Raw genomic sequence first — 56452 nt, 5'->3', positions numbered from 1 at the left:
TTGAGGGCCGCTCGGCAGCCAAATTAATGCTCTTCTGTTCATTACGAATAATTGTGCGCTCCGTTACGGAATTTATATCGCCAGAGAATAAGAAGGTCGAATGGTATAAGCGTACGGTCATTACTAGACTGCTCTCATTCTGCTCCTCAAGCGGTTGAACTTCAGAATCTGTATTCGCCAGCGGCCACAAAACGTTGATCGTAGTTTCGTGATCGAGCTGATATTCCAAGCCAGCATTCACGCCATACATCGGTATTTGCAGCGCCAGCGCCTTCCTAAGCAGCTTCTGCGCATCATCCGCTTCCTTAACGGTACCGTTCCACCATATGCTGCGAACGGGAATGGTGTCCAAAACCGCTTGTAAGCCGCGGATATGATCGCTGTCCAAATGCGAGATGACGAGAATATCGATCTCCCTTACGCCTCTTTTCATTAATAGAGGGACAAGCAGCTTCTGACCAATCTCAAATGGGTCGCTGCGCTCCCTCCATTCCTCGCCCTCCTTGCGAAAGGATAACGTCCCCCCGCCATCGATCAAAATTTGTTTACCGCTAGCCGTTCGGATATGTATGGCATCGCCTTGTCCGACATCAATAAAGCTTACGGAAGCATTATGGTTGAATGCATCCGGCTTATACGCATAGACGAGCAGACTAAATGCAAGGAACATAAGGGAAAATAATGCTGTCTTAACCCCTCTATTATTAGGTGAAGGCGTCCTGTATGCAGAAACACCACCAATCGGCGCTGTTTCTTCAAATGCCGCAGCTGCATCGGCACGCGAATCAGCAAATATCCCTGTCCAAACGCTGACGACATGAAATAAAGCGCCAAGCAGCAGCAGCCAAGCCGCTACCCACCAGAGCGGCGGGGTAGCCCAAATCGTTCGAAGCGAATCGACCCCAGATAACCGCTCGACAAGCGCAAACGTCCAATCATTCGCATATTGCGAGGCATAGGCGAGCAGTTTGCCTCCTGCCTCCCAAGGAATCCCTAACAAGAGCGTGGCAGCTCCAAGCGGCATAACAATAAAGCTTATAAACGGAACGAGCACAAAATTAGCTATCATTGATAAAGCGTGAAATTGATTGAAATAATAGATCGTGAGCGGAAAGGAAACGAGCTGGGCAACGAGAGTAACAGCAGCCAAATCCAGCAGCGACTTCCCCCTTTGCCATTGCGGCATCGCATGACGTATCGGCTTTACGCCAACGATCAAGCCGATCGTCACAATAAACGATAGTTGAAAGCTTACATTTTCGAGTAAAAATGGATCGAACACAAGCATAAGCACTGCGGCGGCAGCGAGCAGATGCAGGCCGTCCTTCAGCTTTCCGATGCGCGCAGCAAGCAATGCCAAGACCGACATAAGACCGGCTCTAATGACGGAAGGGGAAGCGCCTGCAAGCAGCACATACAGGGGAACGGAAAGCATGAGAATGAGCAGCATTCTCTCGCGGCTTATCCGTGCCGCCCGAAGCAAGCCGCCGAGCGCGTAAATAAAAACCGCGACGTGAAGGCCCGAAATTGCAAGTATATGCGTAAGGCCAAGCCGCGAAAACTGCTGGAACTGCTCGGGGTCGAGGTCCTCGCGGATTCCGAGGACGAGACCTTTCATGTACCCGGACTGCGCGGACGGGTACAGCACGTCCATATAGGATTGATTTTCTAAGCTTAATCAAAATATCTATTCAGCCCTTTATTTTTCTAGAATTCCTTTGTGCTATATGTCTAAGCAATTGAGTATAATCTAGGCGTTTTAATGCGATTATAACGCGTTATGTGGGAAAGATGTGGGTGTGGGTATATTGTTACACATATTTCCCACAGATCAGTCACCAATACCTTTGCTTAGTTTAATGCCGTCATGTATCCCACGGATAATCATACTCACGTGATCCTCGATCATTATATCCAACGTGATGCATACGTCTTCTGGAAGGCCGCTCGATTTTTTTAAGCTTCATTATAATAGCTCCCGAATCTGAGCTTAGGTGTCCACTTCATTTATAGCCTTGTAACATACTTTACTCTCACTTAATTGCTGGCTGTAGACATTTCATTAGCATGGCTTGTTGGGGTTTAACCCCAGCAGGCTTTTTATTTTCCATGTATACCCGCTTGATAAAAGAACGTACGTTCGCATATAATATGAACATCAATTATAAGGACGGTGTTCTTATGAATGCTGGATCACGTAAGAAACTTGAAGGTAACGGCATGTGGGAAAGTAGCCGGATGATGTTGCCTGAACATAAGGTCGCATTAAATGACTGGGATAAAGAAAGCCAAAAACGTACGCGGATCCAACTTGACGAACAAGAATGGGAAGACGTTTCACGAGCTGTAGCGGAATCGATGCAGCGGAGAGAGCCAATCAAGCTTAAGATGTTTCATGAATCCGAGGAACTTGAGGTTAACGGCATCGTTGATCGAGTGGATCAGTTAAAAGGCCGCTTCATGGTAGACGGCGAATGGTTTGCTATTCAGGATATCGAGGGTGCCCAGCTTGAGCATTGATCGACAAAAGCTAATCGAACACCTGGAGCTAAATGCCGAGGATTTACGCCTGAAGATTGAGAGGTTTGACGAAGCGAAAGGAATCGACAGCGGGATGATCCTTATGTGGCTTGCGAAGAAAATTATGCTGACTCACTTACTTGATGATTTGTATAATGGAAAATTTGATGAAGAAAAGGTGCTTAGCGAATCTTAAACTCGCAAGCGGCTTTCAAATTTATAGACAATTTGTCGAGTATAATAAATCAGATTCGGGTAACTATAATTCAGAAACTAGTTTAAGGAGGAATTGATTATGGAAACACAAGTAAATAATAACCTCTCACCTGAATTATTGGCTAATGATTTCAAAGGAATGACGGCTCCAATTAATAACATTCCTAGCGGATCCTCTTTACACGCAGTATTGTCCGCAACAAAAGGGTGTATAGTCAACTATACATTTGTAGGTGACCAAGAAAAAATGTTTATAAATAAAGTTGTGCCGCAGGATAACCTTGGAAGTGAAATATGGGTATATGTCTTCAATGACAGTGGTGTTCTAGCATCCGCAACAGTAACTGCGTGGGAGCTACCTTACTTCGGTTAAAACCAAGCCGCTTAGCGAATCTTAAACTCGCAAGCGGCTTCTTCTTTATAAAAGCAAAAAGAGCCGCAGGCGTTCTTCGCCATGCGACTCTTTGACCGATGCTTTCGGATTTGTAATTAATATACAACAATCCACTATTTTTGACAATACAGAACAGAAGTTTGATTTACTGCTCCTTCTGGCCGCTCACCTTGCGCAGCTCATTAGCCAGGCGGTTATATTCCTTCCGTGATGCCGCATTTTCAACTACCCCATACCCAGCCTTCAAAAATTCGATGATCTTATTTGCATCTGCAACTTTCATCATTGGCTCTTTCTCCTTTGACGGCACCTTAATCGGCTCCGCGACTTTATAATAATCCTGCAAATATTTCGTTGGCTCAACGACTCCCGCCTCCGTGGCCGTCCAGCCGAACGACGGCGTGGCAGCCTTGCGAATCTCATAATGTAAATGGTTGCCCGTGCTAGCGCCCGTGGTGCCTTGCCTGCCGATCATCTGCCCGCGTTCTACCGTTTCTCCTACCTTAACGACAGCAGCGCTGAGATGGGCATACAGGTGCAGATAACCCTTGTTGTCCTTGATCGCTACGACAATACCCATCTCTGCAGGTATGCCGCTGCCGGCTACGCCTTGTTTGGCATGCGTGACTGTGCCGGCTACGAAGGCGTAAAGCGGGCCATTACCAGGCGTGACCACAAGATCCACGCCGCGGTGAAACTTGTTAACGTGCAAAATGGGATGCATGCGCACCCCAAATGGACTGGTTAGCCGATATGATGGATCGTAGCTCCAATTAGACATCTTTGCCAGCCTCCTCTGTTACACCGCCACGCTGTGCAGCCCTCTCGATCTTCTTATCAAGTTCAGAGCCCACCCACTTCAAAACAGCCTCAAGAACATTAATCGGCAGCCAGTCGCCCCAACCAGCTCGAATGGCGTTTGCGATCATCGACTTAATGATATGGTAGAGTAGCCCCGCAGTCAGCGCGCCAAACAAGATACCTGGCAAGTTAAATACGAGATCAAGAAAATGCCCACCGGCTGGAAGCATCAGCATGAAGAATGAACGGAATATGCCATCGATCCCATAATGGCTGGCATAGCTCCTATCCTTCGTGGCCGCCCTAATTCCACTGAGCCAATCCATTACAATAAAGAAAGTTAGTGCGATCATTGACGTTAGCACTGCTTCACCTGCTCCGTATAAAAATTCAAATATTGGTACGAATATAGCTCCAATTGTTGTCCAAATCCCTTGTCCTTTGGTCACTCTGACCGCCTCCTCAAAATAAATAGCCCCGCCGAAGCGGAGCTATTGGTTAATTTTATCTGCTGCATCTTTAGCAATCTCATTGCGCTTACGCGTTAGAACCTCAATCTTTTCGCGCTTTTCTCTGCTGGATATTTTGCTATCGCGTTCAATCTCGCGAATCTGCTTACTCAAGTCGCCAATTGAGCCTGTAGCACTCTCAAGCTGCTTCAGCTTCTTATTCTCGGCAAACGGTGTTTTGTTCAGCTTACTGGACTCTTTTTCCCTGCTCAAACGATCTTTCTCCTTGTAAACAGCATCCATCGACTTGCCACTGATCAGGGGGTCAACCGTAAATGCTCGAACAAGCGGCTGTTGCTCCAGTCGTTTCTCTGGTGCGTTCGGCCTGTCAGTCAGTCCGGATCTGCCTAGGATTAGATCGATGGCATCCGTTGCATAGGAGCCAAGACCGGCGGTGTACCCCCGTAGCGTATTGTCCATGACTCGCGGCGATGCTAGGTTTTTGAACGGTCCTTTTTCCTGCGTGACAAACTCAGCGACTCGGGCCAACCCCCGCGCCAGCTCCGATGTGCGGACCGGGTCGTACTGATCACGCCGCTTAAGCCCTTGCTCTCGCTGCGGCACAATATCGGACTCCATAAAATGCGAATATCCGGACATCGCCTCCAGCATCGGCATGAGCGCCGTAATCTGATACGGTAGCGACCCACTGGATAGTGAGCGCGACAAGTAGCCGTCCAGTGCCTTCGGATCCTTATCTCGTACAAAGTCCATCGCACGCTCTGGCAGATTCGCAAACACCGGCGCCAAGTCAAATGGTTTCGGCAGCCTGGCCACCACATCCGTCCCCGGTACGGCAATCAACCAAAACGAATCCCGCATCCAATTCGGAGCTTCAGAAATAGTACGCTTCTGGGTGTCATTGGCCAGCAGAGCGTTAACTGCATAAGCGGCAATTGTCGGTGCCGTGATGGCGGCAAATGCTCTTGCGCTCGAGCGAACTGGATGCTCTTTAAATGTGCGGTATAGCTTTGATTTACCTTGGATATTCGCGTTCAGGAAAGCGACCACCTTGTTCGCCTGGCGTACACTTCCTCCTGACCTCGCAAAGTCCATCAGATCCCTAGAGCGGTATGCAGCCTCCTGCGGACTTGCCCCTTTCCGGAGTGCCGCTCTATACTCACCAACCTTCGTGGCAGACTCTGTTACATCTGTGATGTAGCGTAGCATTCTGATTAAACTACGACCCGACACCACGTTAACAAACTGCTTGGAAGCCGGCTCTTTGAACACCTTCTCCAAGGCTTTGCGGTGTGTCACTCGATCCATGGAGAGAATATTGCCGTAAGCGCCCAGGTTATCGATCCAATCTTTGTATAGCGGACCTTTCTTGATGGTTTGGACTAATCCTGCTGTAAAATCGGTCACAGGGTTAAATCCAGAATCACTGTTGACGAAAGCAGCCACGATATCACGCATTGGGTTACGCAAAGAGAACTCCGGCGTTAGTGTCGCGCCGGCACGAAGCAGCGACGTAGGCATGGACAATCCGTTGATAAAAGCATTGGCCGTTTCTTTCTCCATCTGCATCAGCGCCTTGTATACCTCTGGCTCTACTTCATACGGGACGTTCTCGCCATCTACTTTCACATTCACAACATTCTTGCGGCCAACAAGCTCCCCGTCGTCTAACTTGCGAACAAACTGGCCAGCCTCGTCCAGATCAGCAAGCTTGGCCAGCTGCGTCCCGATCTTATTACGCTCCACAGCCGAAATGGATTGGAACACGTTTTTAACCAAGTTCTCCAGTGGGTCAACGACTTTACGTTCCGAACCGGTTAGCGACTTGATCGGCGTGGCCACGTTTGTTAGTGCCTTAGAAATGCCTGTGCCGAATTCGACTTTATCGTCGTCAAAAGCCCTAAACAACGGCACATAGTTTTTCCAGCGCTCGCCCAGCGTCTCCGCGAGCTGCTTGCTGACAACTCCGCTGTCCACGAGCTCCTGCATCATGTCCTTGCTCACCTGGATAAGTGCCTGCTGCGCGGCGTCCATTTCAGGTGACTTGTATTTCGCAAGTACCTCGTCGATCTCTTTATTCGTAAAGCCCGACTTGTATCCTGCGGAATTCACGTCCTGTGCATGCTTGGCCAACGCATACTCGCCCAGCTCATCCGTTGTGTGACCAGCCTTTTTCGCCATGTCGGCCAACGCTTTAATACGCGATTCAACGACTTGATATGCTCGCTCTGGAACGCCTCTATACAGGCGCGCTGTCTTATACAAGCTATCTTCGGCACTCGCAACGCTGCCGGTGACGCGCCGCTCCAGATCCTCAAGCGGGGCCATATCGTCAACAAGCTGTGTTCGCCAGCGTGCCATCCTCTCGCTAAGCGGCGGCTTTTTCTTCGCTTTTGCATCCCGACTGATCTTATCGGCGAAAGAATCCGCATCACCTTTACCGCTGTTGTTGAAGTTCTCTGCACGCAGCCCTTCCTCGCTGGCCAAACGCTCCTGCTTACGGAGCTCTTCCTTAGTCCGCCTGAAGATCTTATCTGCGTTTGGACGTATCGATTCGCCGAACTCTTTCACAAGCTCCTCCGTGAAGTCAGCAGCCTTTATCGTTCCTTTGCCGAGCTTCGCCGCCATAATGATGGAATGATCGGCCCACTCATCGAGAGGGTTAGCGGAAAGTCGGTTACGTTTGCCTGCAATGCGTTTGCGTGCCGCTGCTTCCTGCTCATCGAGATAGGTATAAACTCGATCACGAATCCGCGGCTTATTAACGGCCTGCAGGATCTCGTCGACCTCTTCCTCAGGTGTGGCCGCTTTAGCTTTGAGGTTGTCGACTTCCTCTGTAATATCAATGCGCTTGTGATTGAGCCTCTCGCCAGCTTGATCTAGTCGACTCTTCGGCTTATCAGCTTCAGGAGCCCTACCGACGCGTTCAACTGGTGCAACTGCCTGAGAAACCGGACCATCTTTACGCGAACGAAGCAGTTTAGCCGCTTCTTTTACTCTTGGGATCGTTTGAGGTTTACGCTTTTCAAAGCGGCTTACAGCTTTTTCCGCTCGGCCCCCTTCCCAATTCTGAGGGTCCAATAAAATAAGGACACGGTGGGCTTCATTGCCCGTCCTGTGTCCTCCTGTATGGGTTAACCCGTCATAACCTGCCTGCTTAAGATTAATAGCGAGCTCCTGAAAGTCTTCGACAAACTCATTTGTCGGGAGCTCTGCTTCATGAGAAAAATCCTCGACTTCCTTTCGGAGCTTTTGAATAATCTGTTCGACTGTTGAACCATTATTAATTTCCGTTTCGATTAGCTGAGTAAAATGGTTCGGCTCTTCAAAATGGTAATTAAATGAATGATCAAGCGACTTTACCGACTTCCCTAAAGCTGCAGCCACATCTGGCGTGGCTGGTCTCTCCAAATCGATGACGCGATCGATATCCACGTTTGATTCATAAGTGGTCGGTTTCCCGTTTTTCCTGCCTCTGCTTTTGGCGTAACCTTTTGCGATATTCGGATTGTCTGTCAGGTAAACACCTTGCCCGAACAAGGATTCATGGCTGCCTACAAAAGGGTTAAGAGTATCAGCGGTTAAGGAGTCAGTCCCTGTGCCGTGATACCACTTCTTTGTGTTGTAGACTTGTGCAATGCTCTCCGGCGTCGTCTCGTCATATCCTTTCGATCTAAGCAGTTCATCCAGCACAACTGGCTCTTTTGTTTGCTGAGCAACGCCTTTTCCAACTCCTCGAGCCGGTTGACGTAAGGAGCTTTTGGTAGGAGAAGGCAAGCCAAACGTATATTCTGGCGTGATTGTCTCTATGCTCTCTGCCGTGTTGACGTTCCCTCTTTGGCGAGGAGCTGGCAAAGCTAAAGGCTCTGCGCTTTGTGCGACCGGTTGTGCAATTGGCTGTACATTTCGGTCAGGCCGTAGCCGCCTGATGCCAGCCCCGATACCAGCGATCGCTACGTCACCGACTCCGCCAAGTACTGCACCAATTCCTATGTTACGAGCCAACTCGCCTGCATCCGTCTCACCACGAACACCACTGATCACGCCGCCCTGAATGGCTCCAGCTGTTGCGCCCTCTACGGCGCGCTGTGCAATACCTCTGCCTCGTTTTAGGTTCTGTACTGCTTTGCTTAAACCTAACGCTTTACCCACCTGATACGGTGCAGAGACAAGCCCCTGACTTATATTACTTGGGTTGGTTACCGCACCCGCCAGCATGCCCGCGACTTCTGCAGGCTTGCTGATTATCGCAGGACCGCTAGAAGGAGCTGTATCCGTTTCAACGTTTAGCGCACTGCCTGCGCCGCGCTGAAAGTCACTTAAGCCAGGAATGTATGCCTGCGCGTAATCGATAGCGGTCGCCGGGATCTCGGATACTTTCGCCAATCCCTCATAACCAGGAACGACATTTGCTGCACGCTGATCCTTCTGGTTCAGGAGCCACTCTTTCCGAGACATCGGGATATCTGGTTGATACTGCCATTCTTGTTTCGCCTCTATACCGCTAAGCTCGGACAGTACCGGGCTCAACTGTGCTTGAACAGGAGGAAATAGCTGATCCCTTTGCGTCTGAATATCCACAAAGGACTGAGGAATTTGAGCAGGTTTTGCAACGACTGAAGGCGTGCTTACAGGTGCAGGAGCCGGTGCAAATCGATCCCTGACGATATCCGCTTGCTTGAATGGATCGAACAGTTCTGGAGCCATTGCGCGAACAGCAGGATCGATGCCTGCTCTTACCTGTGCAATTTCCTCCGGCGGTTTTAAACGATCCTTTCTGCTTAAGGAACTGGATACGGATGCCTCCGGCTGAGAGTACATGCCGCTCAATACACGTTGTTTAGCGGCTTCACCTTGCATAAGCCTATCTCGTCTAGACACCCTATCCCCTCCAATTCTTCATGACTTTTGTGACGTAATTCTGTGTCTCTTTTGGTGCATGTGCAGCGATTACAGACCAGTTTGAACCGTATTTCTTAATTGCCTTGTCGAGATTACCCGGCCCCCAGTTATAGGCGGCTAGAGCGAGCTGCGGATTGTTGTACTTGTTCAGCATCTGGCCGATGTATTTCGTGCCGGCATTAACGTTCTGAGCCGCATTGTTTACGTCTTTGACGCCCAAGCTCCTCGCCGTACCCGGCATGAGTTGCATGAGGCCACCAGCTCCTGCGCTTGATTTCGCAGTCTCTTTCCATCCACTCTCCTGCTGAATAATAGCAGCCACTAGTCCGGAATCTACATCGTACTGAGAGGCTGCAGCGTTTACGACGTTCCGGTAATTCGCAGGAATCTTAACGGAACTCACGGCTTTCCCGCCTGTAGGTATTTATCATCTAGACTTTTAATCTGATCCGGCGTGAAGCCGATCGCAGCTAAAGCTTGATCTTCTTGAACTGTTGGCAAGCCTGCACCTATGATCTGCATGTACATTTGCTCACGTGAAGCGGCATCCGCAGGCAGTACGCCGCTGACGTCTTCGAAGTTTTTACGGACGTTGTTCACGACATCGTTAGCGGACATACCGGCATACTTTTCGCCCTGGCTAGCAGCTACAGCAAGCTCTGCATCAAGACCCGCCCATTTATAAGCGCTGCTGTCTTCAAATTCGGTTTGATTGAGCGTTTGGTTCGCCCAAGCGATCGCATTTTGGATGCCGTCCTGCTCCTTAATTCGGTCAAACTCGCTCTGCCAGCGCTGATCCGCTACCTTGTCTCGACCTGCCGTATAGTTAAACGCTCTGTCGCTCTCCTGTACACCGCGCTCATAGTTACGATCTGACTCCAGAACGCTACGGTCATAATTCCGCTGATCAGTAGTTTGGCTATGATCCTGTGCTTGCTTTGCCATCGTGGAAACACCAGCTTGCCCCAGGTTTCCACGAGCGGCGTTCAGGTTAACGTTTGAGCCAAACAACGACGGATCCACGCCCATGCCGCTCAGCTTTGCTCGAATACCATCAGCTTGCTTGCTGAGAGCCGCTCTTGTTTCTCTCGTAATGCCTGTTGCTTCCGCTTGTGACTTCAAATCAAATAGCCCATCAAGCAGTGACCGCGCTTGAGGCGACATGTACTGTCCGGTCAGCTCAGCTTCTGTTGTTGCTTCGGTAAAGCCTTGATTGCGCAAAGCACTTGCTTGGCCAAGCAAATTACCCGCATTGGCTATGCGGTCTTGGAACTGGCCATAAGCCTGCTGGCGGTACTCAGGGATATAAGCGGCAGCCTCTTGCTCTGCACGTTGCTGAATCTGTCCGAGCTGGCTCGTCATGACTGAGCTGCCGAATACCCCCTTCTCGTTTGCAGCTTCCATGGCGTTCTTCGTCGCATCGCCTGCCCGTAGTGACGCGAGCTGCCGTTGCGCCTGGTACGCTGGATCCGTCTCAGGATCGTACGTGAACTGCTGTTGCATCAACTTTTCCAGATTCGCGAATTGCTCGTTCTGCTTGGCCTGCCAGTCCGCATACTGTGGTGTCGCGAAGGTTGACGCGGCGGCAGGAGCTGGCGGCGCAGGTATAGCAGCTGGCGGTTTGGGCGCGGCTTGCACTGGTGCTGGCGCTTGCTGTACAGAGGCAGCAGGCTTCGGCGCGGGAACCGGCTTATACGAACTTTGAGCCAGCTGGGACTTTGCCCAAGACTGTTGACCCGTATTCGCACTCCCTCCTGTTGCCGTTTTACCTGCTGCCAGATTCGACAGATATTTGTGTTGATTTTGGTCTATCGCACTTTTCGGCTTCGCGGCTTTATATGGATCAGGTACTGCCATGGTTAGTCCTCCTTTCGGGAATAAAAAAGAGCCGTCCAGTGGACGACCCTTGTGGTTATTGCAATGCCGCTATTTCAGCCTCGATCGCTGCGATCTCGACCTCAATGTCTGCGATTCGCTTTTCATTTGTTGCGATGCCGGCGTTGTTTGTTTCAATTGTGTGCTTGAATGTTGATTTAGCCCACTCTTGAGCAATTTTATCCATATCCGCATGAGCCTTTGTATTTTCGGCTTTCATGTTTTGGATGGCCGTTGTAAATCTCTCTTTATCAGCAAATAGTTTATTTTTCTTTTGATTTAGTGATGCTATTTTCTCAAGCCTCAGTGTCTCATTATCATCAGTTAATAAAGGTTCTATTGTAATCACTCCCTTTGCATAAGATGCTGACGCGCCTAGTGCCTCTGCAATGTCACGAACTGGTGCGTAGCTTTTACCTTCGCTTATCACAGCATTACTAAGCTGCTTGCCGCTAATCAGAACCTTCGCCTCACCGTCGATTTTCTTGCCAATCTTCGATATACTGTCTGCCAAAACTTGTCCCGAAGCCATAAGCAGCGCCCCTGCCACAAATGCGATTACCACTTTTTTCATGCTATCCCTCCGTGCGCCATTTTCTGACATTATATCAGTTACGTTTGTGTATGGCTATGACTAGAAGCAGGAGACCAAACGGCGTGTCCTATGATGTTATTAGAGGCGTCTACAAGCGCTACACGAGCGCCTGCGCTGATTCCGTGATTGTGCGATCCCGATAAACTTGTGGATACTCCTGATTCTGCTTTTGCATCTATTGCTTGTTGCAGGGTTTCCGTATCAAGAGTAGACAGAATAGATGCCCAAGACGGGAAAACTGCATTCCCCGAAGAACCAGGCTTAATAGAAACATTTGAACTTGATCCAGTAGCCTCTATTGACATGTCCCCTGTTGATCCGATCGACAACTTTCCAAACGCGCCAATAGAGAGAAGGTCATTCAGCAACGCAACCCTCGCCGTATTCGTATCATTTTCGAAGTACAGCAATGGATCTCCGGCATCATTAGCTAAAATCTTAATGAACTTCGCCATCGTGGCATAGGCTGCGAACAAATCTCCAACAGACGACATTTCCGCTCTTGGATACGTCCCATTTGCAGTAGCTATATACGATCCGAAAATACTAACTGACTCAATGAGTCCGGCGATAATATGTCCTAGATTAGCTGTAATCGCAGACAACTCGTCTACGTCTATTTTGTCAGCTTTAACCGCACCAGCTGCAAGGGTTTCGGTTATGATTGCCCCTGCCTTTATGACCTCAGCAGTAAGTGATTTAGCTATGATATTTTCTACATCAATGTGTTCTTGGAGATACCGAAATTGCTTCTGGAGTAATGCAAATGCTTCGCTTGCTTCCCTTAAGCTTTTGAAGTCCTCTGTAATCACATGTATATTTTGTGCTGGCATGTCTTACCTCCTCATTGGCAGTTCACGCAACTGCCTTGTAATCTCGTGGATCGTAACCTGTCCTGTTGCAACCAGCTTAAGCCGAACGGCGTTCGCCGCTGCAATGCTGTTCGTCGGAATCAGGATCTCTTTATTCTGAATGCCTGTAACGCTTGTAATTGGCGCCAGCGCAGTCCAATTCTCGCCGGATGCTTCGCCGCTAATAGAGATTTGAAGCGAGCTCCCGGCAGCGAGTGAAGCGACAACCCAAATGCGGAACCAGTGTTGCTTACGTGCGATGCTGTCAGCCGTCATCGCCTTGGTTATTGCAGTCGCTGTAATGGCTGCCCCCGCGTCAGTCGTTCCACCAAGCAGGAGCACACGGCCTGAAGCGTCACCAAAATACATCTTGTCGCCGATCCGCTTCATCTGTGTAACCGCAATGCCATCCCATGTGTACCAGGCTTGATGGATCGGATCGAACTGCAGGATTCGGTTGTTCTGAACTGAGCTGCCTAGCGGGATGCCGAAATACAGATATTCGCCATCATTGCCAGCTACACACTTTGCGAGCTGTGCTTTGTTTCCACCGTTCACGAACTGCTGTACCGGCACGGACCACTCACGCCGAGGACGTATGCCGCCTGAGTAGCGGTATATACCGTCCCGACCGATGAAGGGCAGCGTCTCATCATAAGCGACAATCGCCTTGTTCCCGGTGGCGCCTATGTCCGTAGCAATCTCATCCATCGAATAGCTTTGCGGACCCTTGCCATATAGCTCGAAAGTAGAGGACGGCTTGAACACCGTAACATGTCCGTTGCCAGCGTTAAGCCCGTTGATCGTCTCACCGTCTGCCGTATTCACAGGCAGCTCGCCTGCATCGTCCACAGTCGTCCAGTCATCCGCTTCACTAAGCGCGGAATAGCGGACAGTATTCTCGACCGCACAATAGAGCCGGTTGGCTTGGGTCGTAATATAGTTACCGTTTGCCGGCGCATTAGCCAGGTTCTGAACGGTTGATCCATCATATCGCTTGATTGGGTCCACACCATTAGAGCCGATTAAATTAATTGTGGCTAGATTGCCTTTGAAATTACAAAAGGACCATTCAGCTGAGGTATTAAGCCCCGAGGCTAACGTGGTCCATGTCGATCCGTCATATTTGCGCCAGGTTCCATCATTGAATACCGCATGCAACTCTTGATCCTTCCATGCTCCAAAGCCAAGTACGGACGTACCAAATGTACCAGCTACCGAGTAGCCTGGACGAGTCGAGATGCCTGGATACCTGTCAGGTCCGAAGTTGATCAACTCCGTGAACAGGTTGTCTGGCAGGTTGAAGCCTTCATCATCCGGCTTGTACACTCCGTCGAACTGCCTGATTGGTATCGGATCGGATACTCCTCTGATTGTGCCCCAGTGAGCCATTATTGGTCCTCCTTTCTATGCATAAAAAAGAGCACCTCAAGGGGTGCTAACTTCCTATGAACTCCTCGCTGCGTTGTAGAACTATATTCCTAAACTTATCCATTTCTGATAGAATGAAAGTTGCTTAAGCTTATACCCAATTTTAGGAGGATGAAGTTAAATGAGTGACGATGAAAAATTAACAGGTAAAGAAAAAATCGAAATAGCTGTGAAAACAGGCCTGCAGTTAGTACCGTACATTGGAGGGTCACTGTCTACCCTCTACTTTGAGGCCAAACAAGAACGACGTTTTAAAAGACTAGAATCTTTCTACGAAGAGTTCTCCGAAGTGGTTAATCGTTCCGGCGTTCAGTTGCCCCCTGTAACTGACCATAACCAGGATGATCTCTTCTCAATAATCGAAGAACTGAACGAAAAAATTGAGAAAGAGAACTCACAAATAAAACGAGATCACTTCAAGAAGTATCTGCTAACCACATTAGCACAACCTGGACGGCACCCATTTGACGAACAACGTTTTTTTCTTGATGCCTTAGCAGGCATGACACTACTAGAGTGTGAATTATTGGCCTACTTACATAGCAACAATCCAAATCGTATTGTTGTCGGTTTGATTCAGAAGCCCGGAATCGAGCAGTACGCGATCGTCGGTGCAATAGGCCGCTTAAAAACCTATGGCTTTATTAGTTCCATTACTGGAAGCATCTCAATAGGTGGCGGAATTGATAATACTTTAAGTGAGACCGCAGCTACCACGCCATTTGGCAGAAAGTTCATTTCTTATTGTTTGGCCTAATATAGCGTAAAACAGAGAAACAAATTATTATGAAAGCCGCCCATTCCACCCAGTGCTTAATTAAATGTTGGATAGGCGTAAGATTCACCAAGTCAGTAAAGAAGGCCATTTTTACCCCTCACTTCCATTGAGGCCGAGTCCTGTACACAGGACTCGGCCTCTTCTTTATTATATCCTTACTCAAGTTCCGATGCTACGCAATATGATCCTTAAGCGTCGATAACATCTTCAAATTCAGGAAGCGTCTTAATATATTCGTATCCCTGTCTTATGAAATTCAACGAATTCTCTTCTGTTGAAGGTGTAAATTCAATCATTTTTTCTTCCATCCATGCCTTACCAGAGTCGGCAGATGTTTTAGATAGATAGTACCTGACTCTAAGAACTATTTTATCTTTACTTCCACTCTGTTCATCAATTCGGATGTATGCAGAATCGATTTCAACCCCGTGTGGAGATGAGTAAGTCATTTCTAGTGCCATATGAAGACCTCCTTATACTGATGTTCCTGCCCCATTTACCCATAAGCTACCGTTCCAATTAATCTGATATCCTAATGTCGTATCGAAATAAGGCATGCCCACATATCTTCCAGCTGTAGGTCGTTGGGCAGTTGTTCCATTAAACTGAAGGTGAATATTTCTTAATACCCCTGCGTTGTCACGAACTTTAAAATTACTTTCTGTGGAGTCTACAAATAGAGAGTTGTTTAATGCCAGACCATTTCCAGAAGGGGTAAATACAGACTGTTGATAAAATACCGCACCACTTTTATTAACCTTAAACGTGAATGTTCCTAGCGTTGAATCGGTGTAAATACCTATCATATCCCCACCAAATCCACCTACAGGATACAATTTAATTCCGTCAATTGTGTTATCAGCCGCTTTAATTTTCAAACGATGCAATAAGAACTCGAGGTTTCCAGGTTCTGAATCTCCCCATCTATGGTTATCAGTTCCTGCGTCGATCCAATGATCTGCTACAACACCCCCAGCCATACTGCAACCTATTGTCATGTTTTTCCGGGATCCCGTAACATTCTCAAATCCTCCACCTGTTACACCCGCATTTTCCATCCGGATATGCGTGAAATGGCAGCTTGTTCCTCCATTTTTAATCCATCGACCTGTCGTGTCTGCAATCATCACACCTGGATTAACAGTGATAGTGTCACCCTTTACAATTTCGATACCAATCTGACCGCCTGTTATGACTGTCTTGGTATCTACAATATTTGCATTCGGGGCATTTCCTAAAATATCAGCGTCAAACTTAATACCGTGCGTAGTTAATGCGGATCCGATGCTTCTGCAAATGAACTCATTATAATAACTGTTTGAATATACAAGCATACTTACATTCGGAACTTGACCAAACTCAATATCAAATTTTCCTTCCTGTGTCTTCTCGGTTTTCAAACCTCCCGCATTTCCTGCTGATCCCGATACTCGCAAACCAATTATTTGAGGATACATAGTGTAGTTTGTTGGATCAGCCGATTCAAATGCGTAGCCAGTACCCGTGTTCGTAATTTTTGTTGCAGTGTACCCAGCGCCATAGATTATTACGTATGATCTGTACTTTAATGATGCAGTGATTTTATAGTTACCAGGTGGCAAGTATACTTTCCCACCGCCAGCAGCACTAACTGCATCTATAGCCGCTTGTATTGCCGCTCTACTATCATTCACACCTGTAGGATCAGCCCCAAACGTCTTAACATTTAACGCAATATCCGCCAACTGCGCATTAATACCGTCAATGACCGGTTGCTTGATCTTTGCTAATTCAATCAGCTCGCCCATGTCTTTCATTGCAATTTGAAATGCACTATCCATCTATTTCACCTCACCATGTCGTAGTTTCTTTAGCTCGCCGTAGCCCCATCTTTTTCAGATCTCGCACGGCATCTTTAAATATGCCGTCATATTCAGTCTGAAAATTATTCTTCATGTCTGTATCACGTTGAATTCCTGCGATCCAGCCAGCCGCATCATATACGTATAACTCATGGTAGTCTTCGGGAAAGTTAGAGACTGCTGTCAGGTCCGAAGCGCTTAGCGTAAAAGGCCGTGGACGGTAATATAGATAGGCCTCCCTATCAGCTGCAGGATTTGGGCTAACGAACAAGGAGCCAAGAAAAGCTGTACAGAAGTTAGCCGGCGGGCTTTGTATCTCCGGTGTGAGCTTGATGTATTCAACGCCATCGATGACAACACACCTAATGCGATCCTCGCTACAATTGTCAGGAAGGCTGTAATATGGGACGTCTGTCGTTAAGAACTTGCATATCTCTTCCGGCAGCACGAAACGTCTAAATAGCCGCTTGGAGAGCTCATTGAACCTGCCGACTATTTGGGCGTCAGTCAGGTCATTGAATATCTCGAGCCGGACACGTGCAATTAGCTCTCCTGTATTCATGCACCTACTCCTTTCACCATCACCGAATATTTGTCGCCGTGGTACATATCCTTTGCAAAATCAGCGGCCAGCTGCTCTTTCTTTCTCTCAACATCACGCTCTCGTGCTGTGTCAGCCTTCTCGATCTCGGCTGTTGCACTGAAGCCGTTCCCGGTGTGGATCCGTTTGATATGATCAACGATGCCGCCGTGCAGTACTGGCCAGCCTGGTTGTGGAAGCTTCATGATCGCGAGCTCAGTCAACCCATCCATGATCAGGTGCTCACCAGTGTGCGGATTCCACATGACATACAAGTGCTCATCATATTCTTGCAGTTGTGGCTCAACGTCATAGAGGTCATTAATCATCAACCGCGTGAAGCCCTCTCTGTAATGTCTATTCAAGTCAATCACCCTTTCAAAAAAGAAAGAGGAGCCCGAAGGCCCCTCCTGCAGATTAGTATCCTGCTGGCTCGTTGATGTCACCAAGCTCGCCGAACGCATTACGAGCGTGACAAACCATCGTCTCGTAGTTAAACGCTGTTGCCTCGTAAGCTGCTACGCCGGGCACACGGCTGAACATGCTGCCATCCTCATCCATGAACGCAAGCTCAGACGTATAATATATTCCAAGGTCATCCCAGTTACCAGCCCAGATACGTTTCGACGGCATAAAGCGATCGACCAGCATTGGTAGGCCATCAAATTCAATTGCCTTATAGCCTCCCTCCAGGTCCATCGTATTCACAAAACGCTTCATTGACGTGAGAGCCGCCTCGTAGGAAGCACGAACACCATGAGATCCAGCAAGCCACTCTACTTTTTTGCCGGATGTAATGTCCAAACGGTCAAGGAGAGAGCGGATCAACTGGTCACTGATAGCACGGCCAGTACCGCCGTTGTTCATAACGGTCGCTTTCCAGAAGGCGTTAACAGCCGGGTCAAGTGTCTGAAGCACTTTGGTTTTGCTGATGATGCCAGCAAGACCCATCGGCTCAAGATTAAGCGAACCTTTTGTAACAGCAATGTCGCCTGCGGTAGTTGCGATATTACCGCCTGCAATGGTGATGGTCTTTGCGTCGTAATCTACTGCTGTAATTGCCCGCGCGGACGCAACTGCAGTACTTGGCAAAGTATATACGTCGATGATCTGGCCAACGAAAAACAATCGAACGTCATCAACTAGTAGCGTGCTAGTTGCAGCCTGTGTAGGGAACGTAGCCAATTTACCGCTACCATCGCCTAGGGACACTCGGCGCATGTACTGTTGCAGGTCCGTCGTCAGGCCTTTAACCTCTGACGTTAGAGCACGGATGTACGACGTTTCGTCCCGTTTGGATGCTTGAACCGTCACATTGGAAACTTGCAGACGGCCATGAACGTACGCCACGTTACCCGTCGATCCTTTGTATCCTTGCTGACCAGCTGTAGGCAAAGCGCCCATTTCAGTTGTAGCTCCGATACCGGAGTTACGACCAGTGTGGTGAGCAATGTAGAAGCCCTTACCATCTCCGTCAATCTTCTCGGCTTTCTGCTTTAGCTTCATAATGAAATAGTTAGATCCGTTATTGACCTGCGTTTGCACCTCTGGTAGGTAATCCGTCTTTAGCGCATCACCAATAGTTGTTAAATCTGCTGGCATGTTTGTTTCCTCCTATTCGGCCGTTCGTGATGCCTTAATGCGAGCAATAGCCCGCGCCTCTGCTCCTTTGAATCCCCCACCTGTTGGCGGCGTAGACTGAGCAGCAGCACCCGAAGCGCCCTCTGTTTTTACTCCTTTTTTGGAGTTGAGATATTCTTTAATCGAGTCTTCCTTAGCCGTAGCGAGCTTCGCTTCAAGCACATCAGCTTTCATGGCTTTCAGTGCAATCTCCGGCTTGCCGATCTCGTTCTCGTGCATGTACTTCCAGAGCTCAGCATGATCGACTGGCTTGCCATCGATCTCTTTACCCTCGACGAACGTTTTGAGAGAAGCCTCGAATTCGGCAGCAGCCTTCTCCTGGTTGCTCTTAGCTTCCAGCTCTTCACCTTTAGCGGCCTTTGCTTCAAGCTCATCGATACGTTTTAGCACAGCCGGTGGAACCTTCTCCTTATCGGCGCGCTCCTGCAGATCAGCAAGCTCGATCTCCTCTTTCAACGTAAGCAAGTCGGATATGCCGCTTGTACGTTGAAGATAATCGGTAGCCTTACGGTAGGTGTCGTGGTCCTTGTACTCGTCGCGGATCGCCTGAATCTCGGCTTCCTTCTCGGCGTTCCACTTCTCCTGTGCAGCTGATAGACGTTTAGCGAATGCAACATCGCCTTTACCCTGCTCGGCGGCAGCGCCTTGCTCGCCCGTTTGGGTTGATACGTCCTCAGTTCCTTGCGATTGCTCCCCGGCGGCGGCAGCTCCTTCAACGCCCGATGCAGATCCGCCATCTTCGGCAAACATCTGCAAATTCAATGCAAATCGATATTTCATTTTCACGATAATTCCTCCAGTTATGCGGCGACCATAACGAGTCAACGCCCGCGATTATAAGATAAATAGGCCCTATGGATTCTCACCAAGGGCCTGACAGTTCGATATGTTAACGCTGTGCGGCTAGCTGGGCCGTAGCGATCTGCGTATCAGCTTTCAGCGCGTCACGTTGGAGCGCGGCCTGCTGATCCATCTCTTTCATCTTGATCTGCTGCTGACCTTGCTCAGCCTGCGCTGCGGCTTCTGCCTGCTGCTGTGCGAGCATTGGTGCATTCATCCGGTCAACGTGTTCCTGATAGTGACGATCGACTAACATACGCATCTCAGGCGGCATCTCACGATAACGGCTCGACTTGCGAAACGTATTATGAGCAAGAATATGGATCTCGTCATCATCGCTGTCCCATAAGTGCGGTACACCAGGAAGCGGAGGCGGTAGATACTGTGCCATCTGATCCGGTGGCAGTTGCATGGCTTGCATCTGTTGTTGTGCAGCCTGCATCGCCTGATTGTACGCAGAGACCAGCTGCATGAACTCCGGATCCTCCGCCAAGTCCTCGAAAGCCTTGTTCTCCATCTTCGCGTTGTTGTTATCCAGCGCATCCTGTTCAAACAGCTCAGTTGAATCGCCCATGCCCATAAGCCTTAGCAGCTTAGCTGGATCCGGCGTACCGTCCTTCTTGATGATCGCACCCTCACGCCACATCACCATAATACGCTCCTGCTGCGCTGCCTTCATCTCCGGCAAGCTGGATCCCTGTACGATGTTGATGTCCTCAAAGCCAGTTAAGTCGCTGCCGTTAAAGCTGATCAGCTCGATCTCGTTGTCATCGCCAAGCAGACGGCCTTGTCGCTCCTCGGTGTAATGCGCCTGCAGTAATCGGAGGATCCGCTGCATGACCTGCTTCATACCTTGCTCATAGTTCTGAGAGGCGACGGCCAGCTTCTCGTTCTCCTGCTCAACCATGATCTCTAGCCCGCCGAGAGTATCCAGTCCTTTCGGCATGCGCCCCTGGCTGACCTCGCGAGCTCCTGACATGTCATCGAGATCAATTGAATTGTTCGCAAGCTCCTGACCATAGAAAGACGGAATGTCTGGCGCCTGCAGGCGCTCCGGTTTTGCACCGTTTATCGGTGTATAGTCGATAATGCCGGCGATCTCATTCGTCAGCATCTCCTCATCCACTCCGCTACCATTAGGATTCAGCCACATCGCGTTACCAACGCGGCGGGCATGTGTAGCGACCATAGAGCGGAGTGTGTTGATTTCACGTTGAGGAGCTAGCATATCCGTAACGATCGCGTCGTAATGCAACGAGCCTGGAATCGGAATATAACCGAACAGTTGATACGGCAGCTCGCCTGATTCTTCGCTGTAGTCGAGCTCTTGTCCGTTGCAGACCGTGATCTTAGCGCCTTTCGGGTATCGCTTGCACGGTTTGTACCAAAGCTCGTATACGAGCGCCTGGTTCTGCGATTGTGTTGTTTGGCCTATGCCGTCACTCGCGTTACTGGTTATATCGTACCGATTGAGATACCCTATGCTCGCATCAGGGCTAACCCGAACACCGTACTCCTCAAATATCTCATCTATGTCACGCGCCTTGCGCTCAATAATCCAGCGAATGTCCTCCTCTGTTGTAGCAGCGGGGTCGGCAAATATCGTGAGCGGGTCGCAGACACGAGCTCGAATCACGCCTTCATGTAACGGTTTGCTTCCACCTTTGACCCAATCCTCATAGCCCGGATCCGTCTCACCTGGTGACACGTCAGTACCTGCCTCCGCGTCGAACCACGTCTTGATCCAAGCACGCTTTTGAATCAGCATATACAGGAACAGGTCTTTCGTCTTCTTGCTGAAGTCGAGCTCCTGCCACAAAGCATGAAGGTACTTATCCGCAGCCTTTGCGGCGTCGATGTCCGTCTGCTCCTTGCTGCCAGGAATAACGTCATACTTCAGCTTGTTCTTGATATGCTTGGCCAGAAGTGTCGTCACCCTTGGCCTGATTTTGTTACGCGTAACCCTTACCTCGCCGGACTGCTGTGGAAGCGGCTGTACCTTTCGCTCTCCAGCGTTCCATCCGATCCACTGGTTTCCGACATAGTAGTTTATGTTAACGAGCTGCTGGCGGATGTCCGTCCAGTTCTCGGCGCTGCGAAAGAGGAGATCGACTTGATCAGGCGTGAGCCGCTTCGAGCCTGTGTCCCCTACTGCATTCGCATTTGCGTCAGTATTTTGCTTCTTTGCCACGGCTCACCGCCTCCTGCTATTCAACTAACCGTTGATAGATTCTGTCGAGCATATTTTGAATTGTCTCTGTAGATCTTGAAGCTTGATTAGCTAATGACCTGACATTCATGTCATAGGCTGCCTGACATTCATCGCTCTGCGGCTCTGCCCCGAATAAATAGCTAGATAACCTCTCAACCTTCCGTTCAACAGTCTCAAGGCTCGCTGACGTGGCCGCCAGCGTTTCGATTACTGAGCGCTCTGGAGTTACGGCTAGGCTAGTTTCATAGCATCGCGCATCGTGATCAATCGAGCCCGCGCGCGAATGTTGGCTTTGTAGAGACGTATAACCCCGACCTATTGATCCTTCTTTCATTCAGCTGTCAGCTCCTTTGCCGCTGCTTGAGCGGTCTCACGTAGTCTTGCTTCGCCCCACTGCGGCACGTACTCAATGCTATTCGCCTTCAGCCACTCGATCAACTCTGCACGATCCATAGCCTCAAAGTCATGATTGTCAGGCTCCTCAGCAGGTGTAATGGTAATTACGAAGCCAGGGACCTTTACCTCTTCGATCCGAACACCAACAAAATCAAACGTCGGATCAACCTCGGCGCGGCGATCGTATGCGTCCTGTTCATCTGTAGCAGCTCCAAACTTTTCGTCTAGACCGCATGTGAATTTATACAGTTTCATGGTTGTCCTCCTTAGCTAACTCATCGATCAAGGATAGATAGGATGCTTTCTTTTCAGGATCATTCATTATTTCACTTACCTTTGCATTCACTTCATCACTACTGTATCCGAGCAATCGTAACAGCGATGTAATGTGCTCAGGTAAGTAGCTGTTGACTAGGTGCTCATTGATTGCCTTCATATCCACTCTCATCAGCTCCCTTATAGTGGCTCCAACGGTACAGGGTCCTTGATACCCTGCTGTGCCTTAATCGTCTTAACCTCAGCCTGCTTGAGCTCACCGAAGCTTGGTGCTTGGATTCGGTCAAGTAGCTGCTGTCGTTCCCTGTTCCACTCCAGTTCCCTCTCACCTTGCTTCATGATGAGTAAAGACAACACTCGTTCATGTTCGCTGCGGCTGAGTAATAGGAACGTGACCAGTGCGGTGATGATAATCAGTGACAATGCCATAACGGCATATAGCTCCGCGCTCACAATGCCTGCATCCCCTTCCGTTTTGATTTGCCTTGTTTGGCTATGTTCCGACGTACGCGAGCCTCCATGCTGTTATCCGGTATCGGTTTCTCTGGCTTCGTCGGCTGCGGCCTGCTCATTGTCCAGTAGCGGATTGCGTCTGGTATGTGGTCCATTGGATGACCGGCTACGTCCTCCGGATGCGTCTCGTCATGGATCATGGCGGGTATAGATTCGATTGTCTTCAAACACGTCGAAAAGACCCGCAAGCGGGCCGATGTGTAGGTATCCCCTGTTACTGGATCCGTCTCCTCGAATGGTTGCAGCCAATCCCGTAGCCGCTTCCACCCGTTGATCCGCTCCTTGTTCGCTTGGATGAGCGGCACGCCTTCCTGCGCAAATATCTCTGCCGGCGCGGTGCCTGTATCGGTTCTCGACTTATTCCAGAAGCTCGTATCCCCGACGTTCTGCGCGACGTCCTCACTGTCAGGTGTAAGCTCCTTCACCCGCTGAGCCTGTGCCCTGGAGAGCAGCTTGGTTTGCTGTAGCTCACGGTAGATATAGGCGTTGCCGTCTCGATCGACTGCAAACCAAATACATACGAACGGATCCGGACTGTAGCCCTCATCCATGGCCCTGTATCGCTTCCAGTCGTGAGGGATAGGGAACGGTTTGACCACATGAATAGCTCGGCTCCACTCCTCGAAATACTGCCCGCTAAACGTATCCCAATCGCCATCGAGCAGTTGCTCCCTTTCCTTTTTGGGCAGCCGCATGAGTCTGGCCACATAGTCCGGATCGTTCTCGATCAGCTTGTGGTTATCTGATACCTTTGCGGGAATGAACACTCGCTTTGTTAGGACCGGCTGCCCTGACTTAGGATGCAACGGCGGATAATAAAGCAGGTTGCCTTCCTCGTCCGCTTCATGGATCGTGTGGACCTTTTCCCACTCACCAATATCGATGAAGCGCTTCTTGACCCATACGTGCCCCTCTTGTCCAGGGTTAGTCGTTGACTTTACGCCGCGCGGATACGGCTTAGCACCACGGATCCTCGATAGCATCAACGTGTACCACTTTTCCTTGAACTGCGTGAGCTCTTCCCATCGCACGACATCGTACTCGGCACCTTGATACTTGAGATAGTCGTTATCGTGATCCCAGTGTGCAAGCTCGATGATCGACCCGTTAACCAATGTCCATATATGCTTGGAAGCATTATAGGTCGCCAGCTCTTTCGGATAGACCAGCGTTGTCCTGGCGATGATCGACCGTTCAAGATCCGGAAACTTACGGCGGAAGATGATCTGCCGGCTCTCTGGATACGTTAGGCCATAATAGAGTGCATCCCATATCGTTGCCTCTGACTTACCGCCGCCTGCCGCGCCACCGTATAGAAGCTCATCTACATCAGCTGTGTGATGGTATATCTGCTGCCGTGGTTGCGGCTCGTAGGGTATGACAACTTGAGGCATCGTCAACCCTCCTTATCGGGTGGCTTCATCAGCGGGCTAAAGACCACTTGAAGCGGTCCTCCAGCATCGCCAGTAACCTCGACTTTATCCTTGAACATGCCTAGATGCCTGCCGATCTTCTCTAGCGCAGCCACCTTATCATGAAGCTTAAACTTAAGACTTCCTCCTGATTCTGTGATTGTCTGACTGACTTCAGCAACGCAAGCTGCCTGATCAGGCGTCAACGTTTCAGAATCGACAAGAGCTATACCACGGTTGTTCCATGTCGTGAATGTCCGCATGTCGCTGAAGCCGATCTTCGCCAGCTCCTGCAGCACACGATCCTGTGTAATCTCTGTGCGCTGCTCGCGCTTCTTCATGCGCTCTTGGATGTAGTTTTGAACCTTAACATTGCTTAACAGCCTGGACGCCGCTGCTTCAGCTGCATTTCCTTTAGCCGTGTAGCCTGCACGGATGTAAGCTGCTGTTGCATTTAGGTCGATCAAATACTCGTCCGCAAACTTCTTCTGCTTCTCAGTCAGCTTTGACATCACATAACACCTCGCCTCCTCTGAAAATAGAAAAAGCACCGGTTAGGGTGCTTAGCGCCAAGCCCATATTCCAGCCGCAACATAGATAGAATACCCTGCTGCAGCCACTATCAAAAATGGACTTAATTTTTTCGTGAATTCTTTCAAAACACTAGGCACCGCACTGACTATAATCCAACATAGCAGCGCAACAACTAGCATGGTGATAATCCCTATCCAAATAGGGCCTGATGCATCCCAAGCACTTGCCAACAATAAAATCCCTCCCCTTTAATGTCAAATTTCGACAGGAGGAATCATTTTCCTGCAATGTATAAAAAATACCGCCTCCGAAGAAGCGGCAAAGAGAAGGGTTATGAAATAACAATGTGATTATTGCCTGTATTACATTTCGTTCGACATTACCATAATATCATGGGTTGACACGCCTGTATAGGCATGATTGCGGCATGAAAACGGCATGACATTTACTGTAAGTTATTTTGTCGCTCTATTTTCTCAGCGATTGCCTTCAGGATAAAAGCGTTGCGGCTAAGCTTAGCATCGGCTGCCGCCTGGTCAATCACAGGAACTTCACCTTTCTTGACTGACAAATTGATCCGATCATAGTTAGCGGCATTGTACTTGTTCTTTGCTCGGGTGGACGAGTTTCCGCTCATATATTATCACCTCGTCTTTATTGTAGCAAAACAAATATACTAGCACAAGTATAAAAATGTGTTGACATTATACTTGCACACGTATATATTAGTCACAAGCAAGAGGCTTCAACGAGTATGGATACTACTAAGGGAAGGAGGTGGGGGACAATGGATGATTTGCAAAAAGAACAGTTATGGGACGAAGTAAACGAAACCATAGGTTACGGCAGTATTGAAAAAGCTGTTGAAAGGCTTGAACGTCAACTTGAAGAACGCGATAAGAAAACAGATTAATCGCAGAAGCCCCGCTAACCTTAATGGTCGGCGGGGCTTCTCTTTATGCCAGTCTCAGATACTCCCTGACTGCTCCAATGTGCCAGGCTCGGTATGTCCGGTCAGCGATCCCCATGGCAGCTGCGACCTCTTGCACCGTTTTGTTCTCGACGTATCTTAACCTAAGCAGAAGCCCATAGCTTCGCTTGTAATGTTCAATTGCAGCCAGCACCGTATCAATCCGATTAACCTCATCCTGCAAGTCCTGCAGCTCCGTCAGTCGGTCAAGCACAGCATCCAGATCATCACGAACATCGTAGCCCCTTGCTGCTATCACTTTACCGATCTTATCACGCAGCTCCTGCAGCAGCTTGTCATCCTCTGCGTCAGCTCCGTGCTGCGGGATAACTGCTAGCTGGCTCTTAACTCCTGCCGGGTACCCGGTCAAGTAGGCATGAGCCGTTGTCTCCAGGCGCTGCTCACGCTTACCCAAGTACATATAGCTAGGCATCTGCCGCAATCGCCGGTGCAAGTCCTGCAACTGATCATCTGCGTGCAATCGGCTAACCGTGATCCCTGCTCCGATGTTGTACGTGCTTAGTACCGCAATGCGGGCTTGGTGCTGCCGGTATTGTTTTAATTGCTCAATGGCTTGTTGTTCGTTCATGCTCCTTCACCTGCTCTCTCGATCCGGGCTTTCAATGCTGTCAGCAGCCGGTCCTGTGTTGTCGCCTTATCCTCCAGCGCTGCCATAACATCCTGATCGGCACCGCCTTGTACAACCAGATGGTGCAGTATGACCTTCTGCTTCTGTCCCTGCCGATGTAAACGGCCGTTAGCCTGCTGATATAGCTCCAGGCTCCAGTTAAGTCCGAACCAAACAACGTGGTTTCCGCCGTCCTGCAAGTTGAGTCCATAGGCCGCGCTTGCTGGATGCGCAAGCAGAATATCCACTTGTCCCGTATTCCAATCAATCTGATCCTGCGGTGTTTTCAGCTCGCGGATCCGCAGGTCCGATTTGCTTAAAGCTTTCAGGATCCGCGATAGATCATGCTGGAAGCTGTAGAACACCAGTGCCGGCTTCCCGTTCAACTGCTCAAGTAGCTCCATGAACGCCTCTATCTTGCAATCGTGCAGCTCATGGATGTTCCGATCCGCATCATACATCGCCCCGTTACACATCTGCAGCAGCTTGCCCGAAAGCACCGCTGCGCTCGTTGCGGTAATCTCGGTGTCCTCGACCTGCAGAAGCAGCTCCATCTCCATCTTGTCATACTGCTTCTGCGCCTTATCATCCAGCACCACCGGAATGATATTAATCACGCGATCCGGTAGATCCAAATAGTCCTCTGCTTTCATGCTGACACATATGTCAGCAATTTTCCGCTGAATAATCTCATCGGCTCCGGGCTTTGCCGTATAGCCGAAACCGTGGTAATTATGCTCGAAATACTTCTCACGGTATCCGGTAATGTTCTTCTCCAGCCGCTGCCCTTGGTCTAGCAGGTGGATCTGAGCCCACAGATCCAGCAAACCGTTCGGCGCTGGCGTACCAGTCAAACCAACAATCCGCTTGATGTGGCTACGCACCCAGCTAAGCGATTTGAAGCGCTTGGCTTGATGGTTCTTGAAGCTCGAAAGCTCATCCACGACAACCATGTCAAACGGCCATGCATTCCGGTAATGATCAACAAGCCAAGGCACATTCTCTCGGTTGATGATCCATATGTCACCTGGCGTGTTTAACGCACGGATCCGCTTTACCTGATTGCCAAGCACCGGCACAATACGCAGATGCTTCAGATGCTCCCACTTGGCTGCCTCATTCGTCCATGTGGCTTCTGCAACCTTCTTCGGCGCGATGACCAACGTGCGGCGAACAGCAAAGCGGTTGTACTTCAGATCGTTGATCGCGGTCAACGTGATAACGGTTTTACCTAATCCGAGATCCAGCAAAAGTCCCAGAGCTTCATCGACCAGCAGCCGGTTGATGCAGTAACGCTGATAAGCATGCGGGATAAACTTTGCTTTCGGCTTCTCTGCTACTGCTCCGGCCATTGTAGTGTGCCTCCCTCAGTTTGCATCCGCTGTAGAAGCAAGTCCACCTTCTCTTTGCTGTCGATCGTCACAACCGGCATGCCCTGGTTCTGGATAAACCGTTGCTGGTTGATCTGTAATGGCGTTGGCTTTTTGCCCGGCGCCTTCAGCTCCGCAAATGCAATCCTGCCTCCGGGCAGCATAACGATTCGGTCTGGCACCCCATTGTTGCCGGGGCTGACAAATTTATAAGCTTTGCCGCCCGCTGCTCTTGCTTGTTTGACTAAATACTGTTCAATGATTTTCTCGCTCATGTCCCCAGCCCCTTCGCCAAACGGTACTCGATGATTATCGTGAGAACTGCGGGTTTTGTTTTTGCTCCTGCTCCCCTTAGCAAGCTGCCGGCGATTTCGCCCCCGAGATGATCTTCAAACGCGCTCCGGAATTCCGTACCTTCGATACTTCGCCAAAAATGTTCGAGAGCCAGACCAGATTGGGAACGTTTTTTGCTTTTGGGATGATACGCGGCGCTTACGTGCTCGCTATCCTCAATCCGCTTGATCAACTCTTGATTCGCTCTGATAAAAGCAATGACTTCCCTCGTCGATTTCATCCGACATTCCTCCTGTAACCAAATCCCCTTACACGTATGTGCGCCAACGCATTCAGGCGATTAGGCATAATATGTTTGCGCTATACTCTCTATTCTCTCTAATTCATATACTCTATAATATAAGGTTACAAAGGTTACATATATAAGAATCCAGTAATAGCAAGGGTTTCCGGCTTTAGAGATGTAACCTTTGTAACTTTCCAATTTTCTGGAAAAGTTACAAAGTTACAGACTAAGTTACACGCTTAAACCCCTTTTGCACCCCGTAATCCGCACCTATTCGAACCGATCCAGCGCGCTCCCAATCTTGTAATTTTGATAGGACAGCATTGATTCGCTGGGCCTCAGGCTTCGGTATGGCTTTGCGTTCACCGAGACATTCGCGCCAAATTTCTGCAGCACATATCCGGTCACGTTGCACGATCAGGCCATCGTACTGCATACCTCCGCCCCAATACATCTGACGACGGTCCCTGTCCCATTTTAGCCAGTCCTGCGGCATTGGCTTGTTTACGAATTCTTCAATAATACCCTCTAACGGATCCCTGACCATGTGCCCCTTGCGCCGTTCTTCTGCTTCTGCTTCCATTTCAGGCGAAAGGTATAACGGTTCACCGAGCTTCCAGCGCATCACGGCCTCTGCCCAAATTTGGTCAATCTCCATCTCCGTGAGATCGCGGAAAACCGACTTGGTTGCGAAATCCGGCCGTGCATCCACCGGCCAAAAGCGCCGATTCCCCGTCGGATCATGGAGATACTCATGGTCATTGGTTGTGCCGAAGAAGATCGATCGGCGCACCTGGTTCTTTACGTTGCGACCATACGCTTCCCGGTATTGATCATCCTCTTTGGACAAAAACTGTTTGATTCGATTTACGTCTACTCTGTTGAAGCCCTGCAGCTCTGCGATCTCAACGACCCATTTACCTTGGATCAGTTCCTCCGCCTCTTTACCTTCGAACGTCTTCAAGCTGTCGGAAAACCATTCTTTGCCTAGGCGTCGGAACAATGTACTTTTTCCGATCCCCTGCGTGCCGCAGACCACCGTCATATAGTCGAACTTAATACGTTCTGACATCGCACGGGCGACAGCGGCCGCTAAGGCTTTGCGCGCGATTGTTCGGACGAACGGACAATCTTCTGCACCGAGATATTCAACATACAAGCTATCGAGTCGCGGCGTCCCGTCCCATTCCAGCGCGGATAAGTAGGCAGCAACCGGATTGATAGCATTCTGCTCAGCCACCTCACTTAGCGCACTTCGTATCGCTCCTTCTGTCCGGAAGCCCAGGACACGCTCGATGTATATAAAAAGCCCATGTTCGTCTGGATCCTCCCATGCAAAGCTCTGATTCTCTTTCGATCGCTTTGCCCAAGGCAACGGGCCCCTGCCCATTAGGCGTTCCGCGAAGGTATCGCGGTAAATGCGGTTTTTGATCGCAGGGTCATGGCTGAGTACCGTTAGCACGTTGTAGGCCGTTTTTGAAGGCTTCCCTGTCGTCGGACTTAGCTCTAGTAACTTAAGCCACGATGGATCGTGCGGATCAACCGACGTTTCGCTTGCGGACATTGGATCGCTAAAAGCTGCCGTGACACGGTCATAACGTTCTTGTGTCATGATATCCGCAACTCCAGCATCCTGCAGTGCAAACGAAATCATTGCAGTAAAGCTCGGCAGTCGGTTCGTCGGTGTCCCTGATACCGCATCGTCGTCCTGATCACCGAATTTATGAAGTCGGACCATATCGAAAGCATTGACCAAGCGGCCCCCGCATGGATCCGTGGAGTGGTGCGAGTAAAGGAATGCGCCATCATCATAAACGATCGCGCCGCCTGTTGTGGATCCACCGACATAGCTCAGCCTGCCGCTGCCATCATCCGTTGGTAGGTAGAGCCCTGGCAAGAACGCCTCCATGGCCTGTGCCACATCATACATGCGGCAGAACGCGCCAACCACACCCGGCTTTGTCGTCGGGTCGCCTTGTTTAGCAGCCATCCGAACATGCGTCTGCTGCGCGCCCGGCACTTGTGGCCACTCGGCGATATTGCGCCAGTCCGCATACAGGCCAAGCAGGCCATCAACGTACAGAAATGGCCGATCCCCGACCTGATACACATATTGGCTATCCGCGCTGCAGCTCGGCCAGTACATCAGCCTTGCCGCTTGGAAGGTCGTCGGGTCGCAAAGCTCGATCCCAATGATCTGGGCGAGCATCCGGGCAACAGGCTCGTATTCGTCAGCCGTTACGGTCCGATTAAGCGGCACAAGCACGCGAAGCCGCGGACGCGACTCCTCATGCTTACGTGTGCTGTATACGGCGTATCCGCAGCCGAGCCCCTCCAGGCGGCGAAGCACATCCGCCGTACCGCCTGCAGGAATGTTGTCCATGTCGAGCGTCGCCACATCACGCCCGGTCACCGCATCGGCCTTACGGCGGCCGCCAGCGAGGGAGCCGGCCACAAATCCGCCGACGTCCTTCAGATCGTCCTGCTGGCCCTTCGGCAAAGCGAGGTACTGCGCTAACGTCTCAGTACCTCTGGCAGCCGTCCGGAGACGATCCACCATCTCCGACCAGTAAAGGACTTGCGGCTGCCAGTTGGTACTGTGACGGCTGCCAGCCGCCGATATGGTTAGTTGTCTATCATTTTGCATGACTAGCAGCTCTCCTTCTTACAGAAAAATAATAGATGCATGTTGCGTTTTAGATAGTTCTACCTTAAAATTGGAAATGTCACATTCATGTGCCACCGGAGTTGGTTCGATTCCTGCACTCTCCTGCTTTACGGCTTTATTAGAAAGTAAAGTTCACTTGTTAAGTTTGTACTCCGGCTTGATAAGTGCTTCGATTGCTAACCTTCTTCTTCTTTTACCTGAGAAAGGAATGTTGCTAATGAGCGCAATTATTATTCTGTTGTCCCTGGTGGCATGCGGAGAGTTGGTGTAATGGTAGCACGGGTTATCATAGTATTTCCCAGGGACAACACCAAAGTTTAAGCCGCCTCCTCAAAAGGCGGCTATTTATGCTCCTCTATATTCACTGAATTACTTAGCAAGTGGACACCATCTCTTAGCTGTCTTTAACACAAGCAGGCTGTAAGGGGTCATATCCCCGAAGCCTACAAAATTACTGATTGAATCCCCCCGCTTATCCCGCAGGGCAAACGTCTTCGGGTTCGTACAGTAATACTTCTTCCTGCCTAGTCGGTTCTGTTGCGATTGCATTCTGCCTTGATCCTTGCAGAACTCGCAATATTTACACTGTCGTTTCATGTTCTCCCCCTTTTCGATATGTTGTATCACGTACCATCACGTAAGATCGCTTCCGATGTTGGAACAAAGCGCCCATAGCATTTATCTTCGATAGCTTCACCACTGCGACAGATCGGGCAGACCGTAGCCGAATGGTCTACCTCTTCGTAATCCTCTACCGCAAAGGTAATTGCGCAATCCCCACACTCGTAAAGGTGCATCATAAGCGGCGGCTCTTCGGACTTTCTCGGATAATTCACCCGAAGCGGCCAATCTAACGGATTGCGCGCCCGTTCGTGATAGATCATCGTCCGGATACTGCCGTGCGTACTGCCGAGCTCCTTGGCTATTTCCGTAAGTGGCTTACCGGAGAGGAACAGCTTGTGCAACTGCTCCTTGTTTACGATTTCAACCTTCATGGACTTCTCACCCACCTGATTTTTTGAGATAGATCGCGGTCCTCTCGATTACGAGAAGACCAGCCGTCTTTGCGTTTGCGTGTTAAACCTACGGGAAACCAACCATCTGCGCGGTAAATACCACCTTCATGTCCCTGCCCAATACTGGAATAAGAAAGCAAACCTTTAATAGTCGGAAAATGCTTGCGAATATGTTTGCGGGCCATGGCAAGCGCTCGGCTTTCGGCGGAGGACTCCGTCTCGTCTATAAGATAAAAGCGCGTAAGCTCCAAAAGTGATTTACTGTCTAGGCTTCGAGCTGTCGGCCTCCCCCACATCATCGCGCCGATTCTCTGACCCTTATCATCTAGCACCCATAGACGAAGCTGTGCTCCTGGCGGAGTGGAGTGCAAATAGTGCCGTTCTGCAATCCACCTATCGAGTTCTCTAGACTGACTAGCTTCCAGCTTCATTCGCCCCGTACCGCCTGTCCAGCATCTCCACGAACGCTACGGCCACAGCAGCCACCTGAACAGCCTCCGCGCGCATGTTGGCGTAGCCGCCTTTCTTACTCTCATCCGGACCGTTGTTAAATACCGTTTCGTTAATCGCTTGGCAGAGCTCTCCATACTCCTCCCCCAAGATTCCAGACCAGTACATCGGCTCGTGATTCTGCTGGCCCCATTTGGCATCTTGACGTTGGCGTTCGGTAATGACTGACTGGATTGCGGAAGACCGCAAAGCATCAAGATGATCCAATGCTTCTGAGATCATAAAATCATCGTCGTCAGCTCGTGGAGGTAAACTCATGCGTACATTACTGCCATTTGCAAGTCGAGCCAGTGATGCACGATACTCGTTCATAGCTCTAATCATTTCGCTTTCGCCTCTCCGATCAGCCGGTTCACATACCAGGCTGCTTTCTCTAAATCTTCCAATCCGTTTTTATGTGACCAGCGCCATAGATATTTGATAGCAGCCCCTGTGCTGTATGCCTGAGGCCCTGCTAATCCGGTAAGTGCCGCCTCGATCGCGTCGATGCACTCAATGCCGCCAGCAGTATAGTGAGCTGGGTGATTCACGTTGTCGCTCGCAGCCATTACCAGGTCCTTAGGATCAGGATCCGACATAGACTTCTCAATCGTCTCCAGCAGCAAGCGCTTCTCGTCTACCAGCTCAGCAACAGCCTGCAGTGCTTCATTGCGACTGTATTGAAGAGCGTCACGTTCTGATTTGTACGCGGCAGCTTGTTTCTGCCACTGCTCCCGGTCTTCCTCCAGCTCTGATATACGAACCGTTGATTCTGTATCACGTTGTGTCCAAGCCGTGAGCTCATCTTCATACGAGATAACACGGGGCCGTAGGTCTTCCAATTCAGACCATGCTTTTGTAGCTTGAAGCTGCGACTCAACCATACGCTCAGAGAGTCGCTCATTTTCAGTTAATTGGGCTCTTAACGCCTCGTTGAGCTCAGTTATTTTTGCCTCATAGAAGATCAACGAATTATGTGCGATTTGATCTGTCACAGGTGTAGCCTCCTCATTTTCCTCTGCGGGTTTTGGATCTATCAGCTCCCTCGCCTTACCTGGCGAGATACCAACGAGACCCCACTTTTTCAACCAGTAGTACATTCCATTGGATTTCATGCCAAAAGCTTTCTCCATGGCCACAATCGTTTTACCTTCAGCGATCCCTGCTAAGAATGCTTGCTTATTTGGCTCATTGGCACTAGGTTTACGACCGGCTGCTCTCCTCGATTGCTCCTCGGAACTAAACACTGGGCTGCGCTGTTGTACCGGCGGACTAATCTCTTTACCGACAACGTCAGTGGGAGCCTTATACCCAGTGCGAGCCCGATAATCTTCAAGCTCTTCAGGACTCATCTTCCAGGTCTTCACTTCGCTGCTTCCGCTGGATGCTTTCTCACGTTCCATGTCTCTAACAGGTACAATCCTTCCTCGTTCACTAGTTCGGGGAGCCATTTTTCACACCGTCCTTTATGTTCAATCTTTCATATAAAATTGAGTTGTAAAGCCATCGCCCTTAAGTGGCAGCCCTGGTGCCCATGGAATCGGTTCAGCCATGATGGCCAGTGCCCGGTCCAAGTCGCTAGGATTGTCAACCTCTATGCCTGCCTCATCGTGTACGTGTAGCACGGTCTGATAGCCGGCCATGTCCAGTTTGGTAAGCGTCACAGCCAAGCAATCCCGCGCGATCGCCTGAACCACGTTCTCGACAAGCTTTCCGCCGTAGGTGTTCAGTACAGTCCATTTCTTGGTTTGCTGGTCCATGCCCCAATAATGAAGAGCCTGCTTGCCAAAGTCGTTCTCCTTCAGAAAAGGCTTGGCATAGTAGAGCTTTCGGCCACTCGGTAATTGAATTGTGAAGAAGTCCTGCTTGGTCCCATAGTGACTTTCCCTCGCAAAGATCAATCCTTTAATACCTACAGCCTCGCCTGACTCCATAACCTCAAGCGCTGCCGCCTCCAAGCTGTACCACAGGTCAACGATTCGCCGGTTCGCATTCCGCCAGCGCGTTACGATCTCCGGCAGTTCGTCCTCAGAGAGCCCTTGATCCAGTGCGCCCATATTAATCAGCGCGCCCTTACCTCCTTGGTAGCCAAGCGCCAGCTCAGCTACTTTGCCCTTTTGGCGCAAGTCGCTACCTTTGCCGATCTCCTCGATCGGTACACCAAACATCTGAGAAGCAGAAGCCTCGTATATCTTCCCGTGAGTAGCAAACACATCTAGCCGCCACTGTTCGCCAGCTAGCCACGCGATGACTCGCGCCTCAATCGCGCTAAAATCTGCAACTCCGAGCATTTTTCCAATAGGCGCGATGAACGCCGTCCGGATTAGCTGCGAGAGGGTATCCGGCACATTGCCGTAAACAAAGCGAAGCATGGCGACATTCTGTTCAACGACAAGCTGCCGGGCATATTCTAGCGTCGAAAGATAATTCCGAGGGAGGTTTTGGATCTGCACAAGCCGTCCTGCCCATCGTCCGGTCCGATTGGCCCCGTAAAATTGTAGAAGCCCGCGTACACGGCCATCTGCACAAGCAGCCTGCCGCATTGCCTCGTACTTCTTTGTTGAAGTCTTACTAAGTTCTTGCCGGATCTCCAGTACACGCTTTGCGTTGCCCTCATCCAGCTTGCCAATCAGCTTGGACACCGTGCCTTTTTGCAGGTTCTCGACTTCCTCACCTGTTTCAGTCTCCAGCCATTTCGTAAGCTGTTGGACCGATTTCGGATTATCGAGCCCCGTTAGCGCTATAGCTTCCGTACGCAGATCCGCTGTCACTTGCTCATCTACCGCAAGTGCGCTTTCGACCATCTGCATATCCACGGCCAATCCGCGAGCATTAATCCGCTGATCAAGATGCCAGAGTTGCCATTCCTGATCCGGCACTGGGAAATGCGAAAGCCGGCGCTGGATCTCCATCTCGGCCACAACGTCATTCACGCAGTAATCTTTGAAGAGTCGCCATTTATCGGGTTCATGATGTGGAAGCGTCCGAGTACGCTGGCCGTTCGTTCTACTCGGCTTTGTAGGGATGCAGAACGTCCGGATCAACGACATGCCCGTTACAAGCTTCCTTTTATCCTGCGGGATGCCTAATGCTTCACCGACAGCACCTAGCCCAGCCGTGTATCCGCAATATAAGCCATGCACTTGCGTACAGCGCCATTGCTCAACAGGTGAATACCATAAACGATTGAGACAATACCACTCAAATGAAGCGTTATAAGCGTGCTTCATGACATTTGGATCCTTCAAACCTTCGATAACCTCAAACGGGACAAATTCACCCTGCGCCAGATCGACAATCTGAACCTGGCCGCCGTCCCAACCATAGGCGAACAGTAAGACTTCAAAATCAGGGGATTGTGCATATTTGTAGGAACCTGATTTCTTAATGTCAACACTGCTGAAAGTCTCGATATCAATATTGAGCTGTCTCAATCGTCCAACTCCTTACTGCAGCAATCCACACAGGAAGTATCCCGGAAATCGTATTCCGAACAAAAATCATCTGCATCCGCTTCTGCATCTATTAGCTCGCCGCGTATGGCTCTTTGAACTGCATGAGTAAAACAAAACCATTCTCTGTTTTTTGATTGAAAGAGGACTTTCATAGCCGATCTCTCCTAAAATTGGGATAAGAAAAGGGACCCGTTGCCGAATCCCCTTCTGTAGATGGTTCCTAGATGCCCCAAACGCTACCTTGTATCGGCTTGCCCGTAATCGGGTCAATCTGTGGAGCTACTTGTCCAGTTGGAGGCGCATACCCTTGTTGAGGTGCGCCATACGGAGCTACTGGAGGTTGGCCATACGGCTGCTGTGGCGCTTGACCGTAACCATGAGGAGCTGGTTGCCCATAACCCTGCTGAGGCGCTTGACCATATTGAGGAGCTGCAGGCGGTTGTCCATATTGCTGTGGCGCAGTTTGCTCCCATCCCGTAGGCGGCTGGTGGGACGGTTGCTGATAACCTACACCTACAGGAGCTCCGCTGCCAAAAGCCTGATCGGCACTAATACGGCCGCCTAGTGGTTCACCGTCCGACACCTTCTGCACTGGTCCAAGTCCAGCCCCAACGCCGCGATTACCGCTATTGCTGTACGGGAAGAAGTTAATGTTCACTCGAGCATATACGCCGCTATAGATCTCAGTTTGATTAATGATCGGTGACATGTTAATGTCCACGATAGCTTGCTGCTGCTTGCTGCTCGCCGTAATGACCCAATGCCCTCTAGCCTCTGGCCCGAATGGATCACCGTTTTTACGCACGCCATCACCATCCCAAATCGGCACTGCCGGCTGCGGCGGACGAGCACCGTTCCACGTAGACGAAACACCTTTTTGAATGGCTGCCTCGATAGCCGCATAAATGCGCTGCATCGTAGCTGTATCGGATTTCGGAATCAGGATCGTCGTGCTGTATTTCGGCTCCTGCCCTGGCTGATTGGCATGGGGCTGGAATAGGTGTACAAAGCTCAGTCTTACACGGTCTGTCGTGATGTTGGTATTGAATGAAGGTTGATTAGTCATGTGTTTGTTGCCTCCTCGGATAGTGCCGCTTGGCCAGCGGCCTGATGTCATTTGATCGATATGGTAATCCGCGATATCCCCCACGGTTATACCCCCTCAGTTGTTCCAAAAGCTTGTTCCGCTGAAATCGTGTTGCTAATTGCTTTACGCGGATCATCTGCAGGGGCTAACGTTGGCGCGCCTGACTTCTTGACCACATGGCCAGTTGATTCTAAAAGATCCTTGTACACCTTTTTGGTAAGGACTTCTTCTGCAGCAGCTGCCGTAATAGGCTTTCGCGTGTAAAGCAATGCTTCATCAATGCCGTTCGCCTGCAGGTGAACAAAGGCAGCATCGATATTCACGAAATCCCGTCCACCGCGGCCGTGTACTGCTTTCCAGCCTGGAATGTCGCCGCCCTTCAAAACCTCAGCAAGCGCAGACTCCTTCAACGATTTCGCCCATTTAACATAATCATCTACGTATTTAAGAATGTCACCGACCTCATCCCACCCAATAAGCGGCGGCTTCATCGGTGCTTTCTCGGTTGCAGAGAAGAACTGTTCCACTCGGGCTCGGCAGGTATCACGAGCTCGGCAGAATCCGCAATGCTCGCCTGGCGAGTAATCACCCTCACCATTGAATGCTTGCTGCGCGATCGGCTTGATCGACTCGCCCCACGCAAGAAGATCTGAAGCGGACAACGACCATTCAGAGGGTTGATCCCATACTTTCGGCTGTACGATCGCCACGTGAACCGTATCGATTTCGTATAGTAGGCTGTAAGCACGAAGAGCGCCAAGCGCGTAAAGCATCATTTGCGGATTGTTATTCGCCGGCACCGGAACACCCTGGCCGTTTTTGTAATCCGCGATGATCAGCTTTTTGCTGCCGATAATAATGCAGTCACTTGTGCCGAAAGCTTCCGGAACGTAAGCTGTGAGATCGACCCTGCGCTCCACCGCTATGTAAGGCGGCGATGGAAAAGCATGTACCAAACCTTGGATATAATCCACATATAAATCCGTGTTCGCATCCATGTCCGCCTCATAAAGCTCGTTATCTTTCATTTTTTTCAAGGCAGCGTTGTATTTGCGTGCCGTTAACGGGTCAATGCCGAGCACCTTGCGAAGCTTAAGCTCCGCCATCTCATGAGCATGCGTACCCTTTTGCGCAGCGCTGCTCGTTGTATCAGGCAGTGTAGCCTCTAACCTTGCGCTTGGTGTGCAGTGCAGCCAGCGGTGTGCCCCACTGGCTGACAGCAGCGCATGTGCTCGTTCTGCATGCGCTATTTGACTCATATCTTCGCACCCAAGCTACGGAGGTACGTAGCAAAATCGCCGTAACGTTCTTTAGGCAGTTGCGTCAATGACTGTGCACCGAACTGCTGAAGCCATCCGGTTAGCACATGTCCCTGACCTGCATCAACCAAAGGCCCTGCAGCTACTCCTAGCTGCTCCATCGTGTAGCTAGGAACAGATGTCGGAACACCGCCTGTAAGAGGCATAGGTGGTTGTGCTGGAACGATTCCTTGTGCATAAGATGGGGATGCCCCTGTTGGAACTGTATCAGTCGGAGCAGCGTATTGCGGCTGTGTTGGTGCAACATAGGGTTGCGTTGGCGGTTGAATCGGTGCCGTTGGAGCTTGTGGTACGAAAGGTGCTGTAGCCGCTGCTGGTGCAGCTTGCCTATTCTCTAATCCGGATGATAGATTGAAAAGTTCGTTGAGTGTTTCTTTGGCGGTTTCACCGTTAATTGTGATTTGTACTGGCATGTTGTTCTGCCTCCTCGTTAATTTCATGAATACAATAATGGCAAACGTCTTTCCCATTCCAAGGCTTTAAAGATTGAAGCTCGACTTCCTGACCACATATCTCGCACTCAGGTGGTAATAGCATGATCGATACTTTTGACAACGGCAGCCCCTCCTATTTCCCTAGAGCCGTGATACAATCGGGGCAAACGATCTGTTCGCGGAAGGTTTTTAAGTCTCCCTCTTCGACACCGCAGAAAGTACAACCAGGAGCATATTTACGAAGGACAATATCCGAGCCTTTTATGAAAAACTCAATTGGATCCCCTTCAGCGATTCTTAAAGAACGACGGATCTCTTTTGGGACGACAACACGTCCTAGATCATCAACACGACGAACAACGCCAGTGGATTTTAACATCGAAGCACTTCTCCTTTTAACCGCAGTGTGATACACTGGCGGTAACTAATATGTCTTGCAAGACCTTTGCGGCTCCTACCCCGCAAGGGTCTTTTTCATGCGTTTAGCGTTTTGCCAAGCTGCGAACTCTAGACAAATCATACGTTCATCGTGCGTCAGCTCCAGCCAGACACAGCCTTTTACGATCATGCCTTATCACCTCCTTCACCAGAGTAAACGCTGCGCCAGTAACGGATATGAGCCTCAGAATTAACGGCCACCATCAGCGTTGTTTGATCAACGGGATCGATCGGAAGCAGCTTACCCTTCTCAACCAGTGCCCGTATTTCGAATACCCGGTATTGCACGGCTTCCTCGAAAGCGACTTTAAGCTTGTCCATGTTCATGGCTGGCACAACTTTCTTGCTTCTCAATCCACGAAAGCATAACTGACTTCCTGATTCGACGAGTATTTCCTACCTTGATGCTTGGTAAGGCCCCTTCTTTGCACCAGTTATATGCGGTTGCCCTGGAGACATTCAGGTAGCCAGCTACTTGTTCCACTGACATCACCTCTGGTAGTGCCTCTAAGTTATTCATACCACATGCACCTCTTTTTTAGTTGTCATCGTACCAGCTCATCGACAGTAACCTTCAGAGAATCAGCGAGTCTAACTAAAGCATCTGCAGACGGACCGTTTTTTTTCGATCCAAGATTATAAAGCGATGTCAGCGAAATACCTGTCTCTTTACTGAGTCGATAGATCGTCCATCCTCTTTCTTCAATTAAACGGTGAACGTTTTTTTCGATTGCTTGACCCATTGATAGCACCTCCTTCTGGGATAAATACTATCACTCCAAAGTGTTATATCACAATTCGAGTTATAACTCGTTTGTGTGACAAAATATGCAGTTTTCTCCAACATACTCTTATTATCTTGACTTATCTCTCTATTGTGTTTTAATATTACTTTATTGAGTTATAACCAGAATCGGAGGGTTTACAAGTGGACATCGCATCAAAAATACAAAATCTAATGGATGAAAAGGGGATAACAGCTTACAAACTTGCTAAAGACACCGGGGTATCCTATACAGGCGTTACAAAAATCCTTAACGGTCAAACGAAATCGCCACAGGTCGATTCCTTAAAAGTAATCGCTGATTACTTCGGAAAACCTGTTGATTTCTTCACAAATACCGAAGATGATCAGCAAGAAGCTAATGAACTATCGGTGGATGACGACATCTCTTACATCGCCAGAGAATTTAAGAACTTGGATTCAAGGCAACAGGATTTTGTAAAAGATATGATTGAAACAATGCGGAGGAGTAAAAAGAACAAACAGGAGGGGAACGAGTGACAGTACCGCTAAGGCCGCGATATGAAAAAATAATGGAAACAGTTGTGAACTTCTTTGAAAAAGAAGATATTACTGAATTTCCAATAGATCCATTCGAAATTATAAATCGTAACGGATGGGATTTGTATTCGTATAGTGAGCTTGCTAAATTGCACCAGACTTCTGTTAGAGAAGTTGCAGCAGCATGGCAAACAGAAGATGCATGCGTTATTCGTGATGGTAAGGAATACATAATCGTGTATAACGACTCAATTGAAAACCCATTGCGAGTACGGTTTTCTCTTATGCATGAAATTGGTCACATTGAACTTGGGCATTTAAGAGAGTTTAAAGAGACGACTTTTAATAGAGGAGGATTGTCCAAGGCTGAATATCTAGTCTTAGAAAGAGAGGCAAATGCTTTTGCTCGCAACGCTCTGTCCCCGCCAATAGTGGTAGAGAGACTCAGAGATAAGTTTCATAAATTCATTTATTTTGACACTTCTGACTGTTTTAAAATTTCATCTGCAGCAGTCAAGACTCGATTACAAATGCTTTCCTGGGATCTAGAACACATAAATGTGTACTCGCCCACTCTTATAAAAAGGTTTCAAGACTATATTCAGAATATTTTGCATTCTAAACAATGCATTAATTGTCGTCATTATTACATCAATAGGTTTGCCGCCAATTGCCCAGTATGTGCTAATTCAAAATTTTCAACACAGAGAGGTGAAATTTACTTGATCTATAAAGGATACAACGTAAATAAAGAAGGAAGAGCCGCCTTATGTCCCAGATGCGGAAATGAAGAGATTGATCATCAGAATGAATTTTGTAAAATTTGTGCTACTCATATCATTAATAAATGTTCTGCAATTGAGAGGGATTTTGGCGATGTGATTTGGGAATGCGGAACTCCTGCGGAAGGGAATGCCAGATTCTGTACAAAGTGCGGATCTCCTACAACTTTCTTCAAACAAGGACTACTAAGTTCATGGGAGGATGAGTTGGAAGATAATAGACAGGAAAAAGATTCTCATATTTTTGGTATTGAGTATTCTCTTCCATTTTAACTGCATCCAAGTCAAAGATAAGGAGGTGCTTTTTTGGCTAAAAAGTACACCAATGTTCGAGAGCGCAACGGTAGATTTTTTTATAGATACAGCATTAAGGATTCTGTCACAGGTAAACGTATTCAGAAAGAAACACCAGGCTTCCCGACTGCAAAAGAAGCGTATAATACGGGTTTAAAGATACAAGCGGAAATTCTTACCGGAACATACGTTGAAGAAAAAGAGATTATGTTTACTGCGTGGTGTGATCGATGGCTTGAAATTTATGAGTCCACAGGGAATGTAAAGCATCGTTCTGTTGAAGTCCGCAGAGGCAGTTTAGCATATGCGAAAAAGAAGTTTGCCGGTTTAAAACTTAAAGAAATTACAAAACTACAATACCAAGATCTATTAACTGAAAGAAAGCGTGAAGGGCGAAGTAAAAGTACGATAAGTTTACTTCACGAAGCCATGCAAATGGTCTTCAAAAAAGCTGTTCAAATGGAACTAGTTAAAGGGAATCCAACAATTGATGTAGAGTTACCGGTATTTAGAAGGACAGTCCAGCAACTTGAATCGGAACAAGAATTGCCTCAGTATCTTGAAAAAGAAGAACTGGCATTGTTACTCCAAGCCGCAAAGGAATACGGCGATGAGCAGAAATTTCGCGCAATGTTTATTCTCGCTTACACTGGAATGCGGATCGGCGAACTATGTGCTCTCAAACCAAGTGACATAGACGAAATCAATAAACAGATTTCGATTACGAAAACGATGCATGAAGACAAAGGCATCATAAATTTTGAAATTGGAACCCCAAAAACATACAGTTCTGCTCGTAAAATCGATATAAGCGAAAAGATTATAGCTATGCTTAAGGATCAAAATTCTTGGCGCCGGGAGTACCGGATATCTGTGGCTGATCGCTACTATACAAAAGATGAATTCATATTTATAAACACCAACACGATGCCAGGTAGGCCATTATCGATTAGAAGGTTCCAGGAATACATGAAAGATGTCCTTCGTCTCTCTTGTCTTCCAACAAGTATCAGCCCTCACTCTTTAAGACACACCTACACTTCTCTTATGGCTGAGGCTGGGGTCGATTTGGAAGCAATTAAAAGGCTTCTGGGGCATAAAAACGGCGACATAACAGTGCGTATATATCTTCACGTAACTAAAGCTAAAAAACGAGAAGCTGTTGAAAAGCTGGACGATCTGATGAATGGGATACTTTAAAGATGTGGGAGAAATGTGGGTAAAAAGCTTATTAAACCCCTTATTTACAAGTGGACGGGTACAGCACGTCCATTCGCGCGCCAAGCCATGCGCGCGCGGTGTCGACGCGGCCGAGCAAAGCGGCCGCGGTCCACTGGGGGCCAGGCGCCGCTTCTACGGCGCCTGTGCCTTGCACTTTAAGCAGCCAGTGGATTCTCTGGCTGCTGAGGTAGCGGCGGTAATCGAATCCGCCGCTATTGGATGCGCCAACCGGCCGCGTCAGCTCGCCGGCGAGGTGCACTTTGTCGCCGCGCTGCCACGCCGCGGCGATCAATTGCTGCGGCTGCGCATCCAGCCGCACATGCACAAGCAGCCGCTCGCGCACGACTCGCGCGGCCGCCTCCCCCTGCACGTGGACGCTATGCGCCTCCACGCGAAGCATCGCCCGGTCGCCGTCGACCTCGACCGCCGACACAATCGTGCCGACCGCTTCCGCCGCATACGCAGCTCGCGGGCCATCCGCCTCTGCGGCGGCGAGCAGGGCCGGCAGCTCGGTCGCGTTGCGGGCATCCGCCCACATCCGCTCCCCTGCGGCAAGGCCCACTGCCACAATGCAGGCTGCCGCGAGCTGCCACGACGCCTGCCTGCACAGCACTGCGGCCAGCGCCAGCAGCACGGCAGCGCCCGCCGCAAGCAAAGCGCCGAAGCTGCTCAGACCCGCAGCCGCAGCGCTCCCAAAAACCCAGCAAATCGCAAACCAAATCAAAGGCCGCCGACTCATTCTCCTCTCTCCTCTCAACAATTTGCTCGCCAATACAAAAAAAAGAACCTCTGACGCATCCTTAGATGCAATCAGAGGTTCCTCCCCTACTCACTATTTTTAATTATTCCATACTATGAAGTTACATTCATATGCGCCTGGGCAGGTGGTTCAAAATGGTCCAAACAGCGGAATTTGATGCCCTTCTGTTTCATTAGATTGCTCACCTTATCGCTATCCTTCGGATAGCTTCGATGATAGACGATTTCAATGACACCGCTATTGGCAACCATATTGGCGCACGTCCAGCAAGGCTGGTCAGTGACGTATATCGTTGAGCCTTCCCGATCAGCGCGATCCGTAAACAGCAGCAAATTTTGCTCCGCATGGATCGTTCGAATGCAGCGCTGCTTCTTGATCAGCTGCTCCTTGCCGTCGATTTGCTTCATCTCAACTTCCTCCGATATCATGCAGCCTGCCTCGAGACAGTCCTGCACGCCCATCGGCGCTCCGTTATACGCTGTACCGAGCAATTTTTTCCCTTGCACAAGAACGGTACCGACATGTCTGCGCGGACAACGCGAGCGCGTCGAAACCATATAAGCGATATCCATAAAGTAGGTGTCCCAATCCTTCCGGACGGCATCCTGCGTTTGGGTGTTCATGAATCCAAATTCCCCTCTCATGCTGCATCTGATGTTCTAGCTGCTATTCAGTATATGAATTAAATCTGTTGGCTGGCCGTAATCGCTTGCTCCAGATCAGCCAAAATATCTTCAATGCCTTCTGTACCGATCGAAAGTCGAATCATGCCTGGCGATACGCCTGCATTTGTTTGCTGCTCTGCAGACAGCTGCAGATGGGTTGTGCTTGCAGGATGAATAATAAGCGACTTCGAATCGCCGACATTCGCCAGATGCGAGAACAGCTCCACGGAATTAATCACTTTCTTGCCCGCTTCAACGCCGCCTTTAATGCCGAATGTCAAAATCGCGCCTTTGCCCTTAGGCAAATACTTTTGCGCCAGCTCGTAGGTCGGATGGCTCGGAAGGCCTGGGTAATTAACCCACTCAACCGCTTCATGCCCTTCCAAAAACTCCGCAACCTTTTGCGCGTTCGAGCTGTGGCGATCCATCCGAAGATGAAGCGTCTCGAGACCTTGCAGCAGCAGGAAGGAGTTGAACGGTGAAATCGCGGCTCCCATATCACGCAGCAATTGTACACGTGCTTTAATGATATAAGCGACTGGACCAACCGCATCCGTATACACAACGCCGTTGTAGCTTGGGTCTGGTTCAGTCAAGCCTGGGAATTTGCCGCTCGCCTTCCAATCGAACTTGCCTCCGTCCACAATAATACCGCCAATCGACGTACCGTGACCGCCAATAAACTTTGTGGCTGAATGGACAACGATGTCGGCGCCATGCTCAATCGGTCTGCATAGATACGGGCTTGGGAACGTATTGTCCACGATAAAAGGAATGCCGTTCTCATGCGCGATTGCAGCAACAGCCTCCAAATGAATGACATCGCCCTTCGGATTTCCGATCGTTTCAGCGTAAACCGCTTTTGTACGCTCATTAATGGCACCGCGGAAATTTTCCGGGTCCGATGGATCTACAAATCTTACCGTAATGCCAAGCTTTGCTAAAGTGATGGAAAATAAATTGAACGTTCCGCCATAAAGGCTTGTTGCAGAAACGATTTCATCGCCAGCACCCGCTATGTTGAGTATCGCATATGTAATTGCCGATTGGCCAGAAGCAACCGCCAAGGCTGCCGGAGCGCCTTCCAGCTCAGCTACGCGTTTCTCAAAAACGTCCGATGTCGGGTTCATAATTCTGGAATAAATGTTCCCGAATTCTTGCAATGAAAATAAATTTGCTGCATGATCCGTATCTTTAAATCCGTAAGATGTCGTCTGGTAAATAGGTACTGCGCGCGACAACGTAGTCGGATCGATTTGTTGGCCTCCGTGGACGGATAGCGTATCAAGAGAAAGCTTGCGTTGTTCTGACATTTCCTCGACTCCTTCATAAAATGAAATAATAATAGCTGAAGCTATTATGGAAGCGGAAATAAATAACAGTCCGCTTCTTCCATTCTCTCACAATTATGGACGAGCTACAATGCTCTCTTCAATGCCTAGAAGCAATTTCTGTCCGATTCCTTTGACTCGGAGCAAATCATCGACCGAGATGAATTTTCCATTTTGCTCTCTATCCTGAACAATCGCCTTTGCCTTCGCAGGGCCAATTCCTTTTAATGCATCAAGCTCTTCGGCTGTAGCACGATTAATATCAAGCTTGCTCTCCTCACCCGCTTCTTCTAAACCCATCTGCACTTTTTGCGATTCTGGATTTTCATCAGTATTTTCTTTTTTATTTTCTTCTTTATCTCCATTTATTTTCTCATCTGTTATTTCTGCTGCTTTCTCCTCAGCAGACTCCTGTAAATCTTCCTTTTCATTAGTCTGATCAAACGAAGCAATCGCTGTTTCTACTTTAGCGTTCAATGGCACCCATTCCCCGGGGACGTCCTGTTTTGGTTCCATCAGTGCTGAGGCTAAAAGAATAACAGCCACTATAATAAGCGCTGCGGCAAATATTAGCTGTTTATTCGACATTTCAATCGAAGAAGGCTTCATTTCAGTCCGACCTTTCTGCAAACAACATATTGTTTGGCATATAGTGACATATAAAACAAGTACTAAGGAATAAGGTAAGAGAGCAAACGAAACAAATACAGAAATTTTGACTCGGGATTTGCTCGCGCATGCCTTTAGAACGATCTGATTCCGGTTATGCGCGCGCCAAACCTATAGGAGGGTTCAGTATGAATGTCGGATTTATCGGGACTGGCACGATGGGAAGTCTGCTCATTGAAGCATTTATTGCATCAGGCGCGTTAGCGCCAGCACAAATTGCTGTCAGCAACCGCACCTTTACAAAAGCGCAAGCCTTGGCCGACCGTTATTCCGGCATGAGAGCCGAATACACGAATGCGGGAGCAGCCAGCGGCTGCGATATCGTTTTTTTATGCGTCAAGCCGTTAGAATTCAAAAAGGTCGTCGATGATTTGAAGCCCGTCATTAGACCAGGCCAAATGGTTGTTTCCATCACAAGTCCTGTTCTTATCTCCCATCTGGAGGGTGAGCTCGATTGCAAGATCGCAAAGATGATTCCGAGCATCACGAATTATGTGTGGAGCGGAGCATCGCTTTGCATTTACGGCCAGTCGGTTGATGAGGAAGACAAAGCGCGGCTTGAGAATTTGTTGTCCAACATAAGCGAGCCGCTTCGAATAGATGAGGGCTATACACGCATCGTATCGGATCTGTCAAGCTGCGGACCTGCCTTCATCTCCTTCCTGCTCGAGCAATTTGTCGATGCAGCCGTTCAGGAAACGGGTATCGGCCGCGAAGAAGCTCTTCGAGTAGCCAGCGCCATGCTGCTTGGCACAGGTCTTCTGCTAACCGAGGGCGGGCTAACGCCAGCAGATGTTCAGGAAAGGGTGGCTGTGCCTGGAGGCATTACTGCAAAAGCATTGCATCTGCTGCGCCGCGAGACGGACGGCGTCTTCAATCAGCTTATCCGCACGACGCATGACAAGTTCGATGAAGATGTAATCAAGGTTTCAACTGCCTTCATAGGCGAAAAGGTGAACGGTCAATAGCTGTTCTTCAGCTAATGCCCGTTCACCTCTTTTATTTGCACTCATTGATTAATTAGCGACGATGTTGACAAGCTTGCCTTTTACCGCAATGACTTTGCGAATCGTTTTGCCGGCAATCAGCTCTTGCACTTTTTCCAGCTCCTTCGCCAAGCTTTCCATTTCTGCAACGTCCATATCTGCTGCAATGGATACGCGGTCGACGATTTTGCCGTTAACTTGGACAACAATTTCAACCTCTTGATCCACTGTCCATGCATCTTCAAACGTCGGGAATGAAGCGTAAGTCAGTGAATCCTTGCGACCAAGCTTCTCCCATAGCTCTTCTGCGATATGCGGAGCAATTGGCGAAATCAATTGCACGAATTGCTCCATAGCCGCAAGCGGCAGCACTTCCGTTTTGTATGCTTCGTTAACGAAAATCATCAGTTGGCTAATGACCGTGTTGAAGCGAAGCGCTTCATAATCCTCTGTCATTTTCTTAATGGAACGATGCCAAGTGCGCTTGAAAGCATCGCTTGTATCGCCATCTCCGATTTTAGCGTTTAGGCTGCCATCCTCGTTTACGAACAAACGCCATACACGGCTAAGGAAACGGTACGTGCCTTCGACGCCGTTTGTGTTCCAAGGCTTAGTCGCTTCAAGCGGCCCCATGAACATTTCATACATACGGAGCGTGTCAGCACCAAACTCATTGACGATATCATCAGGGTTAATGACGTTGCCGCGTGATTTGGACATTTTCTCGTTGTTATTGCCAAGAATCATCCCTTGGTTTACGAGCTTGTGGAACGGCTCCTTCGTATCAACTACGCCGATATCATAAAGCACCTTATGCCAGAAACGTGCGTAAAGCAAATGAAGCACCGCATGCTCAGCACCGCCGATATAAAGGTCAACCGGCAGCCATTCCTTTTGCTTCTCTGGCGAACACAGCTGCTTGTCGTTTTTCGGATCGATGAAACGCAGGTAGTACCAGCAGCTTCCGGCCCATTGCGGCATCGTATTCGTCTCGCGGCGTGCTTTCATACCCGTCTCAGGGTCAATTGTATTGACCCATTCCGTAACGCTTGCAAGCGGAGACTCGCCAGTGCCTGAAGGCGTTATCGCATCAACATCAGGCAGCAAGAGCGGCAGCTGGTCCTCAGGCACGGTTTTCATCGTGCCGTCCTCCAGATGAATAATTGGAATCGGTTCGCCCCAATAACGCTGGCGGCTGAACAGCCAATCGCGCAAACGGTAAGTTATTTTGCCCTTACCTTTGCCTGCAGCATCCAAATGCTCGATCATTTTTGCAATAGCGTCCACGTTAGTCAAGCCGTTTAAGAAGTCGGAATTCACATGCGGTCCATCGCCTGCATAAGCTTCCTTCGTAATATCTCCGCCCCCAACAACCTCAACGATCGGAAGGTCGAATTGCTTCGCGAACTCCCAGTCACGTGCATCGTGACCTGGTACGGCCATAATAGCGCCTGTGCCATAGCCGGCAAGCACGTAATCCGCTATCCAAATTGCCGTTTTTACGCCATTCACAGGATTGATCGCATAAGCGCCTGTAAATACGCCTGATTTATCTTTTGCCAAATCGGTACGCTCTAGGTCACTCTTGCGCGCTGCAGCTTCTTGGTAAGCTTCTACAGCCGCTTTTTGCTCTGAGGTTACGATTTGCGCTACAAGCTCATGCTCTGGCGCCAAGACGCAATAAGTCGCGCCAAACAATGTATCCGGGCGAGTCGTAAATACGACCAATGCCGAATCATGTCCGTCAATCTCGAAAGTAACCTCAGCGCCTTTCGACTTACCAATCCAGTTGCGCTGCATATCCTTAATGCTCTCCGACCAGTCGAGCTCTTCCAGATCATCCAGCAAACGATCTGCATATTCGGTAATTTTCAAAATCCATTGGCGCATCGGCTTACGCACAACCGGGTGGCTGCCCCGCTCGCTAAGGCCATTGATTACTTCTTCATTAGCAAGAACAGTTCCAAGCGCCTCGCACCAATTAACCGAAACCTCGGCAACGTATGCAAGTCCTCTATTGTACAATTGGATAAAAATCCATTGCGTCCATTTGTAATATTCGGGATCAGTCGTGCTGATCTCGCGGTCCCAGTCGTATGAGAAGCCAAGCGATTTAATTTGACGGCGGAAATTATCGATATTTTTGAACGTAATATCGCGTGGATGCTGGCCTGTATCAAGCGCATGCTGCTCCGCTGGCAAGCCAAAGGCATCCCAGCCCATCGGATGAAGCACGTTGTAGCCCTTCATTCTTTTGTAACGGGATACGATATCCGTAGCGGTGTAGCCCTCCGGATGACCTACATGCAAACCCGCCCCGGATGGATACGGAAACATATCGAGTGCGTAAAACTTCGGTTTGTCCGCTTCTTCTGTCGTTTGAAATGTTTTGTTTTTATCCCAGTATTGCTGCCACTTCGGCTCGACAACAAGCGGATTGTAGCCGTGAAATTGCTGTTCTTGACTCATTTGAGATATCCCCCTAAAAATTATGTGCTGTACGTATGCATCTTCAAAAAAACATAAAACCTCCCGCCCCTAGCGATTAACGCTAGGGACGAGAGGTTGTTCTCCCGTGGTACCACCCTAGTTAGCGGCAGGCATGCTTTGCCTATCGCTCACTTGTCGCCTTTAACGCAGGCCAGACGGTGCTTTTTTCGCAATCGATGCCTCGCACCGACCTCTTTATTCGCACAGCTCCAAGGCGAGCTTCATTTCGCAGCAGGTCCGGCTTGCACCCTAAAAACACCGGCTCTCTAGGCCTTGCTTACGAAATTACTGTTCCTCTTCAACGCTCCATATGCATAAAATGGTTAGTTTCGATTATAAAGATCGCGCGGTACGGTGTCAAGAGAGGAGCGCCCGTACTATATATGAGAAGTGCCGCTCCGGCGGCCTAATGTAAAGATTCTGACCAGAAGAAGGAGCAGCGCGATATGTACCGCAATCCAGCCGATCGAAGCCCCTGTTCCAAATAAACTGACGAGCAGCCACAATGCAAACGGTGGAAGCTGAATTAAAAAAAGCAAAGACAATACGATAATAAGTAATCCGTCGTTTGCTTGAGGGTTCATCTTCTGTCTAAGCAGCAGTATCGTAAGCAAAACAAATCCAAGGCCGATTGAGATTTTGCTCCAATATTGCACGGTATTTTGTACGGTCCTGGACTCCAACCCTGTAAAACCGTTGCTAGATCCTGTTTCGGCAACATAAAGAATGCCCAATGCTATAGATAGAAGACCTGTAAGAACTATCAGCCATTTTCTCCAGTTCATACTCGTCATGGTCAATTCAACACCTTCCTATAATCGGAGTGACTCGGAGCAGATTTCCTCACTCACCGAACATGCATGGCTCACGCATCCTCTTATACGAGTATTTCCAAATAATTGTTGCATCTTATTCCGCTTTATCCATTTGGTTGGAATTCATCATATCACTCTTCTAACGAGCTTAAGGACGAACTGCTGGAGGGAAATGTTTCCCTCCAGTTTTAGACTTATTGAATATTTTTTTAAGTTAAGAGCATACTATTTTTTTGTGAGAAACCGAATCAACGAAAATAAAAATATATATAAAATACGAAGTTTTTTAACATGGAGAGACTAACTACATGAAAAAAAATAATAATAAATCGTCTAATGCTAACAATGACAAACTTCAATGGTGGCAATTATCTTTGCTTGGTGTAGCTTGTACAATTGGTACAGGTTATTTTCTCGGGTCGGGATTAGCTATTAAAATAGGTGGTCCTGCTGTATTAATTTCATTTCTTACTGCTGCAATAGGCACATATCTCGTCTTTGATGTGCTTGCGCAAATGACAGCTGAACATCCAATAAAGGGCTCCTTTCGCTCATATGCCAAACAAGCCTATGGCCGATGGGCCGGTTTTAGCAGCGGATGGGTGTATTGGTCCTCTGAATTATTAATAATGGGCAGTCAATTAACCGCTTTATCCTTATTTTCTCGTTTTTGGTTCCCAAACATTCCAATTTGGATTTTGGCTTCCATATTTGCAGTTCTGGGATTATCCATCATATTCGCCGGAACAAAAGGGTTTGAACGAATGGAAAATATATTTGCTATTATTAAAGTATCTGCGATTGTAATGTTTATTGTGATCGCCATACTGGCTCTATTCGGCTTGCTGGGAAAAGGCAAATCTAGTCCTGCATTTCCGTTCGAAAGTTTTTTCGAAAAAGGCATCATGGGCTTATGGTCTTCCTTGCTTTTTGCCTTTTATGCTTTTGGCGGAATAGAGATTATGGGTATTATGGCTATGCGACTGCGAGAACCCAAGGATGCGCCAAAAGCAGGAAAAGTTATGCTTGGTTTACTGGCAATCATTTATGTGGCGTCCCTAATTCTCACGATTACCCTAATTTCCTGGAAAGAACTAAACACTAAGAAAAGTCCTTTTTTACTCGCACTCAATCAATATGAGCTGCCTTTCGTACCACATCTATTTATCGGGATTTTGATCATTGCCGGTTTTTCTACGATGGTCGCTTCACTTTTTGCAGTTACGAGTATGCTCGTTACTTTAGCGGAAGATAATGACGCACCTTCGCTCTTTGCCCAAAAAGCAAAGGACCGTCCGCTTCTCGCTATTGGATTGACGACAACTGGACTTCTTGTGTCAATCATTTGCGCAATGCTGCTGCCTGGAGAGATTTACGAGTATTTCACGACAGCTGCTGGCTTAATGCTTCTTTACAATTGGATTTTCATTCTCTTATCCTCAGGCAGCATATTAAAGCTCACTACATGGGGGAAAACAAAACGAATCCTTGGAATGTTCATTCTATGTATGGCAGTAATCGGTTCGTTATTTCATCATACTAGCAGGCCTGGTTTCATGGTAAGTATGGGGTTTCTAATTATAATTTCAATCGTAACTTGGCTAATGAGGAAAAAATGGAAGAAAGCCGTACCACTTTCTGAGAAGTCTTTATTTAAAAAATAGAACATCTATGGCTTTATAGCCAAAATAAAGCCCAAATCCAATCAGCGATAAACCCGATAATATAGCGATACCTTTCAGAATACGTTCCGTTAACCATTTACGGGCAGTACTTGCTGCTCCAGCCATTGTTACATCCCAAATAAAAACACCGAAAAGAATGGCAAAGCTATATAAAATCAATTGTTTGGCATCATATTTTTCCGCCGTTTCTGCAAGCACAGAACCATAAATTCCAAGCCAGAACAAGATAGACAAAGGATTGGACAATGACATTAAAAAACCAGAAAGAAACGATTTAAATCGGCTGCCCTCGCTGATTTTTCTAGATCCTATAGCTTGTCCAATACCCATCAAGCTTTCAACTCCGGTATAGATTAGCACAAAGCTGCCAAACAGCCAGAGAAACGTTTGCATAAAAGGAATATTAATGAAATGGACGATTCCAAAATAGACCATCAGCATATATAGGATATCGGCTACCATCGCTCCTAGTCCGACCAACCATGCATGCCAAAAGCCTTTTTTAATGCCCGCATCCAATTGAGCAGCATTAATAGGTCCTATTGGTGCAGATAAGGATAGTCCTAAAAAGATATAACCAAGCAATACACCCAATCTTGAACACTCCTTTTTCTATAATCACATTGAATGCTCGTACCATCTTATTCCTCAACTGAATAGAATATGAAAAAAAACTAATTAAATTAAAGAATCTAATCGTAATAAGGCTAATTTGATGTGGATGATCATACTATGCAGGAGGTAAAACATATGCTTTTTAATGTCATCATTTTTTTTATAATCCCATGGATACTTGGCTTATATCTAATAAAGCATGACTTTAATATGTTACTTAGAATTGCTCCTTTTTCGGGTCTTATTTCTTTTGCTGTTAATGATATCGGCTACCATTTTAAATGGTGGAAAGTCGCTCCTTTTGTACTTGAAGAAGTTGCTGCATTACCTTCCAACATTGGACTTTATCCGATAACCGCTTGTTACATGGTGTATATAATTAAGAGATACAAAATTAATAAATTTCTGATACTTATCATTACATCCGTTTTTTTAACCGTGTTGGAAGCCATACTTTTTGTATTTAACAAAGTTGCCTATGAGAACGGTTGGAATATCTTTTGGACATTCGTATCCTATGTCATTCCGTACTGTCTTGTTTTAATTTATGACCAACTTTTCAAAGATAAATTTAATAAGACGCGTTGAGTTTTTGGTATTATGAATACCTAAACCATTAAAATCACAATTTTGAAAAAAAGGTACAGTACCTCAAAATAGGAGGAGACTGTACCTTTTTAGTCTTTCAATTAAAATTTTCAAGGTAAAGTATTCATACTTTACTGCTTTATTTTGCATGAGGATTCAGCGCTATTTGAGGTCGGGTCGCATTGAACCATTGTAAGAAGAGTATAGAGATAAGAAAAATATCAACAATGTCGCCACCATAGTACATGATCATACTTCCTAATTCTGCTTGGGCTGCAGGTATGCCAGAAAGGTGATTTGAATAAATGTACTTAGACAATATTCCGTGACCAGAAAAGGCAAGAAGCAATAAAAGCGTCCGATAAAAAAAACTTTTTCGATGAGGTGCAGGGTCTATGTATATGATTGATGATGTGAAAAGATATCCCGCGAAGAATAAATGCATATGCACCAAAATATGCAGCATTAAGCTTTGTTGCATCAAGTTGTATAAGTCTGTTGTGTAGAGTAACCACAGTCCTCCAATATTGAGAATAGATGTTACAATCGGATCGTATAGCAACCGAAAAGGAGCACTTCTCAGAATGAGTGAAAGTCCACGTGCTTGTTTCAAACTGAGCGATCTCAATAGGAGGGTCATTGGTGCACCCAGTGCTAAAAGGAGTGGAGCAAGCATCCCAAGCAGGAGGTGAACAGTCATATGTGCCGAGAAATCAGTGTGAGCGCGACTTGCTAAAGGTCCAACCACTGATACTGCTGCACTAAGTACGCCGAAAATCCAATAGAAATAACGGTATAACGAGAACGGTTTATAGTATTTTTGGGATACGATCGCCAAAACTATATAAATAATTATGATTATTGCAAACGGCAGCGCTGAAATTAGTTCAAAAAGAACTCTGTTGCCATGCTCATGATGGTTCATTGAAAGCATTTCTTCCATCTTCCTTAAGCTCCTTAGAAGAAAGAATAATAAACACCAAGCCGGAAATTATCATAATAATAGCAAGAATATTCCATAACCAATCGTAAATGAAAACATTGTCTACATATCGGATTTGGTGTAACCGCATCAGTTTATGTTGGATGGTACCGTCGTATATCTGGAATAATCCACCGCCTAACAATACGCCCCCCCACCATCTCTTCATCAACAATGCGTTTCGTCGATGAAGATCCGCAAACATAAACAATCCTCCAATTGTTGCTATCCAACTAAAGGCATGAAAGAAACCGTCTGAAATTAACCCAATATCGGTGGTTAATTTATCATAAAAGTGATGCCAATGCAGAATTTGATGAAAAAAGGTTTCGTCTGTGAAGGCGACTAAACCTAAACCGAATAAAAAACCCGACCAGAGGTTGCGACTCGTGTACATAGTGATTTGATTAATGTTATTAGCAGCCATAAAGGACCCCCTGTAATAATTATTCAATCTCCTATTCCGTCATTTTATCCAATTCTTCATGGTACAATCCTATTCTCGAAAAAAACAGGCTCCCGCTAATGAACTTCGTTTGCAATGTTCTTTCTCAAGACGGGAAGTTTTTTATAAAATTTATTTAATTTGAAACTAAAAAACCGGCTTTTCTGCCGGCTTTGTTCTGAAATCATTATTTGGGAACACAAGGGGAATAAAGGTTCATAGTCAGGTGGATATTCACGAGGTAATCCATCATCGTTGGGATAGTATTCCCACGCTTTAGGCTATCTATCCATTCATAATTATCTGGAGGCGATATAGCGTTGCAATTCTTCTAAAGTTATTGCTCCAACAAATTCCGACGATAATAATCGGAACGGATGGCATAATAAGCAAGGAATGGAGGTGATGCTAATGGTTTCGAGAATAAATGAGCAGCCTGTAAAATTGGAGGAGAACGATCTTACTCGTGAGCAATTCTCCGACGTATACGCCGCGGGAACAAGTGACGGCATTCATCAGTTGGCGGACAAAAAGGTGAAAATCGAAAACGAGCCTTATTCTTCTTAAGCAACAACAAAAAACCTACCATAAACCGTTATGGTAGGTTTTCCATATATCTGCTATATGCCGTTCCCGAACGTTCCAGGAATCCGGCCCGCCTTGATCCATCGATGCTGCAGTTTATTAATTGATCTATATTGTTATGGTTTTCGATAATCTCAGACAGACGACTCATATTCCACCTCCATCTTTACTTTTGACTATGCGATTCTAAATTCCTCATTAAATAAATAACGATGCAATACCCATTCGGCAACCCCAATCATAAACGCGATAAACAATGTTTCCCCCATACTTAATTGCCAATCAAGATAATAAGCCAAGGTACCAAGATAAATCGCAGCCAACATAAAGTCGGCAATCGTTGCGACAGTGTTGTTTATTCTGCGAAGTATGATTTGATCGCCGACCAAATAAGCAATAACCGTAAGTCCCGTTGCAGTCAAAGCGGCACTCATAAAAGACACTTCGGTGTAGTATACAAGCAGCGAAATAACGACAGCACCATTAACCAACCATTTCAATATGAATTTTATCAAAGTTATCTACTCCCTCTTTTTATTATTATTTAAGTAATCCTTAGTATTCCTTTTTGATTTTCTTATTATTCTTATTGAATTTTTTATAAAAAAGGAGCCATTCCTGTAATGAAGTAATTTGAGCTTTGAAAGAAAAAAGCGCCTCTAGTATACTGGGAAACGTTCCGGCAAGAACTAAACCCACATACGAAAAGAGGCACTCACTAT

Annotated in this window: 63 protein-coding genes and 1 other annotated feature (1 of these 64 cut by a window edge); of the genes, 12 read left to right on the top strand and 51 right to left on the bottom strand. The window is 48.2% G+C overall.

Translation table 11 applies throughout. The annotated features are described in order from the left end of the window. Positions 1-1654 carry the 5' portion of a DNA internalization-related competence protein ComEC/Rec2 gene (locus tag AC1TPC_RS11285; RefSeq protein WP_482066962.1) on the bottom strand. Its footprint begins 242 nt before the window's first position, so 1654 of the gene's 1896 nt are visible here — the first part of the coding sequence; the start codon lies at positions 1652-1654; its stop codon lies beyond the left edge, outside the window. Positions 1655-2181: 527 nt separating this feature from the next. On the opposite strand from AC1TPC_RS11285, the gene AC1TPC_RS11280 reads away from it, so the two are divergent. The 3 genes from AC1TPC_RS11280 (at position 2182) to AC1TPC_RS11270 (ending at position 3109) form a co-directional block, all read left to right on the top strand. Further along, on the top strand, positions 2182-2520 hold the full coding sequence (locus AC1TPC_RS11280) for a YolD-like family protein (protein ID WP_482066961.1): 339 nt from the start codon (positions 2182-2184) through the stop codon (positions 2518-2520). Next, positions 2510-2716 carry a hypothetical protein gene (locus AC1TPC_RS11275; RefSeq protein WP_482066960.1) on the top strand — a complete coding sequence of 69 codons (207 nt, stop codon included), beginning with the start codon at positions 2510-2512 and terminating at the stop codon, positions 2714-2716. The genes AC1TPC_RS11280 and AC1TPC_RS11275 overlap by 11 nt, the downstream gene beginning before the upstream one ends. A gap of 99 nt (positions 2717-2815) precedes the next feature. Then, entirely contained in the window at positions 2816-3109 is a 294-nt protein-coding gene (locus AC1TPC_RS11270) for a hypothetical protein (RefSeq protein ID WP_482066959.1), read from the top strand. A 166-nt stretch (positions 3110-3275) separates the two neighbouring features. Here AC1TPC_RS11270 and AC1TPC_RS11265 read toward each other — a convergent pair whose 3' ends face one another. The 8 genes from AC1TPC_RS11265 to AC1TPC_RS11230 are packed head-to-tail and all read right to left on the bottom strand — an operon-like array spanning position 3276 to position 14016. Further along, a complete protein-coding gene (locus AC1TPC_RS11265; RefSeq protein WP_482066958.1) occupies positions 3276-3911 on the bottom strand; it encodes a M23 family metallopeptidase in 636 nt (211 codons plus the stop codon). Next, a complete protein-coding gene (locus AC1TPC_RS11260; RefSeq protein ID WP_482066957.1) occupies positions 3904-4380 on the bottom strand; it encodes a phage holin family protein in 477 nt (158 codons plus the stop codon). Before AC1TPC_RS11260 ends, AC1TPC_RS11265 begins: the two co-directional genes overlap by 8 nt. A gap of 42 nt (positions 4381-4422) precedes the next feature. Further along, a complete protein-coding gene (locus AC1TPC_RS11255; protein WP_482066956.1) occupies positions 4423-9282 on the bottom strand; it encodes an LPD38 domain-containing protein in 4860 nt (1619 codons plus the stop codon). Between the two features lies 1 nt (position 9283). Then, a complete protein-coding gene (locus AC1TPC_RS11250; protein ID WP_482066955.1) occupies positions 9284-9706 on the bottom strand; it encodes a lytic transglycosylase domain-containing protein in 423 nt (140 codons plus the stop codon). After that, on the bottom strand, positions 9703-11160 hold the full coding sequence (locus AC1TPC_RS11245; protein WP_482066954.1) for a hypothetical protein: 1458 nt from the start codon (positions 11158-11160) through the stop codon (positions 9703-9705). The genes AC1TPC_RS11250 and AC1TPC_RS11245 overlap by 4 nt, the downstream gene beginning before the upstream one ends. Positions 11161-11215: 55 nt before the next feature. Then, a complete protein-coding gene (locus AC1TPC_RS11240) occupies positions 11216-11752 on the bottom strand; it encodes a hypothetical protein (RefSeq protein WP_482066953.1) in 537 nt (178 codons plus the stop codon). A gap of 38 nt (positions 11753-11790) precedes the next feature. Further along, positions 11791-12606: a hypothetical protein gene (locus AC1TPC_RS11235; RefSeq protein ID WP_482066952.1), complete on the bottom strand. Its 816-nt coding sequence runs from the start codon at positions 12604-12606 to the stop codon at positions 11791-11793. A 3-nt stretch (positions 12607-12609) separates the two neighbouring features. After that, on the bottom strand, positions 12610-14016 hold the full coding sequence (locus AC1TPC_RS11230; RefSeq protein WP_482066951.1) for a hypothetical protein: 1407 nt from the start codon (positions 14014-14016) through the stop codon (positions 12610-12612). 160 nt (positions 14017-14176) lie between these two features. On the opposite strand from AC1TPC_RS11230, the gene AC1TPC_RS11225 reads away from it, so the two are divergent. Next, a complete protein-coding gene (locus AC1TPC_RS11225; protein ID WP_482066950.1) occupies positions 14177-14812 on the top strand; it encodes a hypothetical protein in 636 nt (211 codons plus the stop codon). A gap of 209 nt (positions 14813-15021) precedes the next feature. Here the strand turns inward: AC1TPC_RS11225 and AC1TPC_RS11220 are convergent, their stop codons facing one another. The 14 genes from AC1TPC_RS11220 to AC1TPC_RS11155 all read right to left on the bottom strand — a co-directional run bounded on the left by AC1TPC_RS11220 (position 15022) and on the right by AC1TPC_RS11155 (position 25715). Beyond that, the gene (locus tag AC1TPC_RS11220; RefSeq protein ID WP_482066949.1) at positions 15022-15294 is read right to left on the bottom strand and encodes a hypothetical protein; all 273 of its coding nucleotides are present in this window, start codon (positions 15292-15294) and stop codon (positions 15022-15024) included. A gap of 12 nt (positions 15295-15306) precedes the next feature. Further along, complete coding sequence (locus tag AC1TPC_RS11215; protein ID WP_482066948.1) at positions 15307-16653, bottom strand: glycosyl hydrolase family 28-related protein; 1347 nt, start codon at positions 16651-16653, stop codon at positions 15307-15309. Positions 16654-16663: 10 nt separating this feature from the next. Then, a complete protein-coding gene (locus tag AC1TPC_RS11210) occupies positions 16664-17236 on the bottom strand; it encodes a phage adaptor protein (RefSeq protein ID WP_482066947.1) in 573 nt (190 codons plus the stop codon). Continuing rightward, positions 17233-17619, bottom strand: coding sequence for a 2,3-dihydroxybenzoate--AMP ligase (locus AC1TPC_RS11205; protein WP_482066946.1), 387 nt, complete (start codon positions 17617-17619; stop codon positions 17233-17235). Before AC1TPC_RS11205 ends, AC1TPC_RS11210 begins: the two co-directional genes overlap by 4 nt. Positions 17620-17671: 52 nt before the next feature. Beyond that, complete coding sequence (locus AC1TPC_RS11200; RefSeq protein WP_482066945.1) at positions 17672-18856, bottom strand: phage major capsid protein; 1185 nt, start codon at positions 18854-18856, stop codon at positions 17672-17674. A 12-nt stretch (positions 18857-18868) separates the two neighbouring features. After that, the gene (locus AC1TPC_RS11195) at positions 18869-19681 is read right to left on the bottom strand and encodes a hypothetical protein (RefSeq protein WP_482066944.1); all 813 of its coding nucleotides are present in this window, start codon (positions 19679-19681) and stop codon (positions 18869-18871) included. Between the two features lie 103 nt (positions 19682-19784). After that, positions 19785-21926, bottom strand: a complete 2142-nt coding sequence (locus AC1TPC_RS11190; RefSeq protein WP_482066943.1) for a portal protein — start codon at positions 21924-21926, stop codon at positions 19785-19787. 351 nt (positions 21927-22277) lie between these two features. Beyond that, entirely contained in the window at positions 22278-22598 is a 321-nt protein-coding gene (locus tag AC1TPC_RS11185; RefSeq protein ID WP_482066942.1) for a hypothetical protein, read from the bottom strand. Beyond that, positions 22585-22785: a hypothetical protein gene (locus AC1TPC_RS11180; protein ID WP_482066941.1), complete on the bottom strand. Its 201-nt coding sequence runs from the start codon at positions 22783-22785 to the stop codon at positions 22585-22587. The genes AC1TPC_RS11185 and AC1TPC_RS11180 overlap by 14 nt, the downstream gene beginning before the upstream one ends. A gap of 14 nt (positions 22786-22799) precedes the next feature. Beyond that, positions 22800-23072: a hypothetical protein gene (locus AC1TPC_RS11175; RefSeq protein ID WP_482066940.1), complete on the bottom strand. Its 273-nt coding sequence runs from the start codon at positions 23070-23072 to the stop codon at positions 22800-22802. Beyond that, positions 23069-24526: a phage terminase large subunit gene (locus AC1TPC_RS11170; RefSeq protein WP_482066939.1), complete on the bottom strand. Its 1458-nt coding sequence runs from the start codon at positions 24524-24526 to the stop codon at positions 23069-23071. Before AC1TPC_RS11170 ends, AC1TPC_RS11175 begins: the two co-directional genes overlap by 4 nt. 2 nt (positions 24527-24528) lie before the next feature. Further along, positions 24529-25056: a terminase small subunit gene (locus AC1TPC_RS11165; protein WP_482066938.1), complete on the bottom strand. Its 528-nt coding sequence runs from the start codon at positions 25054-25056 to the stop codon at positions 24529-24531. A gap of 51 nt (positions 25057-25107) precedes the next feature. Next, entirely contained in the window at positions 25108-25308 is a 201-nt protein-coding gene (locus AC1TPC_RS11160; protein WP_482066937.1) for a hypothetical protein, read from the bottom strand. A 215-nt stretch (positions 25309-25523) separates the two neighbouring features. Further along, positions 25524-25715, bottom strand: a complete 192-nt coding sequence (locus tag AC1TPC_RS11155) for a transcriptional regulator (RefSeq protein ID WP_482066936.1) — start codon at positions 25713-25715, stop codon at positions 25524-25526. 150 nt (positions 25716-25865) lie between these two features. Here AC1TPC_RS11155 and AC1TPC_RS11150 point away from each other — a divergent pair, with 150 nt between their 5' ends. Continuing rightward, positions 25866-25991, top strand: a complete 126-nt coding sequence (locus AC1TPC_RS11150; RefSeq protein ID WP_482066935.1) for a hypothetical protein — start codon at positions 25866-25868, stop codon at positions 25989-25991. 43 nt (positions 25992-26034) lie between these two features. Here AC1TPC_RS11150 and AC1TPC_RS11145 read toward each other — a convergent pair whose 3' ends face one another. The 18 genes from AC1TPC_RS11145 to AC1TPC_RS11060 form a co-directional block, all read right to left on the bottom strand. Further along, positions 26035-26637, bottom strand: coding sequence for an RNA polymerase subunit sigma-24 (locus AC1TPC_RS11145; protein ID WP_482066934.1), 603 nt, complete (start codon positions 26635-26637; stop codon positions 26035-26037). Next, positions 26634-28028: an SNF2-related protein gene (locus AC1TPC_RS11140; protein WP_482066933.1), complete on the bottom strand. Its 1395-nt coding sequence runs from the start codon at positions 28026-28028 to the stop codon at positions 26634-26636. Before AC1TPC_RS11140 ends, AC1TPC_RS11145 begins: the two co-directional genes overlap by 4 nt. Continuing rightward, positions 28013-28321, bottom strand: a complete 309-nt coding sequence (locus AC1TPC_RS11135; protein WP_482066932.1) for a PDDEXK family nuclease — start codon at positions 28319-28321, stop codon at positions 28013-28015. The genes AC1TPC_RS11140 and AC1TPC_RS11135 overlap by 16 nt, the downstream gene beginning before the upstream one ends. Continuing rightward, the gene (locus AC1TPC_RS11130) at positions 28318-28620 is read right to left on the bottom strand and encodes a hypothetical protein (RefSeq protein WP_482066931.1); all 303 of its coding nucleotides are present in this window, start codon (positions 28618-28620) and stop codon (positions 28318-28320) included. Before AC1TPC_RS11130 ends, AC1TPC_RS11135 begins: the two co-directional genes overlap by 4 nt. 232 nt (positions 28621-28852) lie before the next feature. After that, entirely contained in the window at positions 28853-31273 is a 2421-nt protein-coding gene (locus AC1TPC_RS11125) for a virulence-associated E family protein (RefSeq protein ID WP_482066930.1), read from the bottom strand. Positions 31274-31663: 390 nt separating this feature from the next. After that, positions 31664-31891 (bottom strand): hypothetical protein, encoded by a 228-nt coding sequence (locus AC1TPC_RS11120; RefSeq protein ID WP_482066929.1) that lies wholly within the window; start codon positions 31889-31891, stop codon positions 31664-31666. Positions 31892-31917: 26 nt separating this feature from the next. Further along, positions 31918-32289, bottom strand: a complete 372-nt coding sequence (locus AC1TPC_RS11115) for a hypothetical protein (RefSeq protein WP_482066928.1) — start codon at positions 32287-32289, stop codon at positions 31918-31920. Continuing rightward, entirely contained in the window at positions 32286-32741 is a 456-nt protein-coding gene (locus tag AC1TPC_RS11110) for a Mom family adenine methylcarbamoylation protein (protein ID WP_482066927.1), read from the bottom strand. Before AC1TPC_RS11110 ends, AC1TPC_RS11115 begins: the two co-directional genes overlap by 4 nt. Then, positions 32725-33144 (bottom strand): nucleoside triphosphate pyrophosphohydrolase family protein, encoded by a 420-nt coding sequence (locus AC1TPC_RS11105; RefSeq protein ID WP_482066926.1) that lies wholly within the window; start codon positions 33142-33144, stop codon positions 32725-32727. Before AC1TPC_RS11105 ends, AC1TPC_RS11110 begins: the two co-directional genes overlap by 17 nt. Further along, entirely contained in the window at positions 33141-34250 is a 1110-nt protein-coding gene (locus tag AC1TPC_RS11100) for a DUF3310 domain-containing protein (protein WP_482066925.1), read from the bottom strand. Before AC1TPC_RS11100 ends, AC1TPC_RS11105 begins: the two co-directional genes overlap by 4 nt. 21 nt (positions 34251-34271) lie before the next feature. After that, a complete protein-coding gene (locus tag AC1TPC_RS11095; RefSeq protein WP_482066924.1) occupies positions 34272-36233 on the bottom strand; it encodes a DNA polymerase in 1962 nt (653 codons plus the stop codon). 241 nt (positions 36234-36474) lie between these two features. Continuing rightward, entirely contained in the window at positions 36475-37404 is a 930-nt protein-coding gene (locus AC1TPC_RS11090; protein ID WP_482066923.1) for a DUF2815 family protein, read from the bottom strand. A 2-nt stretch (positions 37405-37406) separates the two neighbouring features. Then, the gene (locus AC1TPC_RS11085) at positions 37407-38600 is read right to left on the bottom strand and encodes a DUF2800 domain-containing protein (RefSeq protein ID WP_482066922.1); all 1194 of its coding nucleotides are present in this window, start codon (positions 38598-38600) and stop codon (positions 37407-37409) included. Next, positions 38597-39073, bottom strand: coding sequence for a hypothetical protein (locus AC1TPC_RS11080; protein WP_482066921.1), 477 nt, complete (start codon positions 39071-39073; stop codon positions 38597-38599). The genes AC1TPC_RS11085 and AC1TPC_RS11080 overlap by 4 nt, the downstream gene beginning before the upstream one ends. Before the next feature lie 154 nt (positions 39074-39227). Beyond that, positions 39228-39473, bottom strand: coding sequence for an AbrB/MazE/SpoVT family DNA-binding domain-containing protein (locus AC1TPC_RS11075; protein ID WP_482066920.1), 246 nt, complete (start codon positions 39471-39473; stop codon positions 39228-39230). A 185-nt stretch (positions 39474-39658) separates the two neighbouring features. Continuing rightward, positions 39659-39868, bottom strand: coding sequence for a hypothetical protein (locus AC1TPC_RS11070; protein ID WP_482066919.1), 210 nt, complete (start codon positions 39866-39868; stop codon positions 39659-39661). Beyond that, complete coding sequence (locus AC1TPC_RS11065; RefSeq protein WP_482067168.1) at positions 39840-40022, bottom strand: helix-turn-helix domain-containing protein; 183 nt, start codon at positions 40020-40022, stop codon at positions 39840-39842. Before AC1TPC_RS11065 ends, AC1TPC_RS11070 begins: the two co-directional genes overlap by 29 nt. 55 nt (positions 40023-40077) lie before the next feature. Further along, positions 40078-40275, bottom strand: coding sequence for a helix-turn-helix domain-containing protein (locus tag AC1TPC_RS11060; protein WP_482066918.1), 198 nt, complete (start codon positions 40273-40275; stop codon positions 40078-40080). Positions 40276-40460: 185 nt separating this feature from the next. Between AC1TPC_RS11060 and AC1TPC_RS11055 the strand changes: the two genes are divergently transcribed. From AC1TPC_RS11055 to AC1TPC_RS11045, 3 genes are read left to right on the top strand one after another with little or no spacing between them, the layout of a single operon-like run. After that, positions 40461-40817: a helix-turn-helix domain-containing protein gene (locus tag AC1TPC_RS11055; RefSeq protein ID WP_482066917.1), complete on the top strand. Its 357-nt coding sequence runs from the start codon at positions 40461-40463 to the stop codon at positions 40815-40817. Further along, positions 40814-41872: an ImmA/IrrE family metallo-endopeptidase gene (locus AC1TPC_RS11050; RefSeq protein ID WP_482066916.1), complete on the top strand. Its 1059-nt coding sequence runs from the start codon at positions 40814-40816 to the stop codon at positions 41870-41872. Before AC1TPC_RS11055 ends, AC1TPC_RS11050 begins: the two co-directional genes overlap by 4 nt. Before the next feature lie 33 nt (positions 41873-41905). Further along, complete coding sequence (locus AC1TPC_RS11045) at positions 41906-43093, top strand: tyrosine-type recombinase/integrase (protein ID WP_482066915.1); 1188 nt, start codon at positions 41906-41908, stop codon at positions 43091-43093. Positions 43094-43133: 40 nt separating this feature from the next. Here the strand turns inward: AC1TPC_RS11045 and AC1TPC_RS11040 are convergent, their stop codons facing one another. The 4 genes from AC1TPC_RS11040 to AC1TPC_RS11025 form a co-directional block, all read right to left on the bottom strand. Continuing rightward, positions 43134-43853, bottom strand: a complete 720-nt coding sequence (locus AC1TPC_RS11040) for a ComEC/Rec2 family competence protein (protein WP_482066914.1) — start codon at positions 43851-43853, stop codon at positions 43134-43136. Between the two features lie 113 nt (positions 43854-43966). Beyond that, positions 43967-44497, bottom strand: a complete 531-nt coding sequence (locus AC1TPC_RS11035) for a deoxycytidylate deaminase (RefSeq protein WP_482066913.1) — start codon at positions 44495-44497, stop codon at positions 43967-43969. Between the two features lie 59 nt (positions 44498-44556). Further along, positions 44557-45852, bottom strand: a complete 1296-nt coding sequence (locus AC1TPC_RS11030; RefSeq protein WP_482066912.1) for a homocysteine synthase — start codon at positions 45850-45852, stop codon at positions 44557-44559. 93 nt (positions 45853-45945) lie between these two features. Continuing rightward, on the bottom strand, positions 45946-46479 hold the full coding sequence (locus tag AC1TPC_RS11025; RefSeq protein ID WP_482066911.1) for a ComEA family DNA-binding protein: 534 nt from the start codon (positions 46477-46479) through the stop codon (positions 45946-45948). 188 nt (positions 46480-46667) lie between these two features. Here AC1TPC_RS11025 and comER point away from each other — a divergent pair, with 188 nt between their 5' ends. Beyond that, entirely contained in the window at positions 46668-47507 is an 840-nt protein-coding gene (gene comER, locus AC1TPC_RS11020; protein WP_482066910.1) for a late competence protein ComER, read from the top strand. Between the two features lie 48 nt (positions 47508-47555). On the opposite strand, the gene leuS is transcribed toward comER, so the two are convergent. Together leuS and AC1TPC_RS11010 are read right to left on the bottom strand one after the other, a co-directional pair. Further along, the gene (leuS, locus tag AC1TPC_RS11015) at positions 47556-49994 is read right to left on the bottom strand and encodes a leucine--tRNA ligase (protein ID WP_482066909.1); all 2439 of its coding nucleotides are present in this window, start codon (positions 49992-49994) and stop codon (positions 47556-47558) included. A gap of 81 nt (positions 49995-50075) precedes the next feature. Then, positions 50076-50326, bottom strand: a binding site (T-box leader). Positions 50327-50392: 66 nt separating this feature from the next. Continuing rightward, the gene (locus AC1TPC_RS11010; RefSeq protein WP_482066908.1) at positions 50393-50809 is read right to left on the bottom strand and encodes a hypothetical protein; all 417 of its coding nucleotides are present in this window, start codon (positions 50807-50809) and stop codon (positions 50393-50395) included. Between the two features lie 329 nt (positions 50810-51138). Between AC1TPC_RS11010 and AC1TPC_RS11005 the strand changes: the two genes are divergently transcribed. Continuing rightward, positions 51139-52494 carry an amino acid permease gene (locus AC1TPC_RS11005; protein ID WP_482066907.1) on the top strand — a complete coding sequence of 452 codons (1356 nt, stop codon included), beginning with the start codon at positions 51139-51141 and terminating at the stop codon, positions 52492-52494. On the opposite strand, the gene AC1TPC_RS11000 is transcribed toward AC1TPC_RS11005, so the two are convergent. Next, on the bottom strand, positions 52480-53109 hold the full coding sequence (locus AC1TPC_RS11000; protein WP_482066906.1) for a LysE family transporter: 630 nt from the start codon (positions 53107-53109) through the stop codon (positions 52480-52482). The two genes, AC1TPC_RS11005 and AC1TPC_RS11000, sit on opposite strands and share 15 nt — an antisense overlap. Positions 53110-53265: 156 nt before the next feature. Here AC1TPC_RS11000 and AC1TPC_RS10995 point away from each other — a divergent pair, with 156 nt between their 5' ends. Beyond that, positions 53266-53718 (top strand): CBO0543 family protein, encoded by a 453-nt coding sequence (locus AC1TPC_RS10995; RefSeq protein WP_482066905.1) that lies wholly within the window; start codon positions 53266-53268, stop codon positions 53716-53718. A gap of 139 nt (positions 53719-53857) precedes the next feature. Here the strand turns inward: AC1TPC_RS10995 and AC1TPC_RS10990 are convergent, their stop codons facing one another. Next, positions 53858-54661, bottom strand: coding sequence for a cytochrome c oxidase assembly protein (locus AC1TPC_RS10990; protein ID WP_482066904.1), 804 nt, complete (start codon positions 54659-54661; stop codon positions 53858-53860). Then, on the bottom strand, positions 54630-55127 hold the full coding sequence (locus AC1TPC_RS10985) for a DUF2243 domain-containing protein (protein ID WP_482066903.1): 498 nt from the start codon (positions 55125-55127) through the stop codon (positions 54630-54632). The genes AC1TPC_RS10990 and AC1TPC_RS10985 overlap by 32 nt, the downstream gene beginning before the upstream one ends. Before the next feature lie 429 nt (positions 55128-55556). Between AC1TPC_RS10985 and AC1TPC_RS10980 the strand changes: the two genes are divergently transcribed. Then, positions 55557-55712 (top strand): hypothetical protein, encoded by a 156-nt coding sequence (locus AC1TPC_RS10980; protein ID WP_482066902.1) that lies wholly within the window; start codon positions 55557-55559, stop codon positions 55710-55712. A gap of 194 nt (positions 55713-55906) precedes the next feature. Here the strand turns inward: AC1TPC_RS10980 and AC1TPC_RS10975 are convergent, their stop codons facing one another. Continuing rightward, entirely contained in the window at positions 55907-56245 is a 339-nt protein-coding gene (locus AC1TPC_RS10975) for a DUF2512 family protein (protein WP_482066901.1), read from the bottom strand. Positions 56246-56452 lie beyond the last annotated feature (207 nt).

The organism is Paenibacillus sp. Y280 (assembly GCF_056786335.1).
This window is presented reverse-complemented; position numbering and strand designations above follow the sequence as displayed.

Excerpts from the sequence above, each read along its gene's own strand:
- AC1TPC_RS11200 (WP_482066945.1), bottom strand. The coding sequence starts at position 18,856 with ATGCCAGCAGATTTAACAACTATTGGTGATGCGCTAAAGACGGATTAC.
- AC1TPC_RS11075 (WP_482066920.1), bottom strand. The coding sequence starts at position 39,473 with ATGTTAAAATCCACTGGCGTTGTTCGTCGTGTTGATGATCTAGGACGT.
- AC1TPC_RS11215 (WP_482066948.1), bottom strand. The coding sequence starts at position 16,653 with ATGGATAGTGCATTTCAAATTGCAATGAAAGACATGGGCGAGCTGATT.
- AC1TPC_RS11100 (WP_482066925.1), bottom strand. The coding sequence starts at position 34,250 with ATGGCTCCCCGAACTAGTGAACGAGGAAGGATTGTACCTGTTAGAGAC.
- AC1TPC_RS11155 (WP_482066936.1), bottom strand. The coding sequence starts at position 25,715 with ATGAGCGGAAACTCGTCCACCCGAGCAAAGAACAAGTACAATGCCGCT.
- AC1TPC_RS11140 (WP_482066933.1), bottom strand. The coding sequence starts at position 28,028 with ATGGCCGGAGCAGTAGCAGAGAAGCCGAAAGCAAAGTTTATCCCGCAT.
- AC1TPC_RS11060 (WP_482066918.1), bottom strand. The coding sequence starts at position 40,275 with ATGGGTCAAGCAATCGAAAAAAACGTTCACCGTTTAATTGAAGAAAGA.
- AC1TPC_RS11120 (WP_482066929.1), bottom strand. The coding sequence starts at position 31,891 with ATGAAACGACAGTGTAAATATTGCGAGTTCTGCAAGGATCAAGGCAGA.
- AC1TPC_RS10990 (WP_482066904.1), bottom strand. The coding sequence starts at position 54,661 with ATGGAAGAAATGCTTTCAATGAACCATCATGAGCATGGCAACAGAGTT.
- AC1TPC_RS11245 (WP_482066954.1), bottom strand. The coding sequence starts at position 11,160 with ATGGCAGTACCTGATCCATATAAAGCCGCGAAGCCGAAAAGTGCGATA.
- AC1TPC_RS11110 (WP_482066927.1), bottom strand. The coding sequence starts at position 32,741 with ATGAAGCTGGAAGCTAGTCAGTCTAGAGAACTCGATAGGTGGATTGCA.
- AC1TPC_RS11270 (WP_482066959.1), top strand. The coding sequence starts at position 2,816 with ATGGAAACACAAGTAAATAATAACCTCTCACCTGAATTATTGGCTAAT.
- AC1TPC_RS11235 (WP_482066952.1), bottom strand. The coding sequence starts at position 12,606 with ATGCCAGCACAAAATATACATGTGATTACAGAGGACTTCAAAAGCTTA.
- AC1TPC_RS11115 (WP_482066928.1), bottom strand. The coding sequence starts at position 32,289 with ATGAAGGTTGAAATCGTAAACAAGGAGCAGTTGCACAAGCTGTTCCTC.
- AC1TPC_RS11030 (WP_482066912.1), bottom strand. The coding sequence starts at position 45,852 with ATGTCAGAACAACGCAAGCTTTCTCTTGATACGCTATCCGTCCACGGA.
- AC1TPC_RS11150 (WP_482066935.1), top strand. The coding sequence starts at position 25,866 with ATGGATGATTTGCAAAAAGAACAGTTATGGGACGAAGTAAACGAAACC.
- AC1TPC_RS11040 (WP_482066914.1), bottom strand. The coding sequence starts at position 43,853 with ATGAGTCGGCGGCCTTTGATTTGGTTTGCGATTTGCTGGGTTTTTGGG.
- AC1TPC_RS10980 (WP_482066902.1), top strand. The coding sequence starts at position 55,557 with ATGGTTTCGAGAATAAATGAGCAGCCTGTAAAATTGGAGGAGAACGAT.
- AC1TPC_RS11185 (WP_482066942.1), bottom strand. The coding sequence starts at position 22,598 with ATGAAACTGTATAAATTCACATGCGGTCTAGACGAAAAGTTTGGAGCT.
- AC1TPC_RS11210 (WP_482066947.1), bottom strand. The coding sequence starts at position 17,236 with ATGAATACAGGAGAGCTAATTGCACGTGTCCGGCTCGAGATATTCAAT.
- AC1TPC_RS11080 (WP_482066921.1), bottom strand. The coding sequence starts at position 39,073 with ATGCCAGTACAAATCACAATTAACGGTGAAACCGCCAAAGAAACACTC.
- AC1TPC_RS11220 (WP_482066949.1), bottom strand. The coding sequence starts at position 15,294 with ATGGCACTAGAAATGACTTACTCATCTCCACACGGGGTTGAAATCGAT.
- AC1TPC_RS11035 (WP_482066913.1), bottom strand. The coding sequence starts at position 44,497 with ATGAACACCCAAACGCAGGATGCCGTCCGGAAGGATTGGGACACCTAC.
- AC1TPC_RS11105 (WP_482066926.1), bottom strand. The coding sequence starts at position 33,144 with ATGATTAGAGCTATGAACGAGTATCGTGCATCACTGGCTCGACTTGCA.
- AC1TPC_RS11125 (WP_482066930.1), bottom strand. The coding sequence starts at position 31,273 with ATGCAAAATGATAGACAACTAACCATATCGGCGGCTGGCAGCCGTCAC.
- leuS (WP_482066909.1), bottom strand. The coding sequence starts at position 49,994 with ATGAGTCAAGAACAGCAATTTCACGGCTACAATCCGCTTGTTGTCGAG.
- AC1TPC_RS11025 (WP_482066911.1), bottom strand. The coding sequence starts at position 46,479 with ATGAAGCCTTCTTCGATTGAAATGTCGAATAAACAGCTAATATTTGCC.
- AC1TPC_RS11135 (WP_482066932.1), bottom strand. The coding sequence starts at position 28,321 with ATGAGCGAGAAAATCATTGAACAGTATTTAGTCAAACAAGCAAGAGCA.
- AC1TPC_RS11240 (WP_482066953.1), bottom strand. The coding sequence starts at position 11,752 with ATGAAAAAAGTGGTAATCGCATTTGTGGCAGGGGCGCTGCTTATGGCT.
- AC1TPC_RS11280 (WP_482066961.1), top strand. The coding sequence starts at position 2,182 with ATGAATGCTGGATCACGTAAGAAACTTGAAGGTAACGGCATGTGGGAA.
- AC1TPC_RS11265 (WP_482066958.1), bottom strand. The coding sequence starts at position 3,911 with ATGTCTAATTGGAGCTACGATCCATCATATCGGCTAACCAGTCCATTT.
- AC1TPC_RS10995 (WP_482066905.1), top strand. The coding sequence starts at position 53,266 with ATGCTTTTTAATGTCATCATTTTTTTTATAATCCCATGGATACTTGGC.
- AC1TPC_RS11085 (WP_482066922.1), bottom strand. The coding sequence starts at position 38,600 with ATGAGTCAAATAGCGCATGCAGAACGAGCACATGCGCTGCTGTCAGCC.
- comER (WP_482066910.1), top strand. The coding sequence starts at position 46,668 with ATGAATGTCGGATTTATCGGGACTGGCACGATGGGAAGTCTGCTCATT.
- AC1TPC_RS11145 (WP_482066934.1), bottom strand. The coding sequence starts at position 26,637 with ATGAACGAACAACAAGCCATTGAGCAATTAAAACAATACCGGCAGCAC.
- AC1TPC_RS11225 (WP_482066950.1), top strand. The coding sequence starts at position 14,177 with ATGAGTGACGATGAAAAATTAACAGGTAAAGAAAAAATCGAAATAGCT.
- AC1TPC_RS10985 (WP_482066903.1), bottom strand. The coding sequence starts at position 55,127 with ATGGCTGCTAATAACATTAATCAAATCACTATGTACACGAGTCGCAAC.
- AC1TPC_RS11130 (WP_482066931.1), bottom strand. The coding sequence starts at position 28,620 with ATGAAATCGACGAGGGAAGTCATTGCTTTTATCAGAGCGAATCAAGAG.
- AC1TPC_RS11010 (WP_482066908.1), bottom strand. The coding sequence starts at position 50,809 with ATGACGAGTATGAACTGGAGAAAATGGCTGATAGTTCTTACAGGTCTT.
- AC1TPC_RS11065 (WP_482067168.1), bottom strand. The coding sequence starts at position 40,022 with ATGTCAGTGGAACAAGTAGCTGGCTACCTGAATGTCTCCAGGGCAACC.
- AC1TPC_RS11170 (WP_482066939.1), bottom strand. The coding sequence starts at position 24,526 with ATGCCTCAAGTTGTCATACCCTACGAGCCGCAACCACGGCAGCAGATA.
- AC1TPC_RS11005 (WP_482066907.1), top strand. The coding sequence starts at position 51,139 with ATGAAAAAAAATAATAATAAATCGTCTAATGCTAACAATGACAAACTT.
- AC1TPC_RS11165 (WP_482066938.1), bottom strand. The coding sequence starts at position 25,056 with ATGTCAAAGCTGACTGAGAAGCAGAAGAAGTTTGCGGACGAGTATTTG.
- AC1TPC_RS11230 (WP_482066951.1), bottom strand. The coding sequence starts at position 14,016 with ATGGCTCACTGGGGCACAATCAGAGGAGTATCCGATCCGATACCAATC.